The 57,671-nt window shown below is 47.7% G+C and carries 48 protein-coding genes (1 of these 48 running past the window's edge); 43 read left to right on the top strand and 5 right to left on the bottom strand.

The genetic code is table 11. The features are described 5' to 3' along the window. Nucleotides 1–264 precede the first annotated feature (264 nt). The 5 genes from GON22_RS17145 to GON22_RS17165 are packed head-to-tail and all read left to right on the top strand — an operon-like array spanning nucleotide 265 to nucleotide 8,169. Nucleotides 265–1,713, top strand: a complete 1,449-nt coding sequence (locus GON22_RS17145) for an SWIM zinc finger family protein (protein WP_160397333.1) — start codon at nucleotides 265–267, stop codon at nucleotides 1,711–1,713. A gap of 11 nt (nucleotides 1,714–1,724) precedes the next feature. Then, the gene (locus GON22_RS17150; RefSeq protein ID WP_160397334.1) at nucleotides 1,725–3,536 is read left to right on the top strand and encodes a HEAT repeat domain-containing protein; all 1,812 of its coding nucleotides are present in this window, start codon (nucleotides 1,725–1,727) and stop codon (nucleotides 3,534–3,536) included. Further along, the gene (locus GON22_RS17155) at nucleotides 3,512–4,603 is read left to right on the top strand and encodes an ATP-binding protein (RefSeq protein ID WP_160397413.1); all 1,092 of its coding nucleotides are present in this window, start codon (nucleotides 3,512–3,514) and stop codon (nucleotides 4,601–4,603) included. Before GON22_RS17150 ends, GON22_RS17155 begins: the two co-directional genes overlap by 25 nt. Further along, a complete protein-coding gene (locus GON22_RS17160) occupies nucleotides 4,561–6,939 on the top strand; it encodes a DUF5682 family protein (protein WP_237179220.1) in 2,379 nt (792 codons plus the stop codon). The genes GON22_RS17155 and GON22_RS17160 overlap by 43 nt, the downstream gene beginning before the upstream one ends. A 3-nt stretch (nucleotides 6,940–6,942) precedes the next feature. Next, nucleotides 6,943–8,169 (top strand): VWA domain-containing protein, encoded by a 1,227-nt coding sequence (locus tag GON22_RS17165; protein ID WP_160397335.1) that lies wholly within the window; start codon nucleotides 6,943–6,945, stop codon nucleotides 8,167–8,169. A gap of 47 nt (nucleotides 8,170–8,216) precedes the next feature. Here GON22_RS17165 and GON22_RS17170 read toward each other — a convergent pair whose 3' ends face one another. After that, nucleotides 8,217–8,585 carry a hypothetical protein gene (locus GON22_RS17170; RefSeq protein WP_160397336.1) on the bottom strand — a complete coding sequence of 123 codons (369 nt, stop codon included), beginning with the start codon at nucleotides 8,583–8,585 and terminating at the stop codon, nucleotides 8,217–8,219. Between the two features lie 311 nt (nucleotides 8,586–8,896). Between GON22_RS17170 and GON22_RS17175 the strand changes: the two genes are divergently transcribed. Both GON22_RS17175 and GON22_RS17180 read left to right on the top strand, forming a co-directional pair. Continuing rightward, nucleotides 8,897–10,165 carry an MFS transporter gene (locus tag GON22_RS17175; protein WP_160397337.1) on the top strand — a complete coding sequence of 423 codons (1,269 nt, stop codon included), beginning with the start codon at nucleotides 8,897–8,899 and terminating at the stop codon, nucleotides 10,163–10,165. 219 nt (nucleotides 10,166–10,384) lie between these two features. Continuing rightward, nucleotides 10,385–11,266, top strand: coding sequence for an NAD-dependent epimerase/dehydratase family protein (locus GON22_RS17180; RefSeq protein WP_160397338.1), 882 nt, complete (start codon nucleotides 10,385–10,387; stop codon nucleotides 11,264–11,266). Between the two features lie 104 nt (nucleotides 11,267–11,370). Here GON22_RS17180 and GON22_RS17185 read toward each other — a convergent pair whose 3' ends face one another. After that, nucleotides 11,371–12,015: a hypothetical protein gene (locus GON22_RS17185; RefSeq protein WP_160397339.1), complete on the bottom strand. Its 645-nt coding sequence runs from the start codon at nucleotides 12,013–12,015 to the stop codon at nucleotides 11,371–11,373. Nucleotides 12,016–12,416: 401 nt separating this feature from the next. Here GON22_RS17185 and GON22_RS17190 point away from each other — a divergent pair, with 401 nt between their 5' ends. The 17 genes from GON22_RS17190 (at nucleotide 12,417) to GON22_RS17270 (ending at nucleotide 31,294) form a co-directional block, all read left to right on the top strand. Further along, nucleotides 12,417–12,941 carry a 5' nucleotidase, NT5C type gene (locus tag GON22_RS17190; protein ID WP_160397340.1) on the top strand — a complete coding sequence of 175 codons (525 nt, stop codon included), beginning with the start codon at nucleotides 12,417–12,419 and terminating at the stop codon, nucleotides 12,939–12,941. 98 nt (nucleotides 12,942–13,039) lie between these two features. After that, complete coding sequence (locus GON22_RS17195; protein WP_160397341.1) at nucleotides 13,040–13,717, top strand: GntR family transcriptional regulator; 678 nt, start codon at nucleotides 13,040–13,042, stop codon at nucleotides 13,715–13,717. Between the two features lie 146 nt (nucleotides 13,718–13,863). After that, nucleotides 13,864–15,225, top strand: coding sequence for a GntP family permease (locus tag GON22_RS17200; protein WP_160397342.1), 1,362 nt, complete (start codon nucleotides 13,864–13,866; stop codon nucleotides 15,223–15,225). Nucleotides 15,226–15,272: 47 nt separating this feature from the next. Beyond that, nucleotides 15,273–16,826, top strand: coding sequence for a gluconokinase (gene gntK / locus GON22_RS17205; RefSeq protein ID WP_160397343.1), 1,554 nt, complete (start codon nucleotides 15,273–15,275; stop codon nucleotides 16,824–16,826). A 668-nt stretch (nucleotides 16,827–17,494) separates the two neighbouring features. Then, nucleotides 17,495–18,973 carry an Lsa family ABC-F type ribosomal protection protein gene (locus GON22_RS17210; protein ID WP_160397344.1) on the top strand — a complete coding sequence of 493 codons (1,479 nt, stop codon included), beginning with the start codon at nucleotides 17,495–17,497 and terminating at the stop codon, nucleotides 18,971–18,973. A 306-nt stretch (nucleotides 18,974–19,279) separates the two neighbouring features. Next, the gene (locus GON22_RS17215; protein WP_160397345.1) at nucleotides 19,280–20,392 is read left to right on the top strand and encodes a BtrH N-terminal domain-containing protein; all 1,113 of its coding nucleotides are present in this window, start codon (nucleotides 19,280–19,282) and stop codon (nucleotides 20,390–20,392) included. Between the two features lies 1 nt (nucleotide 20,393). Continuing rightward, a complete protein-coding gene (locus GON22_RS17220) occupies nucleotides 20,394–21,650 on the top strand; it encodes an AMP-binding protein (RefSeq protein ID WP_160397346.1) in 1,257 nt (418 codons plus the stop codon). Continuing rightward, on the top strand, nucleotides 21,647–21,916 hold the full coding sequence (locus GON22_RS17225) for a phosphopantetheine-binding protein (protein ID WP_160397347.1): 270 nt from the start codon (nucleotides 21,647–21,649) through the stop codon (nucleotides 21,914–21,916). The genes GON22_RS17220 and GON22_RS17225 overlap by 4 nt, the downstream gene beginning before the upstream one ends. Before the next feature lie 2 nt (nucleotides 21,917–21,918). Continuing rightward, the gene (locus GON22_RS17230) at nucleotides 21,919–22,179 is read left to right on the top strand and encodes an acyl carrier protein (RefSeq protein ID WP_160397348.1); all 261 of its coding nucleotides are present in this window, start codon (nucleotides 21,919–21,921) and stop codon (nucleotides 22,177–22,179) included. 5 nt (nucleotides 22,180–22,184) lie between these two features. Next, nucleotides 22,185–23,528: a glycosyltransferase family 4 protein gene (locus GON22_RS17235; protein WP_237179223.1), complete on the top strand. Its 1,344-nt coding sequence runs from the start codon at nucleotides 22,185–22,187 to the stop codon at nucleotides 23,526–23,528. After that, nucleotides 23,515–25,275, top strand: coding sequence for an ABC transporter ATP-binding protein (locus tag GON22_RS17240; RefSeq protein ID WP_160397350.1), 1,761 nt, complete (start codon nucleotides 23,515–23,517; stop codon nucleotides 25,273–25,275). Before GON22_RS17235 ends, GON22_RS17240 begins: the two co-directional genes overlap by 14 nt. Continuing rightward, entirely contained in the window at nucleotides 25,272–26,855 is a 1,584-nt protein-coding gene (locus GON22_RS17245) for a class I adenylate-forming enzyme family protein (protein ID WP_160397351.1), read from the top strand. The genes GON22_RS17240 and GON22_RS17245 overlap by 4 nt, the downstream gene beginning before the upstream one ends. Further along, a complete protein-coding gene (locus GON22_RS17250) occupies nucleotides 26,836–27,090 on the top strand; it encodes an acyl carrier protein (protein WP_160397352.1) in 255 nt (84 codons plus the stop codon). Before GON22_RS17245 ends, GON22_RS17250 begins: the two co-directional genes overlap by 20 nt. Nucleotides 27,091–27,092: 2 nt before the next feature. Then, the gene (locus GON22_RS17255) at nucleotides 27,093–28,232 is read left to right on the top strand and encodes an AMP-binding protein (RefSeq protein WP_160397353.1); all 1,140 of its coding nucleotides are present in this window, start codon (nucleotides 27,093–27,095) and stop codon (nucleotides 28,230–28,232) included. A 26-nt stretch (nucleotides 28,233–28,258) separates the two neighbouring features. Next, nucleotides 28,259–29,215 carry a hypothetical protein gene (locus tag GON22_RS17260; protein ID WP_160397354.1) on the top strand — a complete coding sequence of 319 codons (957 nt, stop codon included), beginning with the start codon at nucleotides 28,259–28,261 and terminating at the stop codon, nucleotides 29,213–29,215. Next, complete coding sequence (locus tag GON22_RS17265; protein WP_160397355.1) at nucleotides 29,205–30,068, top strand: TIM barrel protein; 864 nt, start codon at nucleotides 29,205–29,207, stop codon at nucleotides 30,066–30,068. The genes GON22_RS17260 and GON22_RS17265 overlap by 11 nt, the downstream gene beginning before the upstream one ends. Before the next feature lie 848 nt (nucleotides 30,069–30,916). Then, nucleotides 30,917–31,294, top strand: coding sequence for a hypothetical protein (locus tag GON22_RS17270; RefSeq protein WP_160397356.1), 378 nt, complete (start codon nucleotides 30,917–30,919; stop codon nucleotides 31,292–31,294). 38 nt (nucleotides 31,295–31,332) lie between these two features. On the opposite strand, the gene GON22_RS17275 is transcribed toward GON22_RS17270, so the two are convergent. Beyond that, complete coding sequence (locus GON22_RS17275; protein ID WP_442954387.1) at nucleotides 31,333–33,015, bottom strand: fibronectin type III domain-containing protein; 1,683 nt, start codon at nucleotides 33,013–33,015, stop codon at nucleotides 31,333–31,335. A 310-nt stretch (nucleotides 33,016–33,325) separates the two neighbouring features. Between GON22_RS17275 and GON22_RS17280 the strand changes: the two genes are divergently transcribed. The 7 genes from GON22_RS17280 (at nucleotide 33,326) to GON22_RS17310 (ending at nucleotide 38,261) form a co-directional block, all read left to right on the top strand. After that, a complete protein-coding gene (locus GON22_RS17280; RefSeq protein ID WP_160397358.1) occupies nucleotides 33,326–34,078 on the top strand; it encodes an SDR family NAD(P)-dependent oxidoreductase in 753 nt (250 codons plus the stop codon). Between the two features lie 170 nt (nucleotides 34,079–34,248). Beyond that, nucleotides 34,249–34,860 carry a hypothetical protein gene (locus GON22_RS17285; protein ID WP_160397359.1) on the top strand — a complete coding sequence of 204 codons (612 nt, stop codon included), beginning with the start codon at nucleotides 34,249–34,251 and terminating at the stop codon, nucleotides 34,858–34,860. 445 nt (nucleotides 34,861–35,305) lie between these two features. Further along, nucleotides 35,306–35,734, top strand: a complete 429-nt coding sequence (locus tag GON22_RS17290; protein ID WP_160397360.1) for an SMI1/KNR4 family protein — start codon at nucleotides 35,306–35,308, stop codon at nucleotides 35,732–35,734. A 48-nt stretch (nucleotides 35,735–35,782) separates the two neighbouring features. Continuing rightward, nucleotides 35,783–36,751 (top strand): hypothetical protein, encoded by a 969-nt coding sequence (locus GON22_RS17295; protein ID WP_160397361.1) that lies wholly within the window; start codon nucleotides 35,783–35,785, stop codon nucleotides 36,749–36,751. A 186-nt stretch (nucleotides 36,752–36,937) separates the two neighbouring features. Next, complete coding sequence (locus GON22_RS17300; RefSeq protein WP_160397362.1) at nucleotides 36,938–37,279, top strand: ArsR/SmtB family transcription factor; 342 nt, start codon at nucleotides 36,938–36,940, stop codon at nucleotides 37,277–37,279. 30 nt (nucleotides 37,280–37,309) lie between these two features. Next, entirely contained in the window at nucleotides 37,310–37,825 is a 516-nt protein-coding gene (locus GON22_RS17305; RefSeq protein ID WP_160397363.1) for an SRPBCC domain-containing protein, read from the top strand. Between the two features lie 55 nt (nucleotides 37,826–37,880). Next, nucleotides 37,881–38,261 (top strand): VOC family protein, encoded by a 381-nt coding sequence (locus GON22_RS17310; protein WP_160397364.1) that lies wholly within the window; start codon nucleotides 37,881–37,883, stop codon nucleotides 38,259–38,261. Nucleotides 38,262–38,556: 295 nt separating this feature from the next. Here the strand turns inward: GON22_RS17310 and GON22_RS17315 are convergent, their stop codons facing one another. Then, on the bottom strand, nucleotides 38,557–38,880 hold the full coding sequence (locus tag GON22_RS17315; protein WP_237179221.1) for a hypothetical protein: 324 nt from the start codon (nucleotides 38,878–38,880) through the stop codon (nucleotides 38,557–38,559). Between the two features lie 338 nt (nucleotides 38,881–39,218). On the opposite strand from GON22_RS17315, the gene GON22_RS17320 reads away from it, so the two are divergent. From GON22_RS17320 to lepB, 6 genes are all read left to right on the top strand, one after another. Beyond that, entirely contained in the window at nucleotides 39,219–39,512 is a 294-nt protein-coding gene (locus GON22_RS17320; RefSeq protein ID WP_160397366.1) for a DUF3817 domain-containing protein, read from the top strand. Between the two features lie 232 nt (nucleotides 39,513–39,744). Continuing rightward, on the top strand, nucleotides 39,745–41,334 hold the full coding sequence (locus GON22_RS17325) for a malate:quinone oxidoreductase (protein ID WP_272898808.1): 1,590 nt from the start codon (nucleotides 39,745–39,747) through the stop codon (nucleotides 41,332–41,334). 199 nt (nucleotides 41,335–41,533) lie between these two features. Then, nucleotides 41,534–44,797 carry a hypothetical protein gene (locus GON22_RS17330; RefSeq protein WP_160397368.1) on the top strand — a complete coding sequence of 1,088 codons (3,264 nt, stop codon included), beginning with the start codon at nucleotides 41,534–41,536 and terminating at the stop codon, nucleotides 44,795–44,797. Between the two features lie 12 nt (nucleotides 44,798–44,809). Beyond that, the gene (locus tag GON22_RS17335; protein WP_160397369.1) at nucleotides 44,810–46,798 is read left to right on the top strand and encodes a pentapeptide repeat-containing protein; all 1,989 of its coding nucleotides are present in this window, start codon (nucleotides 44,810–44,812) and stop codon (nucleotides 46,796–46,798) included. 17 nt (nucleotides 46,799–46,815) lie between these two features. After that, entirely contained in the window at nucleotides 46,816–47,277 is a 462-nt protein-coding gene (locus GON22_RS17340; protein ID WP_160397370.1) for a DinB family protein, read from the top strand. Between the two features lie 734 nt (nucleotides 47,278–48,011). After that, nucleotides 48,012–48,908, top strand: coding sequence for a signal peptidase I (lepB, locus tag GON22_RS17345; protein WP_160397371.1), 897 nt, complete (start codon nucleotides 48,012–48,014; stop codon nucleotides 48,906–48,908). A gap of 170 nt (nucleotides 48,909–49,078) precedes the next feature. Here the strand turns inward: lepB and GON22_RS17350 are convergent, their stop codons facing one another. After that, nucleotides 49,079–50,479, bottom strand: a complete 1,401-nt coding sequence (locus tag GON22_RS17350; protein ID WP_160397372.1) for an MFS transporter — start codon at nucleotides 50,477–50,479, stop codon at nucleotides 49,079–49,081. 113 nt (nucleotides 50,480–50,592) lie between these two features. Between GON22_RS17350 and GON22_RS17355 the strand changes: the two genes are divergently transcribed. From GON22_RS17355 to GON22_RS17380, 6 genes are all read left to right on the top strand, one after another. Next, entirely contained in the window at nucleotides 50,593–51,489 is an 897-nt protein-coding gene (locus GON22_RS17355; RefSeq protein WP_160397373.1) for a LysR family transcriptional regulator, read from the top strand. A 269-nt stretch (nucleotides 51,490–51,758) separates the two neighbouring features. Beyond that, the gene (locus tag GON22_RS17360) at nucleotides 51,759–53,159 is read left to right on the top strand and encodes an alpha/beta hydrolase (RefSeq protein WP_160397374.1); all 1,401 of its coding nucleotides are present in this window, start codon (nucleotides 51,759–51,761) and stop codon (nucleotides 53,157–53,159) included. Next, a complete protein-coding gene (locus tag GON22_RS17365) occupies nucleotides 53,140–54,543 on the top strand; it encodes a hypothetical protein (RefSeq protein WP_160397375.1) in 1,404 nt (467 codons plus the stop codon). Before GON22_RS17360 ends, GON22_RS17365 begins: the two co-directional genes overlap by 20 nt. An 11-nt stretch (nucleotides 54,544–54,554) precedes the next feature. Continuing rightward, nucleotides 54,555–55,919, top strand: a complete 1,365-nt coding sequence (locus GON22_RS17370; protein WP_160397376.1) for a class I adenylate-forming enzyme family protein — start codon at nucleotides 54,555–54,557, stop codon at nucleotides 55,917–55,919. 45 nt (nucleotides 55,920–55,964) lie between these two features. Then, complete coding sequence (locus tag GON22_RS17375; RefSeq protein WP_160397377.1) at nucleotides 55,965–56,723, top strand: phytanoyl-CoA dioxygenase family protein; 759 nt, start codon at nucleotides 55,965–55,967, stop codon at nucleotides 56,721–56,723. 268 nt (nucleotides 56,724–56,991) lie between these two features. Then, on the top strand, nucleotides 56,992–57,671 hold the 5' portion of the coding sequence (locus GON22_RS17380; RefSeq protein WP_160397378.1) for an aldo/keto reductase. 301 nt of this gene lie beyond the right edge of the window; 680 of the gene's 981 nt are visible here — the first part of the coding sequence; it begins with the start codon at nucleotides 56,992–56,994; its stop codon lies off the right edge, out of view.

Genomic DNA, 57,671 nt, shown 5'->3' on the forward strand with positions numbered 1-57,671 from the left:
GTTCGCCGTTTTGCAACCCTTATTTCACAATTCTGGCCACCTGAGCTTGCTATGTCTTGGTGGCCGGTTTATTCAAGCATAGATTCTCACACTTGCCAGTTAATCTCGTGAACTGCATAAGTCCTGTTTGAGTTATTGACTTGGAAATTACAGGATTAATGCTGATTAAATAATATTTGACGCATACGATTGTTGAATTTAAAAGGAAAATACCATTCAATGTGGAAAATAAGTACTATTCCTAATTTAATTGCGAGGTAGAAAATGGTATCTATAACGGAAGCGTTCGTCGATAGTTTGGCTCCTAATGCGAGTGCAATGAAAAACGGCCGTGACTTGGCCAAAAAGAATAGTTTCTCAGAGTTGTGCATTACAGCAGATGAGACACTCATATTTGGAGAATGCAAGGGAAGCGGCAAGGAGCCGTATCTATGCTCCGTCGATTTTTTGCGTCCTGAAACTCCCGTTTTTCGTTGTTCCTGTCCTAGCAGACAGTTTCCTTGCAAGCATGCGCTTGGATTACTGTATGCGCATACGCTGCAAAAGCCATTCGAGGTTGCTGAAATTCCAACCGATATTGCAGACAAGCGCGAAAAGGCTGAGAAACGAGAGGAAAAGAAGAAAGAGTCTGAGCTTACAGATGCATCAACTGATCGTTCGAAACCAGCACGTAAAGTGAATAAAGCAGCATTTGTTAAGAAAATCAATGCGCAGTTAGAGGGATTAAGCATCTTAGAAAAGCTCGTCTTGCAGATTGTTCACAATGGACTTGGCAGTATCGATAAAAAGTCACTTCAGTTAATGGAGGATCAGGCTAAGCAACTAGGCAACTATTATATTTCTGGTGTTCAGGCGGCACTAAGGGAAATAGTCCTGATGATGAAATCAGCCGATAAGGAAATGGCATATTCGCAAGTGATTGAGCAGCTCATTCGACTGTGGTCACTCGTGAAGAAAGGCAAGAGCTATCTCGAACAAAGATTAGCAGAGCCTGAGCGGCCAATGGATACGGAGACTATGCTTGAGGAGCAACTGGGACATACTTGGCAACTTACGGAGCTTAAACAATTTGATCGAATCAAGCAGGATGTAGAGTTGTTGCAGTTATCCTTCTTGTCCTATACGGATCATGCGCGTAGTGAATTCGTAGACGCCGGATGGTGGGTCGATCTTCAAGACGGAACCATCTATACCACTCGCCATTTGAGGCCTTTCCGTGCAGCCAAATCCATGAAGGAAGAAGATACTGTTCATGCGCTCGTCACTGCAGAGGAACTCTACATTTATCCTGGCGAGCAGAATGCTAGGATAAGATGGGAGAATGTGAAGTTCCGAGAGGCTGATGCAGAGAAGTTTAAACGGGTTAAATCTCTTGCAGTTCCTACATTTCAAGATGTGATCAAACAGGTGAAGAATGGCATAAAATCGCCTTTGGCGCTTAAAAATCCTGCCGCTCTCATTGCTTTTCATGCGATTGAACGAGTTGGCGACACGATGGTGCTTCGAGATGTACAGGGCAAACAACTGACGATAACTAATAATTTTATTAGCGGATCAATTAACTCGGATTCGATTATTCCGCTATTGCCCAAGGACGATTTGAACGATCAAGCTGCGCTCGTCGTTTTTCAGCATGACGTCGAGAACAGGCGTTTGGGCGTTCAACTGTTAAGCATTATTACGGATTGCCGAATGATTCGGCTGCTGTATTAGAGGAGGGCCTTATGAGTGTAGAACTATTGTCTGATCTGCAGCAGGAGGTTCGCCGGTTGTTTATAGCCGGGAGCGCGATGGCGCAGGGAGATATGCGATTAACTAAATTGCTGCCCCAGCTCAAGAAGCTTGGAGAGGCAGCACCTGTATTCAATCGTCTTGCTGAATCTTCAGAAGGGCTACTGGGTGCTACAAGGGAGGAAAGTCCAGCAAAGTTGTTGGAGCTTGCCGCTTTGTTAAGTGCTGTCCTTCATACGCAAGGGAAAACGGAGACGCCAGGAGAAGCTTCCCCCATTGAAACCTTAGGCATTTCATTAAACACGGATGTAACTTATCGCAAGCTGCAGCCCGTAATCGAGGCGCTCACTACGAAAGGTCCAGGACGACTCGAACTATTGCGGCAATCGGTTGAATATAACAGCTACCTTGATTTGCGCTTACTGCCGGCAGTATGTAGAGGACTAGATGATAGCTTTCATGAGATTTCAGATTATGTTCAAATGAATCTTATCCCAGGATTTGGCCATCATGCTATCCCAGTATTGAAGAGCCAGCTGAACTTACAAGGTGGAAAAGCCGACGCTCGCAGGCTGCAGATACTCCATGGGCTATTGGGGAAAGAGATGATTGCACTCCTCATGGAGGCCGCCACTTCAGGCTCGGTTGATCTTAAAGTCCCTGCAATTTCGTTGTTAGGCGGGTATCCAGAGTACGAGCCGTTCTTGCTGGAGAGAAGCAGGGAAAAGCGGAAGGAGGTAAGGTTGTCCGCGTACCATGCGCTTGCCAGCATTGGCTCGGATCAAGCCACTGCCCGTTTGTATGAAGCGTTATGCGCGAAGGATAACGAGATAGTCGTTGAACCGATTCAGCAATGCGTTTCTTATAACTTATACTGCAAAATCATCGAACTAGCGGAAAAAGAGTTTGATCGTTATGAATCCACTTCAGGTTCAGAACAGGTGCAAGCGATGCAACAGCTTCATATCGCACTGCGTTGCTTGGAGGGACCACGGAAGCAGTTTGCTAATGCAGCCCTTCCGTTATTGAAAAAGCTCTTGTTATCCCCGGCCTTCATCGTAATTGAGACTGAAGCCGTTCAGGAAACCGCAACTGAGCTGTTGCTGGGGTTAGAGGATATTGATTCCAATCAATTTGCGATGGAGCTCCATTATGAGCATAAGAAGAAGCTGATCGGTTGTAGCTTCCGTGCTGCTTACAGGCTATTAGATCGATCTGAATTGTTCGTTCGTTATTCTGGAGAATTTGCCGGATTAAGCGCATCAGCAAAAGAGATGCAGCGAGCGATACGAGTATTAGTTGCTGAACAACTGCAGCAGGACGAGAACGCAAGCGATGCTATAATGGCAGAGGGTTTATGGGATTCGCGATGGGTACAACTGTTCGCAGAGCAAGAATGGACAGATTTAGTTTGTGTCTTTACCCATGAATTAGAACCTAGCATCACGAATTATTTAGTTACGAGATTAAAGGAAGACACCTATCTCAATAGTCCGCTAACCCGGCAAATCTTGCATACGTTATATCGGATCGGGTACCCAAAGACGCCCCAACTGATCATGAACCTTCTTAAGAGTGGAGAGTCCCTTGCCTACTTCTATCTAGACTGGAAATCAAAGCGGCTTATCACGATGATGCCAAAGGAATCTATGCCTGCGCTTCGCGAAATCGCAGAACAATTGGCCAGTCAATCTACAAAAAAACAATTAAACGAAATTATCGACACGCTTGAAAGTGCGCCGGATGAAATATTAAATGGGAGTGAGCCAGCGAGATGGGAATGGATCCAAAACAGGATATCTTAAGGTTGTCAGCGGAGAAGCTTTATGCAGAAGAGCTTGAAGCGCTTCGAAATGCGGATCAAGACGCGAAGCCGAAAGGGTGGCAATTATCGCCCAAATCGGTGCTCACTTTCATAACAGGCGGTGTAGTCGGAGGGATGGTTATTACTCCGAAGTATATAGGCAATAAACGTCTCGTCGAGATGGCAATTGCGACTCTCCTAACGGACAGAGCCCTCTTATTAATTGGAGAACCGGGAACCGCTAAATCCTGGCTATCCGAGAACTTGACCGCTGCCATTCATGGAGATTCTTCCAAAGTGGTACAAGGTACAGCTGGCACTAGCGAGGAGCATGTTCGTTACTCTTGGAACTATGCACTTCTACTGGCACAGGGACCGTCGGATCAAGCGTTAATCCGCAGTCCTATTCTTCGTGCAATGGAAAGTGGCGGTATCGCACGTTTTGAAGAGATTTCACGCTGTGCTTCCGAGGTGCAGGATGCGCTTATTTCGATTCTGTCGGAGAAAACCATTTCTATTCCTGAGCTTGGTCGACAAGTAGCGGCAGAACGGGGTTTCTCTATTATCGCAACTGCGAATACACGCGATCGAGGCGTTAACGAAATGTCTGCGGCCTTGAAGCGCCGGTTCAATATTATCGTGCTGCCAGCGCCATCGAGCCTCGATACGGAGATCGATATCGTCCGCAGACGTGTCGGTGAGATTTCTGCCAGCTATGAGCTGCAAGCCTCACAGCCAGATGAGGATGCGATTCGTAAAGTCGTAACGATTTTCCGCGAGCTGCGCAGCGGGCTGACGCTGGACGGCAAGGAAAAAGTAAAGCCACCTAGCGGCGTCATTTCAACTGCGGAAGCGATCTCATTGCTTACAGGCAGCATGGCTTTAGCCGGAAGCTTCGGTAATGGAAGCATTAGCGACGAAGATATTGCAGCCGGCCTGCAAGGTGCGATCGTAAAGGAAGATGAGAAGGATCAGCTCGTCTGGAAGGAGTACTTGGAGAACGTCATGAAAAAACGGGGGGCATCATGGCGAAGCCTGTACAGCGCTTGCACGGAGATGAATGGATGAACGCGGTAGATGAACCGCATTATTTTGGCATTCGGCATCTTTCGCCAGCGGGTTCCTACCATCTGCTCGAGTTGCTGCGGAGGGTAAAACCGACCGCAATACTAATCGAAGGCCCCAGTGATGCTGGCGCCATTGCGATGCAGCTGACATCCCGCGGCGTGGTACCGCCAGTTGCATTGCTTGCTTACACTGAACAGCTTCCGATAAGGATGTTATTATATCCATTTGCTGACTATTCGCCTGAATACCAATCGTTGATATGGGCGAAGCAAAATGGCTGCCACGCTGCCTTTATTGATTTGCCGACGGATGTGTCTTTGGCGCTGATGGACAAAAGGAAGGCTCGAATGGTCGAAGAAGCTGATGATACACCGTCGGATAATGATCCTTCCGAATGTCTGCCTAGATTTGCGCTAATGCAGCGTGATTTGTATGCCCGGATCGCAGAATTGTCGGGAGAACCGGATTACGAGTCCTATTGGGAACGATGTTATGAACATAACTTGCAAGCAGGGTCCTATCAACGCGCTATCTTGCATTATTCAACTGAAATGCGGGCGTTAACCGAACAGGATGAGATTCGTCTAGCTCCCCAGGAAGCTGCGTACAATGAAATCCGCGAGTCTTTTATGCGGCGTAAAATTTATGATGCTATTGCTGAAGGCCATCAGCCTGAGCAAATAGTCGTCGTAAGCGGTGCCCATCATACGATAGCATTAAGCTTGCAGCTTCCTATTATGACAGATGAGCAGATTGCTAGGCTTCCGCGTGTAAAAACTAAGATGACTTTAATGCCATACTCTTATTATAAATTGTCATCGCATTCCGGATATGGAGCGGGTAATGAGGCACCTGCCTATTTCGAGCTCCTGTGGCAGTGTATGAAGCAAGAGGAATTAGACAAGCTGCCAGCACTCTACTTGTCATCTGTCGCAGCCCGATTGCGCGAACAAGGCACGTGGCGATCAACAGCTTCGGTCATTGAGGCTGTCCGATTAGCTGAGGCGTTAGCCTATATGCATGATGGGGCGCGGCCGACCTGGAAAGATCTTCGAGATGCGGCCACAGTATTGTTCGGCTATGGCGAGTTTTCGGTCGTTGCGGAAGCATTGGCAAGAACGGATATTGGAACGGCAATCGGCAGTTTGCCAGAAGGCGTCAGCCAGACACCTTTGCAGGATGACCTGAATCGTGAGCTTAAGCGGCTCAAACTGGAGAAATATAAAACGCTGGTCGCTGAGGCTTTGGAACTGGATTTGCGCGAAAACCGACGGGTGAAATCAGTCGAGTCTGCGTATATTGACTTGAATCGTTCGGTATTATTACATCGGTTAGCCGTACTTGGCATACGGTTTGCCCGTAAACAAAGAGTTAGCCAGAAGGACGCGTCATGGGCGGAGCATTGGGTACTGCAATGGTCGCCGGAAGCGGAGATTGAGACAGTCGAATCCACATTAAAAGGCGAGACAATTGAGCTTGCCGCAGCCTATGCTATTCATGAAGAGCTAATGGCCTGCTCGGATATTGAAGCGGCAGCCCGGTTAATTCGAACATCTTGTGAGTGTGGCTTGCCGCAGATCATGAGCCAAGCGACGAGTGCGCTGCAGCAGCTTGCGGTCGATGCTGGGGATTTTCAACAAATTGCGAATACGGTGCTCGAGCTATCCGTACTTCTTCAATATGGTTCTATCAGGCGATTCGATACGCTTGCGCTTGTCCCATTGCTCCAGCAGTTGTTCCTACGAGGAACAATGATGCTTCAGGAAGCTGCCAACTGTAATGATGATGCTGCCGCAAATATGATCAGTGCAGTGCACGCTATGCATGCAGTTGCGCTTGAGCATTATGAAGAAGTAGACGAAGCGCTCTGGATGTCAAAGTTGAAGGAACTCGCAGAACGTGATGATCGTAATGCCAAATGTTCGGGCTATGCATTTTCGATTTTGTTAGAACGTAATGAAGCTGACGAGGAGCAGTGCGCCAAGGAGGTGTCTCGAAGATTATCGAAAGGGATGCCCGCTGAGCTTGGAGCAGGCTGGTTTGAAGGCTTGTCGATGCGTAACCGCTATGCGCTGCTGTCGCGTGATTATTTATGGCGGCAATTGGACGTTTATATCGAAACCTTAGATGTGGGGTCATTCAAGCGGTCGCTAATTTTTCTTCGCAGAGCGTTCGGAACATTCGAGTCTCGGGAGAAAGCGGGAATTGCCGAAATGCTAGGCGATCTGTGGGGTCATGGAGCAGAATCAATTGGAGAGGCTCTGCAACGGCCGCTCAATGAGGATGAGAAGGAGCAGCTGAATGAACTTAATGATTTTGATTTTGGAGATTTGTAAGCTATGACGGCGTTGAATCCCGAGCAACTAAAAAGGTGGAGGCTCATTCTGGGTGCAGCCGCCGAGGATAAGCTTCTAACAGCTAGCGGCAATTCGAATGGCAACCAGCTGCTTGATGATGAGGATCGATTAATGGATGAAGCCTTAGCAGCCATCTATGATGGAACTTCAAATGCGACGGCTGGCGATGCTTCTGGCAACAGCGGCAATTCGGGTTCACGAGCTGCGGGGCTTGGTTCATCCTCGCCCAAATTAGCGAAGTGGCTAGGGGATGTACGGACATTTTTCCCTTCAGACATCGTTTCGGTCATTCAATCCGATGCCGTAAAGCGAAAAGGCCTAACACAATTGCTGTTCGAGCCGGAGCTGCTCTCGCAGGTCAAACCCGATATTGGGATGGTAGCTACACTAATGGCGCTGCGAGGACAGATACCAGAACGGACGAAAGAGACCGCTCGAAAACTTGTCCGAGAGGTTGTCGATGAGATCGTAAAACGTCTTGCCCAGGATCTGACTCGTGCTGTTACAGGTGCCATAAACAAAAGACAACATTCGCCGCTACCTTCGATGACGGGCCTGGACTGGGCAACTACGATCCGCAAAAATCTTAAACATTACGATACAGAGCGTAAGCTGCTCATTCCGGAGAAGGTATACTTTTTTGATCGAGCACGCAAAAGTAAAGAGTGGACCGTCATCCTTGATATTGACCAGAGCGGATCAATGGCGAATTCAGTTATTTATGCCTCCATCGTAGGGTCGATTTTTGCGAGCATGCCTTCACTAGACACGCGCGTTGTTGCGTTTGATACGGAGGTTGTTGATCTTAGCGAGCAATGCGCAAGTGATCCCGTCGATATGCTATTCGGCATTCAATTAGGTGGCGGCACAGATATTAATAAATCGATCATGTATTGCGAGCCCTTCATCACTGAACCCATGAAGACAATCTTTCTTCTTGTATCTGATCTTTATGAGGGCGGCAATCGAACGGAAATGCTGCGCAGATTAAGAGAGCTGCATGAAGCGGGCGTCAAAACGATCTGCTTGCTTGCATTATCCGATGATGGAGTGCCGTCATACGACACAGAAGTTGCAAAGAAGCTTGCGCAGTATGGCATACCATGCTTTGGCTGCTCGCCGAACAAGCTGCCTGAATTGATCGAGGGTGCATTGAAGGGAATGGATTTGCAATCGCTATCGAAACGGGTCGGGCAAGGCTTAAAATAGAAAATATAAAAGCCGCAGGCACACGCCTGCGGCTTCTCTCATTCATACTATTGATTCATAAACACAAACCACTTCCAAACGAAATAGAGTGGCGTACAGCAAGCGATGAAAAGAACGGTGACGATGGCCATGCTCTTTAACGAGGAGCGGTCATTTGAAGATTTATTCCAATATTTCATGCCTAACATGGCAACTCCACCAGCAAAGAAGGCAATGGCTTGAGGCAGAGCGATTAATCGTGCATTTCTGATCGTGTAGGGAGCATCGGGATGGGAGAACATGAAGGTGAATTCGGCTATGCCTAGCAGAAATAAGATACAGGTGAGCAGTACTAATTGCCCAACGCCAACCTCATTACGATAAAGAAATAGTAAGCCGTACACAAACGCGACCAAATAGATCCCGATTTCAAGCATGACGAGCAAGAACATCGTGAGCAAAAAAGTTAAAATATGACTACTTGAAAGGGTGAGCAGCTTAAAGCTTAATGCAAATATTCCAAAATAAACGACAAAAAATTGAAAAAATCGCCAAGAGGGCGACCGCGATATAGAATGAAATATGCCTTCCTCCTGTAATCATCCGAAATTACGACTTGCTAACCAACATATTCCTTAACGATTGAGGTGGATGAATGGTTTCATAACTAAGGCTGATACCCCTTCGGCATTCATTGGCATTCCAATTAGTGGTATACTACAGCAGGATCAACGCACTTGATTATACCATGAGGAAAAATTGGCTTGGAGGTACGGAAGTGGAAAAACAACAGGCACAAGGCAACAAAACGTACGCCGTACAGTTAGTTACGATTTTTCTCGGTTTCATTGTTTTTGGGTTGTCGGAAAATATTAAGGGACCAGCAATTCCGCGCATCCAGTTCGATTTTGCATTAAGTGAGGCGCAGCTTGGCACGTTATTATCGCTCAATGCGCTCGGTTATTTGATTGCTTGCTCCTTCACAGCATTTCTCGCCCGTAAATGGGGGGTTAAAGCTGTCAGCGTGCTCGCTTTTGGGACGATGGCTTTATCAGGCGTATTCATCTATGTGTCCCATAGTTACCCCGTATTCTCGGCTTCGTATTTCTTGATGTATATCGGAAATGGCATATTGGAAATTGCGTTAGCCATATTGAGCGCCAGAATTTTCGTGAAGAACACTGGGTTTATGATGAATCTTACCCATGGTTTCTATGGGCTTAGCTCGACAGTCGCGCCGCTAATTGCAACAGGGCTTATGACCGTTAACATTTGGGGGCAAACGCTGGATTGGCGAGGAATGTATTTTATCATGCTTGCGTTATCGATCGTACCGATTCTGTTTGCCTTATGGAGCAAGTTTCCTGAGGACGATATTAGCCACGAAGAGCGCGTACCGATTAGAACACTCCTGAAGGACCGGGCGTTGTGGTTTATGGTACTCATTTTATCGTTTGGCGTCGTTTCGGAATTGGCAGTAGGGGGCTGGCTCGTTAATTTCTTGGAAAAAGCGTACCATTGGGATACCGTTACAGCTTCGGGCATGCTATCTGCCTTCTTCCTCTGTTTCGCACTTGCTAGATTGTTATTAGGAGCAATTACGGATAAAATCGGATATAATCTTTCGCTAATCGTTTTCTCTGGCTTTTCTGCGATCTGTACCTTTATTGCCATTGCTGGCGGGGAGCGCACTGCGTTTCTATTCGCTGCATCAGGGATCGGCATTGCGATGATTTATCCGACCGTCATGGCGTTCATCGCCAAACGGTATGCAGGCGGCAGCGATAACGCCATTACGATAATCGTCACGCTAATGGGGGTAGGCAGCGTCATCGGAAACTATCTCATCGGGGGCATTATGGAGATAGTCAAGGACCGTTATGGTGCGAACACGGAAATCGGTTTGCTCCGTGGATTGCAGGCTGGATATGGGTTTATCGGGTTGTGCGCCGCGATCTGCACGGTGTTTAGTTTCATGCTGTATCGTTATTTAAGGAGCCGCAAGGAACTGATTTAGCTAGTTAAGCAGTTGGTTCAAGCCTAGCCGCCATAATAGCTTTAATCAAAACAGCTTCCAGAGTATGTTCCCATTTCGAAAGATGTGGGGACAGCTTTGGAGGTGTTTTTGTGTTGGCGGGAAAATTTAAATCGTTGTGGCATTTGGCATTCATTTACAAACAAATAAGTGATATACTCGCAAATAAGCTAGAAATGTGTTGAAACGGGGGGGAATCGCTTGAAAATATTAGTGCTAGGCGGTACGCGCTTTTTTGGCAAAAAATTAGTGAATCACCTGATTGAAGAAGGGGCTGCCGTTACTGTTGCTACACGTGGCAAGACGGAAGATCCGTTCGGAAATCGCGTTAAGCGAATTGTTGTCGACCGGTATGATAAAGCTTCCATGCAAGCGGCATTCCGTAATGAAACGTATGATGTTGTATATGACCAATTATGCTATGCACCATCAGATGCCCACGATGCCATTGAAGTATTCCGTGACCAAATTGGCCGGTATATATTTACATCCACGCAAGCCGTTTATCCTTATTCCGAAAAGGCGCTCACCGAAGAAGATTTCAATCCTAATACATATGTAATCAAGTATGGAAGAAGGGCTGATTTTTCCTATAACGAAGGGAAAAGGTTAGCAGAAGCTGTGTTATTTCAAAATGCGCCTTTCCCGGTAATAGCTGTGCGTTTCCCGTATGTCTTAGGGCTGGACGACTATACGAAACGGCTCAACACGTACATCGATTCCGCATTAAGGGGAGAGAAGGTTCCGATTGAAAATCTCCATGCTTTGCTTTCTTTTATTTCGTCAGATGAAGCAGCTAGATTCCTTGCTTTCGCCAAGGGAATGGAGTGGAACGGCCCGATCAATGTTGCGTCACCCGCATCTATTTCCCATCAAGAGCTATTGTCTATGATCGGGGAAATATCCGGCCAGCAAATCCAAGTAACTAGCACGATAGGCGAAGGTGGAAGCTGGAGCGCGTATTCAAGCCCAGAATCGTGGCATATGGATTGCAGTAAATTACTCGGCACAGGGTATGAGCTTCCTCTGATTGGGGATTGGCTGCCTAAGTTGATTGAAGGGATAATGAATAAAGGGGATTGATCAGGCCAAAAAAAACCGCCTTTGTGAAAAGGCGGTTAATTGTGCTATTGTTCCCGGCTGCTTAAAGAAAGATGTTATATGAAATAGTTTTTATTTTGCTAATATTACGATTTGGTTTTGTTTTTGCTTGCTTTCTTTATGTATTCTTGGATCAAAGGGTAGATATCCAATTTCCATACTTCATTTTCTTTTCGTAGCCCTAAAGCCATGGAATGAGTCATTGTTTCTATACTAACGGTTATTATTACTGTTGCCTTATTCGCCTCGGCTGTACTCTCATCCACTTTGATAGAATCATAATATCTGTAATGTACGGCTGTTTCAGAATCATAATTCATTGCATAGTCGAAATAATCTTTCCGAAATTTATCTTGGCCAGGAAGTTGCCCCCCATTAAAAGTAATCTCATATAACAAGTCGGGGTCGCCAATTGATAGACAGTAAAGATAAATCAGTACCATGTCTTCAGGAGTGAAATTGGAAAGGTGTTGCAAGTTCCTCTCAGATTTAAATCGAGTAAAAGCTTCCTGCTTCTCTAACGGCAGCTGTTTCAGGTAAGAGAACTTTTCAACATGTTCCTCACTAGGATTTGAGTTTTTATCATTATTGAGAGAATTGTTTATTTGGTCTTTGTCGAGGGCTTCCACGGGAGATTCAGACTTCATAATCTTATCTGTGTTGCCACTGCTGCATGCTGATACTAAGGACATTATCGCTAACACTACTAAAACTAATCTTGCTTGCCTCAACCTATCACTCCTTAACATAGCCTGCTTTCAAATAAACAAATTTCCTATTAATACAATATATCCTAATAGTATAATAATTAAAATATTTAAAATCGAAGCACATACACTTCGCAATGCGGAAACACTGTTAGATATGCCTCCATAACCGATCACCGTAAGGATAAGATTTAATGCACTGATCATTAAAAGAATGGAATAAAAACTAATATGAAATGTGCTTATCATGGTTTGATTAATCGGGGTCTCGGCTAATCCTATGAATGCAATCCAAACACTAAGAGACATTATTAACGCCCAAATATTGATTTTCCTAAGCATCATTATTCATTCTCCTCAAGCCTTTTGCTTTTCTCTCATTTTCATTATAATACAATAATTAGCCAATTAAAGGAGGAGTTCAAATGAAACGAATTGCCATCGATATGGACGAGGTAATCGCGGATTTTAACGCTAAGCATCTTCGATTGTTTAATGAGGAGTATAACGAACAGCTTACGGTAGATGACCTGAAAGGGACACGGCTTCGGTTGATTCGTCCTCATTTGAAGTACGAGATCATTGCTTATTTGAAGGACCCCTCATTTTTCAGCGATCTCGATGTGATGGAGAACAGCCAGCAGGTCATCCAACAGTTGAGTGAACACTACGAAATTTTCATCACAACAGCTGCGATGGAATATCCAACCTCATTTGCCGCAAAGTATGAATGGCTGAAAAAGCATTTTCCGTTTTTAAGTGACATGAATTTTGTATTTTGCGGCGATAAGAGCATCATTCGGGCAGATTATTTGATCGATGATAATATGCGGCATTTTGATAACTTTACAGGGCAAGGGATTTTGTTTACAGCACCTCACAACGTGAACGAGAATGCAACGATACGGGTCAATAGTTGGTTAGATGTCCGCGATTATTTCTTAAAATGAAGTTAGGATTTCCATGTTTACAGCTGGAGCGGAACAGAGTAGAATAAGAGAGCGCTTTAACCTGTATACAAGTACACAATACGAATGGAGGGACTGGATTGGCCTATCCCGCTGCATGGCTGCGCGGCGCATCACTTGGGGAAGCGATTGCTTGCGAGCTTAGATTAAGCATAATAACGGGTTCGATCCAAGGCGGGGAGAAGCTGTCCGAGAATCGGATTGCTGCCGATTTTGGGACGAGCCGTTCTCCCGTGCGCGAAGCGTTGCGAACGCTTTCCGATGAGGGGCTCATTCGGTTAGAGCGAATGGGCGCCGTCGTATTGGGATTAAACGAGAAGGAAGTCGATGAGCTGTTTGATGTCCGGTATTTGATCGAGGGCTTCGTGCAAGAACGGCTGTCGCGAATGGACCGCGAGCCGGTCATTGTACAGCTGGAGCGCATTATCGATAAAATGAGCTTAGCCGCGAAACATCTGGATGCAGAAGAATTTGCGTATCAGGATTTTATGTTTCATGAAACGATCATCGCTGAAGCTAAGCATTCGCGCATATGGCAGCTGTGGCGGAGCATCCGCCAGATCGTGCTTGCCCTTATGCTCGTTACGACCGAGCGCGTATTCGGCGAAGGATCGGAACGGATTAATCGGGTGATCGAGAAGCATAACATCATCTTACAGGGGCTCCGCACTGGCAATGCCGACGAGATCCAGCAGCATGTCCGAACCTATTTCGAGGATTCATTCGTCACTTTGCACAAAAGTTTTGGCCAATCATAAGGACGGGAGAAATGCCTGTTTCCTTTAACGTCAAGTTGTCGACAAGTATACATGATAAAAAGGTGTTTATTCGGTCACACTATGCTAAACAATCCAACCGCATCCACAAGCAGCTTAGAGAAACTCAAAGGTAACTGGAGGTAAATATGGATACAATTTTTGGAATGAGCCATAATGCAACATTGTTATTTTGGACATTTATTGCAATCGCTTTCTTGATCGTGATGATTTCCACATTCAAATGGAATCCGTTTGTCACTTTATTGATTTCTAGCCTTGGTTTAGGTCTTGTTACGGGCATGAAGCCAGCAGATACGGTCACTTCGCTAACGAAAGGATTAGGAGGAACCCTTGGTACAATCGCGATTGTAATCGGGTTAGGCACGATGCTTGGGAAGATGATGGCTGAGTCAGGCGGTGCTGAGAAGATCGCGACAACGCTAATCGATCGGTTCGGAGAGAAGAGAGTCCACTGGGCGATGATGCTCGTCGGCTTCTTAGTCGGTATCCCCGTGTTCTTCGAAGTTGGCGTCATCCTGCTTATTCCTATCGTATTCATCGTTGCACGCAAAACAAAAATGCCGCTGCTGCAAATCGGCATTCCCGTATTGGCTGGCTTGTCGACCGTTCACGGGCTCGTTCCGCCGCACCCGGCGCCCATGATCGCGATTGATGCTTATCATGCGAATCTGGGCCGAACGATCATGTATTCGATCCTCGTCGGACTTCCCGTTGCGATTGTTGCAGGGCCATTGTTCGGCAAGTTTATTGGCAAGCGAATAGCGGTAACGCCTGATGAGAAGCTGGTTGAACAGTTCGCGTTGAAAGAGAACCGCAGCCTTCCGAGCTTTGGCATTACGTTGTTTACGATCCTGCTGCCGGTCATCCTCATGCTGATCGGATCGATTGCGAGCATTTCTGATCCAGAGGCAACTCGCGGGATTACGCAATTTTGTGAATTTATTGGACATGAAGTTGTTGCTTTGCTTATCTCGGTCGTATTCGCGTTCTTCTCGCTTGGCTTTGCCCGGGGCTTCTCGAAGGAAGAAGTATCGGCATTCGCATCCGAAAGCTTAGCGCCGATTGCTGGCATCGTGCTTATTATCGGCGGCGGCGGCGCCTTCAAGCAGGTGCTTATCGATAGTGGCGTTGGCCAAGCAATTGCAGATATGGCGACGAACGCGAACATAAACGTCATCTTGTTTGCATGGCTCGTTGCCGCATTAATCCGCGTCGCGACTGGCTCGGCTACTGTAGCGATGACAACTTCAGCTGGAATCGTCGCGCCTGTGCTCGCCATGACGCCCGGGGCAAACGTCGAGCTTGCCGTGCTCGCTACCGGCGCAGGCTCGCTCGTATTGTCCCATGTCAACGACGCCGGTTTCTGGATGGTTAAGGAATTTTTCAATATGACCGTTCCGCAAACGCTCAAATCTTGGACGGTGATGGAAACGATTTTGTCCGTTATGGGGCTCGTCCTGATTCTGTTGATTAACGCCATCGTATAAGCCGTTATAATAGACAAGGGAAGCTTAGTGGAGAGAAGGGGAAAACAATGGCTGATCACAATACATTCATGATCGGAATCGATATGGGGACGACAAGTACCAAGGCGGTCGTTTTCGATACGGCAGGGCGTGCAGTGTCGACAGCAAATGTAGAGTATCCGCTCTATACGCCAACGCCTTCGGTTGCAGAGCAAGATCCGGATGAGATTTTTGCAGCAGTCGTCAGTTCAATCGGGCAAGCGGTGCGCCAAGCAGAAGCAACACCTGAGCACATTCGATTCGTTTCATGCAGCTCAGCGATGCACAGTGTCATTCCGGTCGATGCCGAAGGCAAGCCTCTAATGAGATGCATCACATGGGCGGATAATCGCAGCGCAGATTGGTCGCGGCGGCTAAAGGATGAGATGGGTGGGCTTGAGCTGTATCGGAGAACGGGAACGCCGATGCATCCGATGTCACCGATCGCCAAGCTGTTATGGCTGCGCAACGATCATCCCGAGCTGTTTTACCGTACAGTCAAATTCATATCGATCAAAGAATATGTACTCGCAAGGCTGTTCGGGCGGTATGTTGTCGACCATTCCATAGCATCGGCAACGGGACTGTTTAATTTGTCCCAATTGGACTGGGATGAAGAAGCACTCGCAATCGCTGGCGTTACGCCTGCTCAGTTGTCCGAACTTGTACCGACAACCTACACGCTTAAGGGCATGACGAATGCTTCAGCGGTGGAGGAAATGGGCTTGGCTGTATCGACGCCTTTCGTCGTTGGCGCCAGTGACGGTGTTCTGTCCAATCTCGGGCTGGATGCGACCGATCCAGGCGTTATCGCCGTTACGATCGGCACGAGCGGGGCAATCCGCACCGTTATCGACGAGCCTGCGACCGATCCGAAGGGAAGATATTTCTGTTATGCCTTGACCGATAAGAAGTGGGTCATTGGCGGACCGGTCAATAACGGCGGCGTCATCTTCCGTTGGGTTAGGGATGAATTCGCCGCGTCAGAGACGGAAACGGCGAAACGCCTTGGCATTAGCGCATATGACGTGTTAACTCGCATTGCGGAACGGGTACGGCCAGGCTCGGATGGGCTTCTATTCCACCCTTATCTCACAGGCGAACGCGCGCCGCTCTGGAATCCTGATGCAAGGGGCTCATTCTTCGGATTAACGCTGCATCATCAGAAAGAGCATATGATTCGTGCTGTACTCGAAGGCGTTATCTATAATTTGTATACAGTCATGTTAGCGATGGAGCAAACGACAGGCGTGCCGAAGCAAATCAAAGCAACAGGCGGATTTGCACGTTCACCGCTGTGGCGGCAAATGATGGCGGATATTTTCGATCAAAGCGTTGTCGTGCCTGAAAGTTACGAGAGTTCCTGTCTAGGGGCGGTTGTGCTCGGCATGGAAGCATTCGGGGATGGCGATGCCTTCACGATCATTAAGCAAATGGTCGGCACGACCCATGAGCATTCCCCGAATCCTGAGGCGGCGAAGGTGTATCGCGAATTGCTTCCGATCTTCGTCAGCATTTCCCGCAAGCTGGAAGAAGAGTATGCGAGTATCGCGAAGTTTCAGCAGAAGCTGTTTTATGAATAATGAACGCGAACTAACCGACCCAATAGGGTATGCTTTTCTACCCTAAACGCACATTGGCGTGCAAATCGACCGAATAGGGCATGTTTTTCTGCCCTAAACGCACGTTGGCGTGCAAATTGACCAAATAGGGCATGTTTTTCTACTCTAATCCCACTCTGGTGCGCTATCCGGCCATAGTGGGGGAAGAGACATAAAGAAAAGGGCTTCGAGAACAATCTCGACAACTAGACGAGCGCTTAGGTGCTCGTTTTTCTATTGATGAAACGGAAATGGAGGGAAATGGTGGAAAGAACGAATTGTATACGTTGGTGAGAGCCAATTCGAGAAGCCTAAAAATCAGTTATGTCGTTGTATGATCTTGAGAAGGGACCAGACGGGAATTGGGTTGAAATTAGTGATTAAGCGTGCTATGATATACCTAATTTCGTGATTGGAGTTGAAGTGGAACATGTGGACTTTCTTGCTGAACGTATAAATAAAACAACATATGCGATGCTTTTTTTCGCATGTTTTATTTTTATATGCAAGAAAGTTACGGCTTCTTCTTTAACTCAATCCAAATATCCTTTTCTAACCCCGTCATAGGGGTAGATTTGCTGTATATTTATTTGAGCTACGGGAAGGTAACTTTCTTGTAGCTCTTATTTTTTATACAGGGGGACAACTAGATGTCATTAATTAATGTAAAGAACCTTACGTTTGCTTACGACGGCAGCTACGATAACATATTTGAGAACGTGAGCTTTCAGATCGATACCGATTGGAAATTAGGATTCACAGGGCGGAACGGCAGAGGGAAAACGACATTTCTTAATCTATTGCAGGGCAAATATGAGTATTCTGGTACGATCTCCGCTAATGTCAGTTTTGAATATTTCCCTTTCCCAATTGATAACAAAGGGGACAATACCGAAGAGATCATCAACGGCATCGTGCCGGACTATGAGCAGTGGATGTTGTTGCGCGAGCTATCACTGCTGAAGGTATCGGAGGATGTACTGTATCGGCCATTCGATTCGTTATCGAACGGAGAGCAGACGAAAGTGATGCTGGCGGCTTTATTTTTGAAGGAAAATAGCTTCTTGTTAATCGACGAGCCGACCAACCATCTGGATATGCATGCGAGAAAGCTCGTTAGCCAGTATCTTCGTAACAAGAGCGGATTTATTCTAGTATCCCATGACCGGGCTTTTCTTGATAACTGCATCGATCATGTCCTGTCGATCAATAAGACGAACATCGATGTGCAAAAAGGGAATTTCTCTGACTGGTGGGAAAATAAACAGCGGCAAGATAACTACGAGCTGGCAGAGAACGAGAAGCTGAAGAAAGACGTAAAACGCCTATCCGAAGCAGCGAAGCGAACAAGCAATTGGTCAGACGAAGTAGAGAAGACGAAAAACGGAAGCCGAAATTCGGGTTCAAAAATCGATAAAGGTTATGTAGGCCATAAGGCTGCCAAAATGATGAAACGCTCAAAAGCAATAGAGCATAGGCAGCAATCTGCACTCGATGAGAAATCGAAGCTGCTGAAAAATATCGAAAACGCGGACAGCTTAAAAATTACGCAGCTTGCTTATCACAAAAGCCTGCTCGCTGAGCTTGACCATGTATCCATCTATTATGGCGATAATAAAGTTTGCTCAGACTTAAGTTTTACGATTGGGCAAGGTGAGCGGATCGCATTATCAGGCAAAAATGGCTCGGGCAAATCAAGCATTATCAAGCTTTTGTGCGATGAGGAGATTAGCTACACGGGGACGTTCCGGAAAGGAAGCCAGCTCAAAATCTCGTATGTGTCCCAAGACACTTCGCATTTGCGAGGCAATCTGACGGACTTTGCGCGAGAAAATGGGATTGATGAGAGCCTCTTCAAATCAATTTTAAGGAAACTGGATTTCGCAAGGATTCAATTTGAAAAAGATATTTCATCATTTAGCGGCGGGCAAAAGAAAAAAGTGCTTATTGCTAAAAGCCTATGCGAAAAGTCCCACTTGCATATATGGGATGAACCGCTTAATTTTATCGATGTGATTTCGCGAATGCAGATCGAAGAGCTGCTCCTTGCCTGCGCGCCGACTATTTTGTTTGTGGAGCATGACATTGAGTTTTGCAAAAATATTGCTACGAAAGTAGTTAAACTATAATAATTAATTGGGGAAAGGGTTAACAAACCTTTCCTTTTTTTATGGTCAATTTCAAGTTTTGTTAGGTGTGTAGTCATATTGCCAATTGTGTAATCTTAGGATAATATTCACATCAAGCACCATGGAAACATTTCACATTCATAAATGGGGGAGGGGTCGAAGGGCTGTCATAGGAAAAACAATCTTGCTGCATGGTTAGAGATTAAGTTTTTTTACGCAAATGTGCAAACGTTTGCGCGTATTAATTGATGGAATTGATCATGATTACGCACAAAAGCAACATGAATGAGCTAAGGAGGAGCAAAAATGATGATCAAAACGGAATTGCCTTCCGTGGATATTCCTAGTTACGTATACTGCTTGATTCCTTATATTCATGCAAAGCTAAAGGCGGAAGGATCGGCTAGTGCCATTAGCTTATTTTCCAATTTGGATCTTGCCGGGCTGCCTGCTTATGTCCGGGGAGCATCGTTGGATTCAGCGAGAGTGGACTTTCATATCAAAAGCATCTTCGGCTTCGATTCCTTTACGGACATCATGAAGCTCGAATTGCACGAACACCAATACGATTCGTTTGAGTCGGGGCTTGCTAGCATTAACCGATCGTTTGCTGAGGGGAAACCCGTAATTTTGAGCGGAAGCACCTATCATTTGCCCTATTTCTCTGATTACCACAATCAGTGGTTTATTGATAATTTCGGCTACACAATTAATACGACAATGTATATCGTTGGAAACCATTGGTTTTCGGTGTATGGCATCGATGAATCAGGCGTACGAATCTATGATCCGATTCCTAGTAAATTTGCCGGTACGATTCCGATGGAAGATTTTCGGCATGCGTGGGGGGGCAATTCCCTGATCACTGTGTTAGCCAATAAGAAGGATATTGAAAAATGTAAACCTTACGGCCAGCTTGATGTGCGTGTTGGCCATATTTTCAGCCAATCCGAACTGAATGATCTTTTCCGGAGAACGGCTTATACGATTGCAAGCCTCTACTTGAAGGGTGATAGTTTTAAGCTGGGAGAGGAGCGTTGCTGGTTCGGGCTCGCGGCATTATCGGCATTTATCTCTGATCTGGAGCAGTTAGAGGGAGATAAGCGCCACGTGCAGCGGATTGAAGGCATCTTAGGCTCTACGAAGGTAAATCGGTTCCAGATCGGTGAATTGCTTCATGACATGAGGCAGCTAGACTTGATTCCACAAGCAATACTAGATGCGTATTTGCCACTGCATAAGAAATGGGAAACGGCCTATAACGCTTTTGTCATTAATATGGCCCGGAATAAGGATGACATGATTGATCGGACGATAGTGCTTATGAAGGAGGCGCTTGATATGGAGAAACATTTGTTTACGATGCTGTATCGTTACCTAGACGGCACGCCGCTCCTGCCGCGCACGGCAGGGGAATAAGATGTTTATCGTCGACAAGGAGCGCTATGACAAAGGCATGCTTGCCAAAAGGTACGGGGAATTAGCGAAGCTTTCCCACTTCGCAGCTCCAGAAACACGATTGTACGCCATCTGTTGCACACACCCGTTTGACGTAATTAGCATGGTACTTTACTTGCGCGAACGCGGTGGTTCCGTACTGCTTCTGCATGGAGAAACACCGGTGGAAGCGGCGATGTCACTTGCTAAGCGTGCTGGCTGCTCGTATCTGATTCATGCCGATTGGCGTGAGGCAATAGCCATCAGTGGTCATTCATTTAGCGGACCGCCTTCCTTATGCCAATTCAGTTCTGGCACAACAGGGGAGCCCAAATTGATCGCAAGGCCATGGTGCGAGGTAGAGAAAGAAATTGCGTCCTATAATCTTCGGCTCAACGCGGAAACCGGTGAACGCCCAATCATTCTCGTGCCAGTATCGCATTCATTCGGGCTCGTCGCTGGTGTGATGGCTGCAATGGCTAGGGGAGCAGAACCGATTGTCGTCGCTGACAAAAATCCAAAATTCGCGCTTCACGTGCTGAAGTCAGCTGGCCCTTCAATATTGTACGCTGTGCCCTTCTTGCTTCATCTCATCCAATTGCTGGGCAAGCAGGAGCTGCGCCTCCATAAGCTCATAAGCTCGGGCGCGCCGATGAGCCAAGCGCTGCTCCACCGTTTGCAGGCATGTACGGCACAGGTTTGGCAGCAATATGGCTGTACGGAAACAGGCTGCATCGCAATCGGAGCTGATCCATCGACACCTTATGATGTCGGGCTGCCACTTCCGCATCTGCAAATTTCGCTGCAAGGCGCACGAGTCGAAGAGGGGGATGCAGCGAAGGAAATCGTCGTAACGGCAGGCGACAAAACCGTTCACACCAATGACCTAGGCATGCTGAACCATGAGGGCCGAATTCAAGTCCTCGGGCGAATGGACGATTTGATCAATGTATCAGGGCTTAAGGTCATGCCCTCTGAAGTGGAAGCCGTCATCGAACGGTTAGCTGGCGTATCGGAAGTTGTCGTCTGCAAAGCGCAGCACCCGGTATGGGGCGAGTCGATCAGGGCGCTAGTGGTAGCCTCGGATGGCGTCCGGAAGGAAGACATCCGAACCTGGTGCTTGCTTCACCTGCCGCCTTTTAAAGTGCCAAGTGCCATCGATATCGTGGAATCGATTCCGCGGCTGCCATCAGGCAAAATAAGCAGAAAATTCATACAAGAACAGGAGATAACGCCATGAATGTGAATAGAGAGCAGTATATGAGCCAATTGAGGGAAGCGATCGTTCAAAACATGAATATCCAAGTGCCCGAGCAGTTAAAGGAAACGGATCGTCTCTACCACGACTTGAACATCGACTCGATTATGGTGCTTCAGCTTGTCGTCGATTTGGAGGAAGTGTTCGGTGTTACTGTGCCGGAGGAAGATTTGGACCCGGCTGTATTCGAGACAGTTGGGACGCTTGTTTCCTTTATTGAACAGCTTGTAAGCGAGAAGGTGGGCTGAACATGGTAACCGATGCAAAAATATTAGCGCTAAGGCAGGCTATCTCCGAAATTTTAGGGAGAGACGATTGTTTAGCTTCGTTAGGCGAAGACGAGCCACTTCATCCATTGGGCCTTGATTCCGTGAAACTAATCAATCTTGTCATCATGATTGAAAAGCAGTTCGCTGTCACATTCGAAGACAATGAGCTGCTCAATGAAAACTTCGGTACATTACGCATGATTATCGGAAAGATTGACGAGAAGCTGGGAGCACGGGCGTGAGCCTGATGCGGATCGGATGTGTCGGGGGCCATTCAGGGCGGTTAAATGAGCGGGCCATAGATGATCAATGGGTTCGATATCTCGGTGAATATACGGAGCTTGTCCCTATCCCGCCGCTAAGCTTCGTCAAATTGTTCGGCGGGCGCGTGGACAGGTGGCTGGAGCGTTATCCTGATTCGTTAGACACGCTTGCGTCATCTTTAAGGGAGCTAGCTGAGCGTTATCAAGTGAAGACCTTGTATATGAATCTGCCATTCCTTATTCCCTATTTGCTAATGGCACGTTCCTATGCCGGGCTCGATATCGGCTTTCTGTTCATAGCCCATTCGGTTGGTTCTCCATTCTGGCTGAGGCAATGGCTCGCAGTTGCTCCTTGGCTAACACAGCGCGATGTGCTGCTCGTGAGCACGGCTTCTAGCCGAGAAGCGCTGCTGCAGATTTCCGATCGCTACGCGATGTCAAGCCTGATTCCGCTTTGTATCGAGCTTACTTCTGGAGAGGCGCAGGAAGATGCGAGAGCAAGCCGTACAGGGCGCAGAATTTTGTCAATTGGCAGATTGGAAGATGTAAAAAATATCGATGCCTTGCTCGTTTGCTTCGCAAAAATTCATGCACGGATGCCTGATGTAGAGCTTCTCATAGCAGGAGAATACACCGGCCATTCATCGGAGCAGATGGAACGGTATCGGCAGCTGCTGCTCAACATTACGGAGAGGAATGGCCTTCAAGGGAGCGTAACTTTCCTTGGTCCGGTAGATGGTGAGGCGAAACGGCAGTTATTTCAAACATCTGACTTGCTCATTAACCTGTCCACCGATCCCGGCGAAACGTTCGGCTTTAACCTAATCGAAGCGAAGGCATGGGGCATTCCTGTTATTTGCACGAATTGGAATGGATTTCGGGACGTTGTCGCAGATGGCGTGGATGGATTATTGGTTGATTGCAGTTGGGACGAGGGCATGCCGGGAATCGATCACGATCAAGTTGTGCAACATACGCTGCGATTGCTCGGCAACGCTGTTGAGCGGAGCACATTTTCGGCGAATGCATTTAAAGCAGCTGAATGTTACGGTTATAAACGCGTAGTTCCCGAGATTGTACAAACGCTGAAACAGGCATCGATGAATGCCGTTCATCCAAATCGTGAGGCCAAAATGGTAGCGGGGGCTCGGCTTTGTGACCTGAAGGAAATGTATCGGCACGAGAATTTAAGCCATTTGGCACTCATGCATGAGCGCCAGATAACCGTCGCATCAGGTTCTGCAACTATCGCAATGCAAGAATGGATGCCGCTAGCTAAAGCGATCATCGCTCATTATGCAGGGAGGTACAGCCATGCAAAGCATTAAATTATTTATGCGCCTAACCACTTACATTAACGTCAATTGGAGGCTGACGAGCCTCGCTTATCTTTGCACGATTTTGTCTTTATCTTTAAATTTGGCGCAACCGTATTTGTTCTCCTATCTCATTGATGAGGTGTTGATCGGCGGCCATCGGGAGAAGCTGGCTTTCATATTGTCCCTCTCCGCAAGCTTCGCGCTTGGTTCCGTTCTGTTGACGATTATTCGTGCAGGGCTATTCCGGTATCTTGGCATCCGACACATGCTTGGGCTGCGGGATGTTTTGCTGGCTCATATTCGGAAAATTCCAATGGCCGAGATTGAGAAAAATGGCGCAGGCAAATTTTCCTCGCTGCTCGGCTGGGATACAGCTTCCATGGGCAATTTCCTCAACCATATCGTGGTGGAAATGATCACGCAGTGGTTTACGATGCTGTTCGCTATTGCCATGATCTTCTACATGGACGTTCGCTTGGGATGGATCACGCTCGCCAGTATCCCTGTGCTATTAGCGATTCCGCGGCTTTTCATCAAACCGATGAAAAAATATGCTGCCGGCGTACGCTCCCACAATGAAGAAGTGGGCACATACTTGTATGAAAGCATTCAAGGCTCCAAGGAGATCCGGGCATACGGCTTGGAAGGCTGGGAACGGCAGAGAAACCAGTCGATGTACAAAAATTTAGTCAGTGTTAGCACAAAAGAAACGTTATATCGCGTTATTTCAGGCCAAACGGGCACATTCGCCTTTAGTCTGATTCTTATCGCCGTATATAGCTTAGGGTCGGGGCAGGTTCTATCGGGAGCCCTATCGGTCGGCATGCTCGTAGCTGCGGTGCAGTATCTCAACAATGCGCTGCAGCCGATTCAAGTGATGAACCATTTCTTCGGCGAAATGCAGCAGAGCGAAGTGGCGATGAACCGGATTGAACAGTTCCTTGAAACCCCTGTTGAGAAAGCTGCCCGTGAGACGGCGATGGGCGTTCCGTTCCCGGGAGAAAGCTCCGAGATATCCTGTACAGAGCTTAACGTTTCCTATGAAGGCACGCATATTTTGAAAGGTGTCGATATTACCGTTCAGCCGGGACAAGTTGCGGCATTCGTCGGCCAGAGCGGCTCGGGAAAATCGACATTGTTCAAATCGCTTGTTGGATTTATGGAAACAGAGTCTGGCACGATTCGCATTCGAAATTTGCCACAGGAGCAGTTAAGCCGCAACGAACTAACGAAACATATGGCCATTCTTTTTCAAGATAGCTATTTGTTCTCCGGGACGCTGTACGACAATATCGCCATCGGGCGATTGGACGCTACAGAGGAGGATGTCAAGGAGGCTGCACGCCTAGCGAACCTTCAGCCGCTGCTCGATTCGATGCCTAATGGGTTGCAAACGGTTGTTGACCATCAAGGCTTCCAATTATCAGGCGGCCAACGGCAGCGTATCGCCATTGCTCGCGCATTGCTGAAGCGCCCGAACATTCTCATTCTGGACGAGCCAACTTCTGCGCTTGACCGGGAAACAGAAGAGCAGGTAATGCATACGATCAAACAGTCGATGAAGGGCAAAACGCTTCTTATTTCCACGCATCGGCTCGATATTATTCGCAACGCTGACATCATCTATGTGATGGATCAAGGGATAGTGCTCGACAGCGGCACACATGACCAGCTCATTGGGCGATGCCGTAAATATGCAGCTTTGGTTGCGGGACAAGAGCATGAACAAGAACGCATGCTGGAGAAAATCGGATGAGACAAGAATCGTTAATTGAATTTTTCCAACGCACTGCAAGGCCCGATCAAGGCTTTTATTTTGAAAATGAGGACACCGGGGTAACAGATTGGATTCCCTATGCACAAATGGTCGAATCTGCGCAGCAGCTAGCCGCGAAGCTGCTCGATTATAAGCCACGCCACCGCTTTATAGCCGCGATCTGGATGGAGCAAACTCCGTCCTGCTTTATTGCATTTATGGCAATTGTGTTCGCTGGCGGCATTCCGATTCCAATCCATTCGTACTACAAGAAACATGAAGTTGAGCCTATCCTTGCAAGGATGAAGCCTGAGTTTTTGCTGGTATCGGCATCTAGGGCTTCGGAGTTCTTACAAGAGGCTGTGGATGAGCACATGGGAGAGAAGGTTGGCGCCTCTAGCACGCTGCTTATTGATGGAGAAACGGGTGACTTGTTTGGGAATGTGCAGTCTCTTTCTGCATCCCGTATTGAAAAAGGGCAGAATTATAGGCCGCCGGAAGACACTGCTGTGCTATTTCTATCCTCTGGTTCGACTGGAATTCCGAAGGGCATTCAGCTAAGCGGCCGTAACCTCTTGTCGAACGTTCATGCTATTCAAGGCTATTTGAAATTAACTTCGGATGATAAGGTGCTGATCGCCAAATCATTCGGGTATAGCTCCACCATTACGGGAGAATGGTTGCTTGCATTAGAAGCAGGCGCAAGCATCAACCTCACGCCGGGCATTTTCCATCCCTTGCAGCTGGTTCGTTTGATTCGTGATTACGGTACGACGTTTCTTTGCACGGTGCCATCGGTGCTCGTTCCGCTGTTGAAGTCGACGCGTTGGAAACCGGAAACCTTGAGCAGCTTGCGCCAGTTGATCGTCGTAGGAGGGCCTGTATCGCCGGAGCACTTGCAACGGCTGCAGGAGTTGCTGCCCTGGACTGCGATAATGCCATGTTATGGCCTAACCGAAGCTTCGCCACGCGTCACCTACTTGCCCGCCCATCGGCTTGCCGATAAGCCGCAATCGGTCGGAATTGCTGTAGACGGCGTTACGATTAACATCTATGCCAATGGCATTCCGGTAAAGAGTGGCATAGTCGGAGAGGTGGTTGTCAACGGGCCCAATGTGATGCTCGGTTATTGGGATGATCCGGCAGCTAGCGCAGCTGTCTTAACCGCCAATGGGCTTAGCACATCGGATATGGGCTATCTTGACGAGGAAGGCTTCCTGTTTATTTCCGGACGAAAAGATAATGCGTTAAACGTAGGCGGTCATACGTTTTTTGCCGAAGCCGTAGAGAAGCAGTTATCCGAGCATCCGCTCGTGCAAGATGTAGCGGTGGCGGGCATCGATGATTCCGTGTGGGGACAGCGCCTTCTTGCTGTCATCGTTATGGACGGGTCAACGATGGATGAAGCAGAAGGAAGAAGCAAACTATTCGCTTATTGCCAGGAGCGATTGCCCGCCGTTCAGCGCCCGAAGGAAATCTATATCGCCGAGCAGCTTCCTAAGACGACAACGGGCAAGCTCGACCGCAAAGCGCTTCAAACGATCGTAAAGGAGTGGGAATATGCAGCAAACAACGGATAAAGAGCTTGAACAAAAAGTGATTGGCATGTTAACAGAGCTGCTTAAACTTCCAGCAGCCACAATTGAGACGGAGGCCAACCTTACCGCAGACCTTGGGATGGATTCGATCCAATTCCTCGACATGTTGGCAAACCTAGAGGAGCAATTCGGTTTTGAGCTGGATGTTGATGATATGCACCCCGAACGGTTCCAATCCGTACAGGCGATCGTTCACTTCCTTCAAGGGAGAGAATGAACATGGCGTCGTCACCGGCTTCCTTAGAGGAAAGGCTGCAAAATCTTGTGCAAGAGCTTGTTGGTCATTATCCCTTTTACAAAGAACTGGACAAGAGGCCTTCGCAGTTTCTTGATCTGCCTGTCATCGATAAACGGATGATCAATGACAACCGCGAGCGATTTACCCGGGAGATGGCTGAGCCGTTAGTCGAATCGTTCACTTCGGGAAGCACGGGAATCCCGTTCCGCTGTATCAAAACCGTACAAGAGCAAGCCGTGCTATCGATGGCGATCCAGCGCCAACGTCTCCAGTGGGGTCTTCCGCTACGGTACCGTTCAGTGCTGCTGGGAAACTCTCTTTTTGCAGAACCGCGGATGGTTTCCTCCTTCGCACATCAGATCGAGAAGAACTCCCCCCATATGATACAAGGGCGCAGCTCCGGGCTTCATTTGATCGCTTGCCATATGGCTGACAAAGGGATGAAAGTGCCGGATACGCTGAAATTCGTTCAAAATTGGGGGGAGCTTATTCAGCCGCTTCAACGCCAGAAGATCGAAGACGTATTCGGTGTGCCGTTGCTAGACTACTATGGCATGGAGGAAATCTGGTTAATTGCATTCTCGAATAAAGAGAAGCAATTGCAAATCAACGAGCAATGCGTGTATGTGGAGGTGCTGGATCCTGAAACTGGACAGCCCCTTCCAGAAGGGGAAGCTGGTGATCTTATCGTCACGTCATTCGTGATGAAAAGCACGCCGTTCGTGCGGTATCGAACAGGCGATCTGGGCCGATTACGGCGAGATGCACAGAACAATCTGATTGTGGAGCTATTGCCATTCCGCGGCTCCCAAATCATACTGCCTGACCGTTCAATATCGCCGTCGATATTCCGCTATCTCGACCAGTTTTATAAGCAGCTGGCAGATGCTTCGGGCATGAAACAGTTTCAGATGGTGCAAGAAACGATGACTTCCTTCCGGCTGCGCATCGTTGCAGATGAAGCCCGGGATGAGGTGTTGGCGGAATCGGCCAGCATGCTTGGGAAACTCTTGAAACAGTGCCTTCTGGCCGATGTGAGCATTGTAATCGAACGCGTTCCCGTTATCCCGCCGCATCCGGTAAGCGGAAAGTTTCAACCGTTCGTCAGCTTGGTATCTTAACGGATGGCACGAAAGGGACGATGAGGATGAAAAGGGTAACCCCTGACGACGTAATTAAGCTAGCAGCGATGGAATGTGCGGCGTCGTGCATCACGACAGCTCTTCATATGCACGGCTGCGATTACCGGTATTTTTTGCTCGGCTACTGGAATTTGACATATTTCTCGGGGACGTTGATGTCTGGCAAACATGTTCGCCATCTCGATCTGGAATCCGTCTTCGGTGTTCAAAAAACGTTGCATGCTGGATCCCCTGATGACCTGCGCGGAGCGTTGAAGGAACAGGCGATCATGCTCATGTTATGCCATGCCTCTAAGCTGCAATTTTTCCCGAAAAATCAGCTGTCGCTAGAGTCAGAAGGCTTCCAGCATTATATTCTTATCTACGGCTACGACGTGGAGTCTGGGCAGTTCTTGATTATTGATCCGATCGCTGATTATATCGGCAGGATGACGGATGAGGAGTTATATGCGTGCAGCGTACGTAAAGACCTTCGGTTTTATAGCTTGGTGTTCCCGCTGCATGCGAAGCAAACCAATCATTACGATGTCATTCGACAGGAGACGGAGCGCAATCTCGCCAGCTATATGAAGGATGAAACGAACGATGGCGGCAATGCGATCAGCCAGTTCAGCTCAGACTTAGCGGGTATAGCTGAGCGTCCTGCTGAGGAACGGAATGCCTGGATCGAACGGAACAACATCTCCATTTCCTCTATTATTAAGAGCAGGGCTTTAATCGGGGAAATTTATCGGTCGTTCCAGTTATTAGAGGAAGAGGGACCGGATCAGCAAACAGGCTCGATCGAACAAATTATTAAACTATGGACGACGGTCAATTTTCTAATGCTTAAATTTAAACGAAGCCCGGCGAATGCGAGCCTAATAGTTTCACTTCGGCAAAAGTTAGAGGCGGTGAAGGCAGCAGAGGCCGAACTGCTCGATTTTCTGCGTCAGAAAGGGCGGGAACAGTGTGAAGTATAACCTGTGTACGATTTCCTTTCGCCATCAGCTTGTTTCATTGCGTGAACTCATTCAATTCGCACATAAGACAGGCTACTCTGGCATCGAGCTATGGGGGGTTCATGCCCGTTCGCTTATCCGTCACGATCCGATTGGACTTGCGAGATTGGTGCCGCAGATGCACCGCAATCAAATCGAAGTGGGCATGATCAGCGATTACCTGGACTTGCTGTCACCGAGTGGGTTCGAAGGGCAAGAAGCCAAGTGGAAGGAGCTTGTTAGCCTTGCCCGGCTGTTTCGAACGGACAAGCTGCGCATTTTTGCTGGCAATCAGGCTAGTGCAGCGGCATCCAGAGAAAGCTGGGAGCAATGCATGGCCAAGCTGCGCCATCTGGCGGACATTTCTTCGGAATATGGCGTCTATCTGATCATTGAAACTCACCCGATGACTTATGCCGATTGTATGCCGTCCATCCTTCGATTGCTGGAGGATACCGATCACCCGTATATTCGGCTTAATTTGGATTTCCTTCATATGTGGGAAGCAGGCTGCACGCCTGAGGAAGCGTATCGGCAATTGAAGCCATGGACCCATCATTTTCATTTCAAAAATGTTCGCGACCGTGACAACTTGGGCGTTTTCGCACCAGACAATGTGTATTCTCCGAGCGGGCATCGAAACGGCATCGTTTCTTTAGCCAATGGCGTACTGCCATATGCCGATATTGTCCAAATGCTTGAGCAAGAGCAAACGCCATTGGCCGCCTCCATCGAATGGTTCGGGGATGACCCATACCAACAGCTGAAAGAGGAAATGATGTGGCTTAAGCAGGTGGAGGAAGCGCGCAGGAGAGATGCTGTTCGAATTGGATAAGTTATTGCAGTTCATGCAATGAGAGACGAGCCAGATGCTACAGGATGTGCCTATAACGTAGAAAACCGGCTTTCCCATTGCGCACGCACAATACAATGACAGCTGATCATTTCCGCGCTCGCTTTGTTTGTATTGTACGAACTGCAATGGGGTGGCTGCAGCATGCAAAAGTAGTAGTCGCCTCCGGCGTCGATACTCTCTCAATATCCAAAGAAGCAGGTATCGATGATGCCTGCTTCTTTCAATTTATAGGAACTTTTAATTTTAATTTATAGGACTTTTGCTTGCACGCCACTTGCTAGCGCAACACCAGCTCCAGTTTTGTCAGAAAGCTTATTGGATGCCAGTATCCAAGCGCTTCAAGTAAGCCCGGCCAGGACACTGTTCGTGGATAAAACAAAACGGCTAATTCAAATTCTTGATCTGCAGACGGGCAAGATGATTTGGACGAAATCATTTGATGCATTATATGATTGCCAGGTTCTCAAACATCCAACGAAAATTGTGGTCCTTATGAAAAAGAATAATAAGCCGACAACCAGCAACTACAATGGTCCGCTGCCCGTCCGCAGGATAAAGAGAGAATAGCTGTTGTCAATGACGATCATTTGCTCATCTATCAATACCCCTGGAAGCAACCGATTCTTGATGTAACACTTGCATTGCCTACAGATAAGAAATACGAGAGCGTTTCGCTTCAAGATTTCGACCTTCAATCCCTTTATGCTGTGATCAAATATAATGGGAGCAGCCTCGTACAATCGAAGGATTATTATAAAGTGGTAGATCTAGCAACGAAAAAAGTAAACGTAATCCCGATAGCGTGGAACATGAGGAGCCAATATACATTGGAAGGAACGGAACTAGTTGTTAATACGTCAAGTATAAGCGGGACCCCTTTTGGAATCAGCACGAATGTAGAACTAACCATTTATTCACGGTATAACTTAAAAACAAACAGCGCTGATTTTAAAATAAACAATATATTTGCCAATGCAGAGTCCAACTGGGCATCCAGTTACTTCGACGGCCATCTCATCCTAACGGATACGGAACAAAAGCAATTCGTTCTTCTTCAAGCAAAAGGGCAGCTTATCCAATCAAGGCCTGCGAGGGCAGGGGATATGTACAGCAGATTAGTCGGATACGATAACGGGCTTGCCTATACGTTAGTTTGGGCTAATGATAAAGTTAAACTCATCGAAGAGGATATGAAAACAAGCTAGCACCGATCCGGTGCTAGCTTGTTTGTTGTCGCAGCAAGTTAAGGCATGTTGACCAAGAACGGTTTCACCGTATTCGCAAGATTGTAACCGCTGGATGCATCCCAGTTCACGGACCAAGTCATCGCGCCGCGGATGTCTGGATATTTGGCTACAGGCTTATAGGAACCGCAGTTGTTGCCCGTCGCCAAACAGCCTAGCGCTTGGTTGACGACAGCCGGGCTCACATAACCGCCGCCAGCAGCAGACGATGTTGCAGGAACGCCGACGCCTAGTTGCGAAGGAGCAACCCATTGCAATGTCAGGTCAGAGAGGGCGGTTAAGAAGTCAACCGTTCCTTGCGAGTAGCATTTGCCATCGCGGCCGAGCATACAGCCTGAGTTGTAGTACTGCACATTGATGACCGTCGTAATGTCTTTCAGGTTGGCGTAGAGCTGCATGTAGGCAGAGGTTTGGTACTGCATATCAATTGTTTGCGGAGCCATTGTAAGAATAAAGTTCGGCCCGACTTTCTGTTGAAGCTGGCGAACGGCAGAAGTGACGTTGGCCACGTTCAAGCCATTCTCAAGATCAATATCGATGCCGTCAAACCCGAATTGGGTAATGAGACCATACATGCTGTTTACGAAGTTATTCACATTCGGAGAAGCGCTTCCGAGATTGACGTTGCCTTTCTCGCCGCCAATGGACAAAATGACTTTTTTGCCTTGCGCACGCTTCTGGCTAATATCGCTAATGAGGTTCGCGTTCGTATAGCCCCCGAGCGCTGCAGACAAGCCGGAATCTACGCCAAACGTAACGCCGCCTGGATTGTTCACGTCCATCTCAGCGAACGATACGACGATAATATCGTATTGGCTTGGAACTGCACTAAGGCGTAAATTCGTTGCACCGTTCACGAAATTTTGCCAATAGCCGGTAAGCGTATGCTTCGGCAGGTTTCCATTGCCGCCTGGATCAGTAGGTCCCGTTACGACGCTTACAGCACTGCTCGCGGCAGACACATTGCCAGCAGCATCCTTCGCTTTAACCGTGAAGCTGTAAGCAGTTGAAGCAGAAAGTCCTGTAATTACAGCGGATGTCCCGGATACGGAAGCGGTGAGCGTAGAGCCCCTAAAGACATCATAGCCCGTTACGCCAACATTATCGGTCGAAGCATTCCAAGCTAAAGTTACGCTAATCGATGTTGTGCTAGTTGAATGCAGGTTTGCGGGGACGGAAGGAGGAGTTAGGTCAATTGTCGGAGGTTGAGTTGTCGCCGAAACCGCGCTGCTGGCAGCGGAGAGATTGCCAGCGGCATCCTTTGCTTTGACCGTGAAAGAATACGAGGTGCTGGCTGCCAATCCCGTGTTGGTGTAGGAAAGCATACCGTTCGCCGTACTTCCTACGAGTGTAGTTCCACGGTAAACGTTATAGCCAGCTACTGCGACGTTATCTGTGGACGCATTCCAAGCTAGTGTAATGCTGGCAGAGGTTGTGGCTGTAACATGCAAGTTCGTTGGAACGGTTGGAGCGGTCACATCACCGCCTCCACCGCCTTGAACCGGTCCCCATAAAGCTGGCACAATTGGCGGTTCCCATCCAACAAGTGAAGTATGGGCTTGAATACATTTGTATGTTGAGCCATTATAAGTGACCGTGTCGTTGGTTGCGTAAGACACATTGGGCGCCCAAGCGCCCCGGTCTGCAGCGGAAGCGGCGGATGGAATGAGTGCGAGCAGCATTGCGAAGGACAGTACAACCGTTAATAACGTGCGCATGAAACGGTAATCGTGAGCCTTTTTCATTAATTAATCCTCCTGTCATCGATTGGATTTGTGCTTGCGGATATATTATCAAATGGTAAAGACTAGCTCTCAAGAGGAAAAATATCTCATTCAGGGATACAATTTATTCATCCAGTGACGCGCTAGATTTACTGTACTTTCGTGAAGGGCAAGGTGACGTAGCAATCATTCGGGGAACCAAGTAAGATGGACATAGAATCCGGACATTCAACAGCCATTAAGGGTTATATAAAGGAGCGAATTCGGCATGAGCATAAAGGGCCAACAGCAGCACGCAATGATTACTGGAGCTGGTGCCGGTATCGGGAGGCAATTAGCGTTAGCTTACGTACAGCAAGGAGCAACGGTCATTCTAATTGACAAGCAAGAAGAGGCGTTGCATGAGACAGCCGAGCTTGTTCGCCAATCGGGTGTTGATCCGCTATGGAGGACAGTGGATTTAAGCGATGCGAACGCCATAATTGGCTGTTTCAATTGGATCGAAGAGAGTGTGGGGAAACTAGATATTTTGATCAATAACGCTGGTTTCGGCATCACCAAGCCAATATTCGACCTGACGATTGAAGAATGGGACAGCGTCATCCATACGAATTTGCGCGGAACATTCCTATGCGCGAGAGAAGCAGCCAAACTGATGAAGAAGGGCGGGTCCGGCGTTATCGTGAACATGGCATCGACGCGCGCACTGATGTCAGAGCCGAACACAGAGGCCTACTCGGCTTCCAAAGGCGGCATTCTCGCCTTGACGCATGCGCTGGCTCTTTCCCTCGGGCCAGACCGCATTCGCGTGAACGCCATTAGTCCGGGTTGGATTGAAACGGGCAATTATAGCGCTTTGAAAAAAAGTGACCATGAGCAGCATCCTTCCCAACGTGTAGGAAAGCCGGAGGATATCGTACGAGCATGCTTCTACCTGACGGATCCGGACAATGATTTTGTCACTGGAATGAATCTGGTTGTTGACGGGGGAATGACGCGGAAAATGATTTACGAGGAGTAGGGAGAAGTCAAAAAAACAGGGAAAAATTCAGGTGCGTATTCCTGGATTTTCCCTATTTTTATTTAGAATACATTCCCAATTAATTATTTCCGTATGAGTGAAAGTCTATTACAATAAAAATAGAAATGCGTATAAAAACCACATTCCATATACATACATGGGAGCTGAAAATGCTAAATATGATTAAAGAATCTATTTATTTTTCAATTGGTTTTGAAGATGTCGATTGGCGAAACGAAGAAGAAGTTGTTCAAAGAAATGCATTTATCAAATCATTTACCGCGCCATTTAACATCAAATGCGGGTTTGCTGGCCAAGGCATGATCGCATTCGACCATCCTCAGATTGATCATTTTCTTGATGCGCTTGAGCAATATGTGCATGAGAACAAGGTGGTTATTGACAATAATTGCGCCTATGCACAGGATTATGAGGGAGATTCAGAATGGTATAAATATTTGCCCGTTAAGTCAATAGACACGGACTATAATGGGGAAATTATAAGCTGTAATGCAGCAAACATTTCTCCCAAACTGAATGTCAGCAGTGGCGCTTCTGCATATCCTTTTGTTTCGGATAAATTTATGAGGGTTGTACAAGAAAATAATCTTACAGGGCTTGAATTTTTATGGTGCAAAGATATTGGGAGGTTTGCCCCTCATCAACAATGGCATATGGCCATTGTAACTGAATTTATTGGGAGAGGGCTTGATGATCCGTGGTTAAATGTAGATTCCCCTAATTTAATTTGGCGGATCACATCAAATATCCTAGGCCATTAGGCCGGATCGGTGTAACGAGGTTCTCGGCAAATTGTTTAGATCCAGATGTTGCGTTGCCGCAGCGATTAAACAGATATCTTTCATTATGCGACGCCAAGTTATTTCATATCTGTCATTATGAAAGATTTCTCCGAAGATATCTGCCGAAAACTGATTTTGCTTTTGGATATTTTCCAGGTTGGCAAGGCTTCTATATCAGTAAAAAAGCAAAGGATATACTTTTAAATAACCGTTTAATCGAGGAACAGGATCGCCTGACGCCAGTCGTTATATTAGATGATTTGCCAGAAGGGGAGCTCAGTTAGATGGCATTGCGCCTTCCCCTGAGTTTTATTACGGGATCCGGCATTATATTGGGAGCATATCGTTTACTGACCTCCAAGCGCTTCATCAACAAGAGTGGGAAGCTTATAAGCAAATAAGCAAACCACCGAAGAAAATATCGATGAATCAAGCTTTGGCGCTTGTAAACAGTGAGAAGAGGCGAAGGCGGGAAGACTTTTGCAAACGGCTTAGTAAAAAAGAGCTGAACGACAACAACTTTCATATTCCAACAAATTGGATCGAGCTTTTAAAGAAAACGAATGGAGGATGCCTTAGTACAGAATGTGAACTCGTTCCTCTCAATGATATTCAAACTTTCACGAGGGAGAAACTTAAGGAAGGGAAAGGCTTTGACGAGGAATACTCTGACAATAGAATTTCCATAGCAGTCAGAGGCGATGGCGATTGGTATGATCTTGTGCTGATTGATGATTACAGCTGTGACTGCCCGGTGTTTCAAGTGACTCACGAAGGCGGAGGTATACTGCGTGAATGGGAAAATATCGCATCGTTTATTTACGATATGATCGTGGAAGAGGTAGAATCATGATCAAGCACAGTTACAAACAATCGAACATAAAGAAGGACAAAAGCTACGATGTATAATTTTGAAGCGATAGAGGAACAGCCTAATTTACATAACAGTTCATTAATTTTGTCCATCGACATTGGGGTTGGGGTTGAAATTGCACAATTTAGAGGTTCATTGCTGGGTTTGTTTGGAGAGCCGAACTATAAGGCCTCGAATATTGAAAATGCGTTTCAATACACGATTTCCGCCATGGACACAGCTGGTGAAACCTATATGTTTACGGTTTATGAAGGCGCTAGCGGGCTCGGCATCGGAGGTCAAAGCAATGATCCGGCTACGCTTCTGGCGGCGAAAGCATTTATCGAATATGTGAAACATGCACCGCCAGCTGAATATGAAGAAAAGCTGGTTTATAGTGATACGGGGAGTACTATCCGATATGGCTGTAAAGACGGTGTTGGTTACTTTAACGAATGTTTGCCTTTTGCTGATGTTGCGCCTACCGTTGGCGAACTGCCCCAAATAGCTCCTAATCAGTTGGATGAGCTAACGGGGATTGATTTTTCCAACATTGCGGATGAGGATGAACGATGGTTTTGGAAAAAAGATTTGTTGAACTTTTCTTCGATTCATTTTCCAACGATACGTGATTTAATGCGGAAAGATGTGAGCCGGGGGCGTGCCAATCCGATCAGCTTGGAACAATTAAGGGAGATCGCGCGTGTTGACGGGTTCGAAGCAGTATTTGGCGCTCAATCCGCTGAAATGGCATTGGTTTCCTTAGTATCGGTGTGGGCTTGGCATACAACAGAAGGCAAAGCGACGAAAAAGAAAAAGCTAGATTGCACATCATTTGCCTGGACGATTTCACGAGCTGTCTATGGGCTTTACGGCGGGAACTTTAACAAAAACCATGCGCGTGCAAATGCGTTGTTCGAAGCTTATGAAGATAAAATAAGCTCGCCAGAAGATACGCTTCGGTTCTTCTATGCGGTTCTTGATATTTTCAAGCTAAAACGATTGAAAGTTGAATAAGTTTCCGAACAATATCCAACATAAGAGAAGCAGGGTGCGCTGGAGACCAACGCACCTTTTACATTTTTTATATATTCCTTGACAGGAATATTCCTGGTAGGGTATATTCAATTCATCAGGAAAACGGCAATGCGATGAAGGAGTTGAGTTGAACCCAAGTAACCAGCAATTGACGAGGTGAGCGAAATGCCAGCGAAGAATTCAGGCAAGGAATGGACAACGCTGAGCGCTTTAGCCGAACCGAATCGTATGGCAATCGTTGAACTGTTGCGAGACGGGCCTTTGACCGTTGGGGAAATCGCTGATCGACTGGGGCTGCGCCAGCCTCAAGCATCGAAGCATCTGAAGGTGCTGAGCGACAATGGGATTTTGGAAATGACAGCTGAAGCCAATCGCCGAATTTACAAGCTTCGGGCCGAGCCTTTTCAAGCACTGGATTCATGGCTCAACTCCTTTCGGCGGTTAATGGAAGAAAGGTTCGACCAACTGGATGATTACTTAAAGGAACTGCAAAACAAACAAAAATAAACGGATCGATCAATTAGAGGAGGAATTATTATGTCAAATCAAACAATGGTATCAAGAGTAGAAAATGAAAATGTGCTGGTGATTGAGCGTGTGTTCGATGCGCCTCGCGAGCTCGTATTCCAAATGTTCAAGGAGCCTGAGCATCTTAAGCGTTGGTGGGGGCCAAGAGGCTGGGAACTCCCTGTATGCACCGTCGATTTTCGGCCGGGCGGCGTCTGGCATTATTGTATGAAGTGTGTGGATAAGAGCCATGGCGATTTTTACGGCATGGAATCTTGGGGCAAAGCGATCTATAAGGAGATTGCCGAGCCTGAAATGTTCAGCTACACCGATTACTTCTCGGATGCGGAAGGCAACCAAAATGCAGAGATGCCTTCAACCGATGTCACGCTAACGTTCATTGATGAAGGCGGCAAAACGAAGCTGGTTAATCGCGGCGTGTATGTTTCGCCAGAGGCGCTCAAAACCGTTATGGATATGGGCATGCTGCAGGGCATCACGGAAACATGGGACCGTCTGGAAGAGCGCTTGAACGAAGTTAAGTAAATAAAAGCTTCACATGCACATAATCAATTATCTAATGAAATAGGGAGTGCTAAATATGATTAATCAATTCTGCCAAATCATGCTGTATGTAAATGATCAAGATCAAGCCAAGCGGTTTTGGACGGAAAAAGTTGGATTCGTTGTCGCTTCGGAAGAAGATAATGGCCAAGGTTTTCGCTATATTGAAATTGCCGCTGTCCAAGGGGCCCAGACATCATTCATTCTTCACAACAAGCAATTTATCGCTCAGATGCAACCGGAGCTTAACCTAGGAACGCCATCCATTATGTTCTTCACCGACGATGTGGAAGGGCTGTACCAGGCTTTCAAGGATAAAGAGATCACAGTTGGGGATTTGGTCTCCATTCCTGGAGGGCGAGTATTTAACTTTGCCGACGACGAAAACAACTATTTCGCGGTTATGCAAAAGCAGTAGGGTTGAAGCAGTCCCAATAATAAAAACGCCATCACTTCATGTGATGGCGTTTTTGCGTTGCGGCATGAAATAGGGAATGAAGAGCGTCTGCTTGCTCTTATATGCTCACTGGATGTTCACGATCTAGCACCAAAGGCGAGCCCAGCAAGATCCATTGGTTCAAATCATCATAGCCAACTATTTCAGCATGAATGATACGCCCACGATGCATAACGTTTTCCCGGGCATTGGCAGCACATTCTTCGTAGTTAGCTAGGCCTACGGCTTCATATTCAGGGAGGCTAGCAATAACCCCTTACGGACAAAAAACCTCAATGTAGCCTTCAACTTTTGTTCCGATAGGGAGCTGATTCTTAAGCGTAAGCCACTGCTCCTGCCCATTGCTAGTAACGACAGACCATACGTCTTCAAACTCTTCTTTGTTAATCCTGCTTAAGCCCTGCTTGTCTAACGGCAAGTCTTGATCGGAAAGAATGAACTCAAATTTTTTAAGATTAGAACTCTGGATCTCATTGCCCTTGACCACCATTTGCCTGTAGGCGGTACCTTGCTCATTCACTTCAAAGTAAATAATTAGATCATCGAGTTCTTGTTTCAAATACAGCAACGGTTCATTCATTCCTTTCAAAGAAGTATGGATTCGTGCATTCAAATTATGGGGCATTGATGGTAAGCGGCATGGTTCTCATCATGTCACTTTATGGATTAGCAAGTGCTTACTTTGCCGGCCGACTAATAGGGGAGCCGTTGCTCGATAGTTATTTTACATTAGTATTTAACAATTTCATATTCGTATTTCCTCTACAGTTATTGCTGGTAGGTCCGCTAGTGCGGTATGTATTCGCTAAAATTATCACACGCCAGATCTAATCTATTCTCACATCTCTTCTATTTGCTTTTCACTAGACAGGCTAGTTATAGTGTTTGTATAACGTGAAACAGAAGGGTTGAGATGGAATGAAAAAATCAGTTCTCAAATGGTTTCGATACATCAGCTATATGGAAGGGATTTCGTTTCTAGTTTTGCTTTGCATTGCGATTCCGTTGAAATATGCTGCCGATCAACCGCAAATGGTTACGGTTACGGGGATGATCCATGGCGCACTGTTCGCGGCTTATATCGTAGCGATAATGGTGATGGCCGTATTATACCGGTGGGGGCTATTGCGTATCGCCGGCGGTATTTTGGCAGCTTTCTTGCCATTTGGCCCGTTTGTGCTGGAGCGCCGTTTGATGCGGGAAACGATGTAGCTTACTTGGATTTGAATGAGGTATATGGCACGATGGGATTGAACCATAATAGAAGGATATAATCCCAGCATGTTAATTGGCCTTCCTTGATGTGGAAGCCTCCTTGTGACGGACAGGTGAATTAACGAAAAAAATTGAAGCAAGCACTTATGCAATCATTTAATTCTACAACTAATAGTGATACACTATATAGGGCTATTATTGATCGAGAATTTATTTTGATACAGAAAAGATGGGCAATCAGGCACGCCTAGGCGCTCAAGTACAAACGCCTGCATCCTTTCTGCAAATCGTGGGTATAAGGACGGTAAACATGAGCAACATACAAACTAAAAAAACAGACGTTATCTTAATTGGTGCCGGTATCATGAGTGCTACTTTGGGGTCACTACTGAAAGAATTAGTGCCGGACTGGAACATTAAAGTGTTTGAGAAGCTCGAAAGCGCAGGGGAAGAGAGCTCTAACGAGTGGAATAATGCAGGTACGGGGCATGCTGCACTGTGCGAACTTAACTACACCGTCGAGAAAGCAGACGGATCTATAGATATTAGCAAAGCGATTCAAATTAATGAACAGTTCCAGCTCTCCATGCAATTCTGGTCTTACCTTGTAAACAGCAAACAAATTCGCAATCCGCAAGACTTTATTATGCCAATCCCTCATATGAGCATGGTGCTAGGGGAGAAGAATGTAAAGTTCTTGAAGAAACGGTTTGACGCATTGTCCAACAATCCGCTGTTCAAAGGGATGGAGTACTCGGAAGACCCTGCTAAGCTAATGGAATGGATTCCGCTCATTCTCAAGGATCGCCCAGCTGGCGAGCCTATTGCAGCAACCAAAATCGACACTGGCACAGACGTTAACTTCGGTGCGCTCACTCGTATGCTGTTTGACTATCTGAAGACGAAAAACGTCGATATTAAATACAATCATAGCGTGAACAAAATCAAGCGCACGAGCGATGGCTCGTGGGAATTGAAAGTGCGAAACGGCAGCGGCAATGTCGAGAGCCATACTGCTCAATTCGTCTTTGTCGGCGGAGGCGGCGGAAGCCTGCATTTGCTGCAAAAATCCGGCATTCCTGAAGGCAAGCATATCGGTGGATTCCCGGTTAGCGGCCTGTTTATGGTGTGCAATAAGCCGGAAGTTGTTGAGCAGCATCATGCTAAAGTTTATGGCAAAGCTAAGGTTGGAGCTCCTCCAATGTCCGTTCCGCATCTTGACACGAGATTTATTGATAACAAAAAATCGCTGCTGTTCGGGCCATTTGCCGGCTTTTCGCCTAAGTTTCTTAAAACCGGCTCTATGTTTGATTTGATCACATCCGTCAAGCCTGATAACCTCGTTACGATGTTGTCGGCTGGCGCCAAAAACATGGGCCTGACCAAATATCTGATCCAACAAGTTATGTTATCCAAAGAAAAACGCGTGGAAGAGCTGCGCGAGTTTATCCCGACCGCCAAAAGCGAGGATTGGGATTTGGTCGTAGCTGGACAGCGTGTCCAAGTTATTAAAGATACGGCAGCTGGCAAAGGTACGCTTCAATTCGGCACGGAAGTCATTAGTGCTGCAGACGGCTCCATCGCTGCATTGCTTGGCGCATCTCCAGGTGCTTCTACGGCCGTTCACGTCATGCTTGAAGTGATCGAGAAATGCTTCCCGCAGCATGTGAAAGAATGGGAGCCGAAAATTAAAGAAATGATTCCTTCGTATGGCGTATCCCTTATGCAAAACCCGGAACTGCTGCAAGAAATTCATGCTTCAACGGCAGGGACGCTGGGATTGATTCAAAAATTACCGTTAGAAGTCGCACATAAATAATAAGCTAAATAACGAAAGCGGCAATTCAGGGCCTGATTCTTAGTCCTTGAATTGCCGCTTTTTTTGTATGTTATGAGCTCCACATTTTAGCAATTAATAATGCTAATGTACACGACGATTAGTAATTAATATGCTAAACTAGATTTACGTTCAATCCATATTATGGGCGAATTTACATCGCGAAAGGGTATGTTCCTTTATGTCACAGCAATCGAATGTTTCACCTCTATTAAAGCATTCCTTTCATTTTGATTTGCATCATATCGGCCAAGAAGAAGAGTATACGCTCCAGATTGGGCTTCGGGATTATCCGCTGAAACGGCATGATGCCGATTCAATTCGCCGAACGAAATCCACCCAGCTATTTTACGGATTTATTCCAGATGACAATCTGACCCATTATGCCGAAGAGCTAGAGTTGGAGGCAGATCTGGTTGGGCTTATGACTGTTACCAAGAAAGTAGTAGTAGACGGACAGATGCTGGATCTGCCAGTTTCGATGTCTGTACATATTCCCGAGACGAGCTTTCGCATGATGCATCATGCTTCATCCAATCTTGCGATGAACGGCTTGATCCACCCGAAATTGGTGCAATACAACGTTGATCCGAACCGCTTTTCCTCCGTTAACGGTGCTTCCCATCCAGTACAGTTGCTTGTGCAAGCGTTCAGCTTTAAAGAAGCGCGCGAGACGGCAATTGCGCTCTTGTTCCAACATCCTGGCTTGTTGCATCTAGACGGCAGTTCGGAGCATCCGGCATGGGTGCACGAGCATTTGCTCAACCAAAATCCATACCTGCAGGATCTTGCGCTTGCGATTTACAAGCTGAAAGAAAACTGGTCAGCGTTCACGAAGGTGCTGGATGAGAACGGCGAGCCCTACAAGGACCCGGACGATGAGAGCAAGTTTCTATACACGCGGACGCTGCATCCCACCGTTAAGGCAGCTCTGAACGGCCCGCTAAGCTGGGCGCTCAAGAAAGCACAGGATGCCAAGCAATTGGAAGGCCAAATGTGGGAGGCGCAATACGGGATTACCTCAGATAGCTATGGTGCAGAAGCAGAGCACATCAGCCAAGCCAAGCCTAAACCGCTTCAAGCCGATGAAGATAAAAGTGCTTCCGTGCGCTGGGGCGTAAAGGGCCCGAAAACCTCTTGGGGCATTTCCGTTGGCGATCCGGTAATTGATGATAAAGGCGTACTGAATGTTACCGGTTATAATCGACTTGCACGCCATTTGTCTGCGTATGTCGAATTTTTGAACCCGAACGGGGAGCGGATCGATCTCTCTGAGGAGCAGTGGAAGCAGGTGCTGGATTCGACGCTGCGCAGCATTTTGCCAGAGAAATTTTTCGAGCAATTTGAGCCTCGCCAAGAGACGAGATTCGTAGGCACAGTAGGACCGGTTACGACCGTATGTGGCGTGCCCGTTGGCATGCTGATGCCCGATCCGACACATTTCCAGCTGCCAGTGCTTGATAATCGTATTGCGACGGTGCGGATTTTATGGGGCGGTCTCGGCTTCAACATAGCGGATTTGATGGAGGACCCCGAGATCCGGTGTGCATTGGTTGGCGCTCTGCTAACGATTATTGTCGACATCATTGTCCCCGTGGCCATCTTTATTATCGGTTCATCTGCAATCACGAACAAAATCGTGAAAGAGATCATGAAAGATAAAAAATTAGTCGCAGATATCATCAAAATCGGCGTATTAATCGCAACGGGCAAAATCTTGTACGATATTGCCCACGACCGGAATGTGATTAATGCAGTCGCGCCGTGGATCGGATTGGTTCTCCCTAGGCTTCTCATCACGAAGCTTGGGCCTTATTTGCTGGAGAAGCTGGGCGAAAGCGCGCTTGGCAAGCTGCTGGGCAGAATCCTTCCGGGTGCCGATATGGCGATGTCTATATTCAGTGGGTTAACAACGGCGGCCCAGTTGCTGGAGACGACGATCGCATGCCTTTCCACGCAGAGCATATATAAGACTGATTTCACCCGTACCTTTGATTTGAAAATCAACCTGACGCCGGATCCGTCCACGCATAAGTTTCCCGACCTTGCGACCAGTTACCGGATCGCTGTCATGTACGACACGAATGTGACGACCCCTGCTGTCGAGCAAAAATATGATTTGGCCGGCCCTACGCGCAGCGACCCATTCTCGGTGAAGTTTAAGGATGTCCCTGCCGCCGGTAAACTCAAAATCTATGTTTTCTTCTACGCCAAAAACGGCTGGCTGGCCGGACAAGGAGAAAGTGGAGGATGGCTGGAGGCCAAAGGAACGGATGGCACGCTTCTGACAACAAACATTCAGATTAGGACGAATGAGGTTCGGCTTACATCAGATTCGGTGTACGAGCATAAGCAAAAAATCGCCTATCATGAAGGTGTTCCAGTATGGGAGGCTACCGCCCAAGCGCCTAAGCAAACGGTCAAAAACGCTTCGGCTGATCCAGAGAAAGCCATCGATGTACAAAACGGGCATATTACAACGACGCAGCGGCCCGCTATGGTCGGTTACGGCTGGAAGGCGACCGGCCTGCATTTGCCAGCAGACCGCCCGGATGCGCCAATATCGGATCAAGCCATGTACACGGTTCAAAATTTATCCACCTTACAGGAACCATCGCGCTCGCACTGGCATCCGGAGGTCGGCTTCAGCCAACCGAGCGGAATTGTCTACGACGTTGCAAGCTACGAAGATGCAACGGGACGCAACTTCTACGTCGATTCCTCGAACGGAACCTATGACGGATACAAGAATGCCCGCGGCGGTTTCCACCTTCGCAAGCTAGTGCTACAGCATGACCAAAAACCGCAAACAGACAGCAAGCAAAGCTGGGGGCGGTTTATTAGCCCGCTCGATCGTTTTGTCGTGCATCCGCAAGGATATGTCATCGGGATTAATTACACGATTAACAAATTAGAAATTCTTCAACTGCCTGCAGCACCTTCGGATGACGAGAAAGCGACGTTCGCAGTGCCTGCTTCCGGCGAAGGCTTCCGTGAAGGCTTAATTAATGGGCCTCGAGGGATTGGAACAGCGCTCGATGGGCGGATTTTGATACTGGAAAGCATTAATAACCGGGTGCAATCGTTCGACATTCACGGCAATCCGGTTAAGAGCTTCGGGCAAGAGAGCAAGGAGCGTTCGTGGTTTCCGCTGGTCGATCCAAGTGCCAAGACGAATTATTTGGATTTGGCGGTAGAAGCGAAAGGTTACATTTATATATTGTCCTATACCGGAGAAGGCTCCGACCCGAACGATTACCACTTGGATATTTACACGCCTGACGGCTCCTTCCTCGTTCGGACAAAGGGCGTTGCTGCATCTAAAATTACGGTTGATCTGATCCGCAATGTGTTTACGCTCAATTATGAAACGATTTATGCGCCGAACGGGCGTCCTGAACCATCTGTTAGCCTGTGGATTCCGCCTGCACCGAGCTCGTCGTAAGGAGGCATGGAGATGCAGGAGCATATGGATTTGGACGTTAACGAGATGCCGCTATATTTCGTATCCCGCGGTTATATTCGGCTGGCGACTGGTGTAGGTGTAGACCTGCAAACGAGGCTAGTCAAATTTGATCTGAAATATTTATCGCTGGCAAGCCAAGAGAAAGTATTATTTACTGACCAGCCGAAGGAGCAAGATATTTTCACGTTGTACGGCATGGGCGGTGTTTATTACCTTCGGGCGTCGAACGGCAGGTGGGTCGGATTCCGCGATTGGAAGGAAAACATTATGGAGGGCTTTACTGTCCCCGTCAGGGGAGAGGCTACAGAAGTTTCGCTCCAATACGATTCGCCGAATGAACCCGAAAATGGCTTTGTTTTTAAAGCGAACATTAACGGTGAGTTGCAAACGGTGTTCGGGCTTGCTTTCGTATCTGTGCCAGAAGGGTTCGTCCATTCGAAGGAACTGTTCCCACGCTCCTATCCGCAGTATACGCTGCCTCCGCTTTGGCCTGGACGCAGCTGTAAAGGGGCTGATTACAGCACGCTTCCTTTTTCTGCTAGGCAGCTGTTTGAGCTCAATTTGGACGAAACAAGCTTTAATCACTCCGAGATGAACCATGCCTTTATGCTAAAATGTACGATGCGAAAAGCAAGCCTGAAGGGCATTCAGGTGTTGGATTCGTTGTTGAACGGAAATGAGTTTAGCGAGTCGGACTGGAGCGAGGCGGATTTAAGCCGCAGCTCCTTCGAGAGGGCGAATTTCACACAGGCTAACTTGTCCCGCACTAGGCTGTCAGGCACGAGATTCAATCATGCGAATTTGGCTCGTGCCGACCTAAGTGGAGCCGAGCTTAACGCAACGGAATTTTACGGAGCAAATCTGGCGGAAGCCAATTTGAGAAACGTTAACTGGAGCAACGCCCGCTTTGATACGAGCACATCATTGAAGGGTGTCGATTTCAGCCATTCTGACTTAACGAATTCGAGTTTCGCTAGCCTAGACCTTGCCAAGGCCATTTTCAGGGGTGCAAAGCTGGATGGCTGTGATTTTAGAGGCGCGATCCTAGACGGAACAGACTTTTCCGAGACAGACTTAACGCATGTACAATTCGATGAGTATCCGAAGTTTTCTGCCGAGCCAGGGAAATTGACCAAATTTTGCGGTGCAATCGTTCCGTTCGGTGTTATCAAACGCAGATGGAGCTACTTGGACCTTAGCAACGCACAGCTCGTGGATTTTCCAGATGTGCTGTCCGATGCGGACAACAAGCTGGAGGCACGCCATGCGGTGTTATCGGGACTGGAGCTCCAGAGGCAGGCGATTCAATTCGCTAACTTTCAAGATTCGGATCTCAGGGGCATAAACTTCAGTAAGTGCAACCTCGATTTCTCACAATTTACTGGTGCCCTTGCCGGAGGAATCGGAGAAATGCCATCGGCCGTTTTCTTCGCGGCAAGCTTGATGAATGCGGACTTCAGCCGTGCTAACTTGACGGGGGCGGACTTTTCCCACTGCTATTTTTACGGACAGGAGGCTAGTGTCGCCAACGCAGAAATGCCGCTCGTGAAATTCAACGGCGCCTATTTGGCCGGCATGAACTTCAAGAACGTCTCTAACCTAAAGGGGGCGAACTTTTCTGATGCATGCTTGGTCAACTGTGTCATCCGAGGTTCTAATTTGTCGCCATACTATGGATCCAACGCCTCGTTTGCTAGGGCTTGCCTGCAGGGGGTTGATTTTGAAGATAGCTTGCTCTATGCGGCGAATATGAACGATGCGGCAATTTCGGAGGGCGATGGTGTGCTGCAAGTTACGATACTCATCGAAGATGCGCCGATTACGATGCCAGTCGCTTATTCAGCAACCCGTATTCCGTCCAAGGCGACGGATCACGCGACCAAATGCCCGAGCAGCGAATCTGGCCCGTGTATTGGGGAGAAGCTTCACAGTGATAAGGCTCCAATGCATGTATGGCCAGCACAGCAGACAGATATTTAGATTCGGAGGGGATAAGGATGAAAACGATCAAACGCATGATCGAGCACCAAATGTGGGCGAATCGTCAGCTGTTAGCCGCGATTGACGATTGTGAAGGGGACGTTCAGGAAGCACTTAACCTGTTTCGCCACTACATGATTGCCGAGCAGGTATGGGGGATGCGAATGAACGGCGAAAGCACCGCTCATATTCAACTCTGGATCGAAGATGCTGATCTGGCCTCGCTGGGGCAGTTGATCGCAAGCAACGAGGCTCGATACCGCGAGTTGATGGAAAGCTTGACCGAGGAGCGATTGGACAGTGTCCTGTCGTACGCGAACCAGAGCGGAGCTGAATTCCAAACGCCAATCCGAGATATTTTGGCACATGTCAGCCTTCACGGCCAATACCACCGCGGCCAAATCAATCGGATTATGCGGGAAGCATCCGGCAAGCCTGGGGCAGTAGATTTTATATTGTTTTCGAGATTATCTGAATAGAAGCTGATCGAACAAGAGCCCCCAATCTCAGAAGAGAGTTGGGGGCTCTTGTTTCATTCTTGCGGAGTGACCGAGAATGACCTGTAATGGTATCGCCAACGATAACGCTGACCCCGACGCAAATGTCGAAGCTGGCGCCGACGCCGATGCTGATGCCGACTGACGTCGAAACCGACGCAGATACTGATACTGACGTTGACTATCTGCATCGTCTATGAGTAGCCGCTCGCTCTAACGGACACAGAAGCCCTTATTTGGTTAAAATCGACTGCTTTCTTGCTGTAACGGACTCAGGTGCCGTTATTTGTGCAAAATGTCCCCTTTTTGGTCCCGATCATACTAAATAAGGACCGTGGAGTCCGTTACAATTTCAATCGGTGAGTTTGGCCAGATATAACGGCTGTGGTGTCCGTTAGAAGTTCGACACACCGATTGGAGGCGAGCCATACGAATAACTCGATCAACCAGAATGAGTGAGTGAGGATTGGATGCTTTGGAAAGTGGAAAGTTCCATATAATAAGGATACCTCATATATAAATGGAAGTAGAGATGTGAAGATGATTGAGTACTCGCATACTGACGAAAAAGAATCGTCTAACTTTGATATATAATTTCACAAATTAGTAATTAATTTAGAAAATATTAGCAAGATTAAAGTGATATAATTAAGCAATAAGTCGACCGTCGCCTACCAAGCTTCTGACATAACTGAACCATAAAGGGGGATTTCGATTTGGCTAGCAAATCGCCTATTATAAGCTTGCAAAGCAACAGAAACTGGATCATGTTGTTGCTTCTCGTCCTGCTCTTCATTAGTGGCTGCTCAACAGGCACGATAAAGGATACTGCAACGAAAGAAGAGCTGGACATTTTACACGAACCTAGCGCTGCATTAAAGCAGATGACCGTTAAAAGTGATGCCATGTTGAATTATTCTTCTTATAACGCAATGCTGATGAACAACAACATGTTTGTAGATACGTCTTATTATCAACAACACCCAATTACTCGGGGCGATATTGTGATGTTTCAGACAGGCGATAGCCGGTTCCCTACAGATTTTGGACGGATTATCGGGCTGCCGAATGAAGAAGTGCAGTTAGTGAAAGGCCATGTTTATATTCATGCAAGAAAACTAGCCGCGTTCTACGGAAGCGAGTACCGTGAGCAAAAAGCTGGAGACGGAGAGACGCCGACTTCCATGGCGGAATCTGTCAAGCTGGAGCAGGGCGAATATTTTGTGCTCGGCGATAATTGGAAGCGAAGCTTTTATGACAGCCAGTCGGTTGGGCCAATGAAAGCTTCTTCAATAAAAGGAAAGGTGTTGGGTTGGGAAGGGCCGAAGACGGCATGGGATTTTAAGCAGGGCGTTATCGTTGCGAAGGAGCCCAAGCGCGTTGCAATTGTTCGGAATGTCACTGCTAATGCGTTGCACGTAAGAAGTGTTGACGAGATTATGGGGATCGCACACTTAGAGGCGTTATGGGCCAATGTCAAACAAGAGGAAGAAATAGAAGCGCTGGAAATTGGAGATAAGGTCAGCTTCGAACTCGTTGGGGAATTTAAGTTTCAGATACCGCTTCAGGTAACAGTAACGAACTTTAAGCGAATTGGCAGTGTTTTTGAATGAAAAATGGATCTTGTTTCATAGTTAGGAATGGCATTTGGCTCTCCATCCGCAACAAGATAAAATCCGTTAACATCTTACAAGGAAATCGCAGACGTTAACGGGTTACATCCGAGCATATTGTATTCCAATAAAAGGAATTATTCTTGTGATAGCCAAGTTGACCAGGAAACCTATAATTGTTCCAATTTCTTTTGTTCCAATTGCTGTGGCTCCCGACGCTGCCAGCTTATGAAAACAAGAGACAACGCAACTGCCGTAAGAATCGCCCCAAGCAATCGGAATGCTCCCGCGCTGAACGTATCTCCCATTACGATGCTTAGCAGCAATGAAGAGAGAATGGTTCCGATGTATCTCGCTGTCATAAAGATGCCTGATGCTACACCAATGATTTCTTTCGGCGTGCTTTGGAACAAGGACGCTTGCATGCCGACATTGTTCAGCCCGTTGCTTATCCCAAATGCCGCTAAAGCTACACATACACTAATAACGGGAGAAGTTTGGTTCCAGGACATGATCCATACTGAACCGAATGTCATTAGCAGTGCGGATACAAGCAATGCCGGCCGTGGTCCAGCTTTGTCAATCCAACGGCCTGCTATCGGCGAAACTGCAAGCGAGCACAATCCTAAACTTAACATGAGCAATCCTGTCTGAAGTTCACTGACATGCCGGACCATTTGCAAGTAGGTTGGCAGCCCGAAGAAGAGCGAGTAGTAAAGGATGTTAACGAGCACAAATTCGATATTGACCCGTGCCAGTGCAGGATGTTTGGCGAATGTGCGAATAGGGATGAAAGGTGAGGCAACTTTTCGTTCATGCCTTACGAAAGCAATAAGAAGCAACAAGCCGATCAACCCGGCAACAACGTCTTCAGCTGAAGCATGTCCCTTTGATTTGGCCAAGAGCACTCCAATAAGCAGCGAAACTAGGCCGAATGTGAACAATATGATTCCTGGCGCATCAATCAAAGCTAGCCATTGCCGAAGAGGCATGTTCTGTGAAGCGGAAATGCGAGGTTCGTCTCTCGGGATGTACCGCCATGCTAATAGAAAGCTCAGAACGACGAACGGTATATTGATGAAGAAGATGGCATGCCAATCCCACCAATGAATCAATACTCCGCCAACAAACGGGCCAATGGCTGCCGCCCCCGATAGAAATATGGATAAAACCGACAGCGCCGCCGCTTGTTTCTCCGTAATATGAATCCGCACGAGAGCCATTCCAACTGCAACCATCATGCTCGTTCCGATCGATTGAATAATGCGAAACACGATCAGCCATCCAAAGTTTGGTGATAGAGGCGCGAGTAATGAGGCAATTAATGCAACAACAAGCCCAGTTAGAAATATCTGCTTGCGGCCGAATAAATCACTTGCTTTTCCCATAACAGGCTGGGCTATGCAGCTAGCAATATAGAATGAGAATATAACCCAAGAAACGTCTGTAAAGTTAAGTTCATACATATTTTGCAGCCTTGCGATTGCAACCGAAATCATCGATGAATTTAATGGGTTCAAAAGCACCCCCAGCCCAACAGAAATCAATAACCATCTGTTATGAACAGTCATTTTAGTTCCCTCCTATTGCGTCCTGATGCCATCGTACTGGAAATCACACATTTATTCCAACGCATTTCATGGTATGATTTTATTGACTTAAAGGAATGAGCGGAGGGTAAGAGATGGAACTTCTTCAGCTTCAGTATTTTGTCGAGGTTGCGCGATTGGAGCATGTCACGGAAGCTGCGCGAAGCCTCCACGTTACACAATCGTCATTAAGCAAAACGATTCAACGATTGGAGGAGGACTTAGGCGTCCCGCTATTTGATCGAATCGGGAGGAAGCTGCGGTTGAATCACTTTGGAAGCCGATTTCTTCACCGTGCAGAGCGAGCGTTATTCGAACTGGAACAAGGGAAGCAGGAGCTGAGCGATTTATCCAGTCCAGAACACGGAACACTTGAATTAGCGGTTTCTACTGCGAGCACATTGCCTCCAATCCTTAAAGCGTTTCGGAAGAAGCGCCCCGACATCCATTTTCATGTGCAAATGCTGGCTATGCAGGACATGGTTACGCTGCTTCAGAGGGGGGAGGTCGATTACTGCTTATCCTCGCCTCCAGTACAAGGGGACGGGATCGTATGCCAAATCGTGTTTAACGACCCTATCCTTATCGCCGTTCCTGCGGGGCATCGGTTGGCAAGCCGAAGCAGTGTTTCTCTGGAAGAATTAAGGGATGAATGGTTTGTTGGCGTAAAGAGGGGCTATGGCACTCGCGATCTCGTTGATTCGATTTGTGAAGCGGCCGGATTTACGCCAAACTATGTGTATGAAGGGGATGAGCCTGCAAGGCTTAGCGCGCTAGTGGAGGCGGAAGTTGGCATTGCTTTCATGCCAAGCACGGCAAGGTTTTCACGGGATAAAATCGCATATCTTCGCGCAGAGAATCATGATTTGGTGCGGGAAATCGCATTAATGTGGCATGAGAGCCGTTACCTTTCGCGGGCTGCACTGGACTTCCGGGAAGTCGTTATTGCGCACTTCGAGCAGCAGCCAGGAAACTCGAAGTTTGTCGAATAATAGGGAAAAATATATAAAGTAGCCTATATTTACAAAGCTCAGCCAAGGCGTTACTATGTTAGGTGTAACGACAAGCTGAGGGCCATGCCTTTTAAAACACAACGTTGTTTTAAAACAACCCCGTTCGCTCCTAAGAGAGTGGCGGGGTTGTTTGGCGTTCTGGGAGCTGGCATTCCTTGTCGAAGAAACGGGAGGTGGAAAGGACAATTAATCGGAGCGGGACATCAGAATAGACACTTCAGGGATTCCGGGAAAGGAGCGTTTGAACGTTGCCAGACCAATCGGTCATCGTCACGATTGACAATTTTCACGCCCGCAAATTAAACAACGAAAGAAGGATATTCGTATATTTGCCCCCCAGCTATGGGAGAGAGCTTACTAAGCGTTACCCCGTCCTATACATGCACGCCGGACAGCGCGCATTCGCGCCTGCCGCTCCAGGGACGGAATCATGGAACATCCACCTCGCGGCAGATCGGTTGATTGCAGAAGGTACGATGGACGAGATTATTATCGTCGCGATTGCCCATGTGCGGCCCGTCGATTCCAACGAGTATTATCATTTTTCCGCACCAGCAGAGGAAACGAAAGCTGGCATTCGCTGCTCGGGGATCGAGTATGAGGACTTTATCGTCCATGATCTAAAACCGTATATCGATGAGCGTTTCCGAACGTTAACCGATTCGGCGAATACCGCACTGATCGGCTCTTCCGCTGGCGCATTGTCAACGTATCATACGGGATTTCGCCACCCAGACGTGTTCGGCAAGCTGATTATGTTATCTCCGTATTTCGTTAAAGCACAGTTGGATGATACAGCGGAAACGAAGCTGCGAGAGGAAATCCTGTATCAGCCGTTTGACGGGGCAGACAAGCTGCCTATGAAAATATGGCTCGATATCGGGGACGCTGAAGGGCTGTTTCTGCCGCGCCATATCCGTGATGTTGCTCACAGCCTGATGAATCACGGCTACAAGTATGGCGAAGAGCTTGCCTACCTGGAGCAGCCGGATGCAGCTCACCAAGAGGCTGATTGGGGTGAACGGGTCCATATTCCCCTGCTCTATATGTTCGGCCGGCCCGGTACTGCAATATGCCTCGAGCTGCGCGGAAGGGACGTTATTGGGCTTGCTGGGATGAAGACGCAAATTAATGCATTGCTTAAGTATGACAGCGGGTTCGCCATCACCATATTGGACGGGGCATACCGTGTAGAAAATCCAGACGTGTTGGCGATTCTCCCCGATGGCACAGTAGTGCCAAAGCAAGAGGGAACTACGCTTGTTACGTTGTATGCTGGCGGCTTAGAGGCGTCGAAAATATTCACCGTAGTGGCGCAAATGTCCGAATTCGTCGAGGTTCAAATGGATGCAGAAGTGCCAAGTGAACCAGAGATGGCGGATTCCATTTACGGTGGCATGGGAATGAAGTTGCTTTATGTGGGAGAGAACCGTTACACAGGCACTTTCCACGTTCCAAGAGACAGTGGTTATCGCTTCCGCTTCACGAAAGGTTTCCGCAAATTCGAGTTGGATGCTGCAGGGAACGCGTTTCCGAACCGTTCGTTCCGGGCCTGTGAGAACATTGCTCTCCATTATCAAATCGAGCGCTGGGATGGCGCTGCCACCCATGCTCAGGTCAGGAGGAGTTATGCAGATCCAACATTTTGATCCGATCATGGAAATGCCCTATTACTACCCATGCAATTTGCCGCTTGTCCATGAGGTGTTAAAGCGGCAGGGCTCGAAGAGTACGCTTAGCCTGCTAGCTAATTCAAGGTTGTATGGCTTGCCTGCTTGTTCGAGCTTAGGGCTGGTAAAGCAATATTTTAACAAGCTGGATTATGAGGATGCGGTATGGCTAGAGAAAGGGAAGCGGGAGATTGCTAGCTTCGAAGAAGGCGTTACAGAGATTCGGGAACGCATAAGCGCAGGAGAGTTGTTCCTCGCGACAGGGACCAGTTACTATCTTCCGTATTGCGAGGATTATCTGAATCCGAACTATATCTCGAAACTCGTTGAACCCGATTCCCGCCGGTATCTGGTGGATCACTGGCTTGCCGTGTATGGCATGCAAGACGAACAAATGTATATTTATGACCCGGTGCCTTCACGTTACGCGGGACCGTTATCGAGCCAAGCTTTCGGCGACTTCTGGAGAGGCAATAAGAGCATTCCTGAGCTGGCGACGGCTAAACGGAAGGAAGAACTTCATATCTATTGCACCGTGGATATCGAGGCGGAAGCAAAACTGTCTCCTTCTGCATTTAAGGATGCTTTGCAGCGCACACTCGCAACGTTGGCATATGAGTTTTTGGCAGGCCAGGAGATACAGAAGGATGGCCGTGTTTATTATTTCGGAAACGCGGTGACGCTGCAGCTCCTCAAACGTCTACATCTAGGTGCAGCCAATGGCGCAACGGACATTAGCGCGATTTCCACCTTCTTATTCGATATGCGATGGAGCCGTTATTTCTTCCGGGACCTGCTTAGCGATATGGGAACGATACTTGGTTCTCCATACGATGCATATTCTGCCGAATTTAATGCGATCGTAGGCGAATGGGAGCAAGCGCATAAGATGATGCAAGGCCGCTGGGCAGCAGAGAATGCCGCCGAACGAATTCGTATGGTGAGCAGCGTCGTCGAGCAGCTCGGGCTACGGGAGCATCGGTTGTATGAGGCGATGTGGGCGGAGCACCGAAACATCGGATTGTTCGGCAAAAAGCGTGCAGAGCAGGATGGAATTAGCTCTGCCCAACGTGAAAAGCTGGAGAAAATCGTACTGGAAAGCTGTTTGGATTTGAACCGATACCATAATGGATCGATTCCTGTCGAGCTTGGGTTGCAGGCGCCACTCTATGGCCGCAACGGAAATTTGGATTCCCTTGGGCTTGTATCGCTGCTCGCTGCAGTTGAACAGAGCATCCAGGAGGAGCTAGGCATTGGCCTTGCTTTGTCAGAGATTGCATCAGCAGGGTTGCCAGACAGCCCTTACCGGACCGTCGGCCGATTCATCGACTATCTTATTGATCGAATGCCGGAAGCGGGGTAAGGAGGAGGAACATGCACCAGCAACCTAATCAATTCGACCTGCTCGAGCGGTTTCGCCAGTACGAGCCAAGAACAGCTTTCGTTTGGAAGGATGTTGCGTTCACGTACGGATGGCTGCTCCAGCGCATCGATCAAATGAAAAACGAAATGGCTGAAGCGGGGATTGAACGAGCCATTGTTTCGCTAGAGGAAGATTATTCTCCCTATGCAATTGCGGCGTTGTTTGCCCTGCTGGAGCTGAACTGTATCGTTATCCCGCTTGACCGAAAGCTTGTCGAAGCTAAGAAAGAAGAATATATTAGCATCGCTGAAGCGCATGCAAGAATTCAGGATGTGGAAGAACATGCCCATATGCGAGTGCTCCGGCACGAAGGCGTGCAGCATCCGTTGCTGCTAGCGATGCTAGAAGAAGGGGCAGCTGGGCTTATCATCTTCTCATCAGGCTCCACTGGCAAGAGCAAGGCGGCTGTTCATCGTGCAGACCGGCTGCTGCGTAAGTATACGAATGCAGGACGGGCATTGCGAACGATACCGTTTATGATGTTCGATCATATCGGAGGTCTCAATACGCTTCTTCAGACGTTATCAAGTGGAGGCACCCTGTATATGCTGCCGGACCGGTCTCCAGCTGAGGTCTGCCGGACAATTGAGCATTATCGTGTGCAAGCTTTGCCTGTATCGCCGACCTTTCTTAATTTGCTGCTAATCAGCGGTGCCCATCATGAGTACGATTTGTCCAGCCTTGAGGTTGTCTCCTATGGTTCGGAAGTGATGCCGACGAGTACGCTTGCCGCATGGAACGAGCAATTCCCGGATGTACGGATGGTACAAGCTTACGGCATGTCAGAGCTGGGCATTCTCCCAACCAAATCGAAAGGTTCGGATTCGTTGCTATTCTCACTACGGGGAGAAGAGGCACGTTACCGAATTGTAGACGGCATGCTTGAAGTATTGGCCGATACCGCGATGGCTGGATATTTGAATGCGCCAGATCCATTCACAGAAGATGGCTGGCTGCGGACGGGCGACGAGGCGGTCGTTGAGGACGGCTGCATCCGGATTCTTGGCCGCCGCTCGGAGCTGATCAATGTTGGCGGCGAGAAGGTGTACCCGGCGGAGGTGGAAGATGTGCTTCACATGCTGGACGAGATCGAAGAGGTCGTCGTTAGCGGGGAACCTAGTGGCGTAACTGGTCAGCTCGTGAAGGCAACGGTTAAGCTTCGAGACTGCGATCTTACGTTGGGCGAGCTTCGCCGCCGCATTTGGGCTTTCTGCCATGATAAGCTTCCTTCTTATAAAATACCGCAAAAAATCGTCATTACCGAAGAGTCGCTGATGGGTGACCGTATGAAGAAAATACGAATTCCGCAATCATAAATGTAATTCGGCGTTATCAAATCTAATTATAAGGTGGTTAATAAGATGCAAACGACAGTGGGACGTTTTTCGCAAGAATTGGAACAATTACACCGTGATGGTTATGTAGTATTCCGCAATGTATTGGATAAGAAGCAAGTGGCGGATGTGAAAGCAGGGATTCAGCATGCGTTTGAAGGAAAAGGCGATAACGTGATGCTGCAAGGGCCGATGTTCGAGAAAGGCGAGATTTTTGAATATTTGGTAGACCAGCCTACGGTCATCGATTTTATCGAGGAAATCCTCGGTACAGATTGCCAGCTAAGCAGCATGAACGGCATGCGGACAGTGAAGAACACAGGCGTTAGCATGTGGCATGTAGACGAAGCTTTGTTCTTCCCATTGCCTGATGGCGTTGAAATTGACCCGAGCATTCAGATGCCGGTGTACCTCGTGAATGCCCTCTATTACCTTGACGATATCACCGAAGAGCTTGGGCCAACACAAGTCGTTCCTGGTTCACACCGTGCGGGCAAGCACTTGCAATTTACAGAAGAGATTGAGCCTTATAAAGGGCAGGAACCGGTCTCCGTGCTCGCAAAAGCGGGGGATTGCCTGATCTTCAACAGCCAAATATGGCATCGCGGCGCGCCTAACCAAAGCGACAATCCGCGTTACGTTCAGCAGATCATCTACCGCAAGAAATTCATCGTGCCCCATATGTCCCATGACAACAATGCCGTTTACCAAGTGCCTGAGCATATCGCACAGCGGGCGAATGCACGCCGTCGCCGGCTGATGGGTTATAACGAGCAAATTTTCTAAAATGGATTAAAATCTGCCTAAGCGGCTGGAAAGTGCGCCGATGGGCGGATAGGGTAGAAAAACCTACCCTATGAAGCGCGCAAATGATCGAATAAAAAAGCAGCAGCAGGTCCAAAGTGACCGGCTGCTTTTTTCGTGTTGGGGAGCAATAACCTTAAGAAAACCTATTGACTTGGAGTTAACTCCAAGTGCGATAATACGTAAGGTGATCGTCGCAGCCGTTTATTGCACACGAGGATACCTATGAACTGGAGAGAAGGTACACGAAATGGAATACGTGAAACTAGGCAATACCGGCATGGATGTTTCCCGTCTATGTCTCGGCTGTATGAGCTTTGGCGATGCAACGCGATGGACGCATCCGTGGGTACTGGATGAAGCGAATAGCCGCCCGATTATTAGAAAAGCGTTGGACCTGGGCATCAATTTCTTTGATACCGCTAATATTTATTCGACCGGTGCGAGCGAAGAAATTATTGGCCGGGCGTTAAAGGATTATGCCGAACGTGATGAAATCGTTATTGCAACGAAGGTTCATTTTCGAATGCATGAAGGCCCGAACGGCGCAGGGCTTTCCCGTAAGGCTATCATGAGTGAGATCGATAAGAGCCTTAAGCGTCTATGCACCGATTATGTTGATTTATATCAGATCCACCGCTGGGATTACAGCACGCCCATCGAAGAAACGATGGAAGCATTGCATGATGTGGTAAAAGCAGGGAAAGCAAGATACATCGGTGCATCGGCTATGTACGCTTGGCAATTTCTTAAGGCACTCAATGTTGCAGAAAAATACGGATGGACCCGGTTTGTATCGATGCAGAATCACCTTAACCTCATGTACCGTGAGGAGGAACGGGAGATGATGCCGCTTTGCAAAGAGGAGAAAATCGGTGTGATCCCATACAGCCCACTCGCTTCGGGCCGATTGGTGCGTGATTGGTCGGA

Origin of the sequence: Paenibacillus sp. MMS18-CY102 (assembly GCF_009789195.1) — a bacterium.
GTDB lineage: Bacteria > Bacillota > Bacilli > Paenibacillales > Paenibacillaceae > Paenibacillus_T.

Coding starts and splice junctions, on each gene's coding strand:
- GON22_RS17145 (WP_160397333.1), top strand. CDS start 265: ATGGTATCTATAACGGAAGCGTTCGTCGATAGTTTGGCTCCTAATGCG.
- GON22_RS17150 (WP_160397334.1), top strand. CDS start 1,725: ATGAGTGTAGAACTATTGTCTGATCTGCAGCAGGAGGTTCGCCGGTTG.
- GON22_RS17155 (WP_160397413.1), top strand. CDS start 3,512: ATGGATCCAAAACAGGATATCTTAAGGTTGTCAGCGGAGAAGCTTTAT.
- GON22_RS17160 (WP_237179220.1), top strand. CDS start 4,561: ATGGCGAAGCCTGTACAGCGCTTGCACGGAGATGAATGGATGAACGCG.
- GON22_RS17165 (WP_160397335.1), top strand. CDS start 6,943: ATGACGGCGTTGAATCCCGAGCAACTAAAAAGGTGGAGGCTCATTCTG.
- GON22_RS17170 (WP_160397336.1), bottom strand. CDS start 8,585: ATGCTTGAAATCGGGATCTATTTGGTCGCGTTTGTGTACGGCTTACTA.
- GON22_RS17175 (WP_160397337.1), top strand. CDS start 8,897: ATGAGGAAAAATTGGCTTGGAGGTACGGAAGTGGAAAAACAACAGGCA.
- GON22_RS17190 (WP_160397340.1), top strand. CDS start 12,417: ATGAAACGAATTGCCATCGATATGGACGAGGTAATCGCGGATTTTAAC.
- GON22_RS17200 (WP_160397342.1), top strand. CDS start 13,864: ATGGATACAATTTTTGGAATGAGCCATAATGCAACATTGTTATTTTGG.
- gntK (WP_160397343.1), top strand. CDS start 15,273: ATGGCTGATCACAATACATTCATGATCGGAATCGATATGGGGACGACA.
- GON22_RS17210 (WP_160397344.1), top strand. CDS start 17,495: ATGTCATTAATTAATGTAAAGAACCTTACGTTTGCTTACGACGGCAGC.
- GON22_RS17215 (WP_160397345.1), top strand. CDS start 19,280: ATGATGATCAAAACGGAATTGCCTTCCGTGGATATTCCTAGTTACGTA.
- GON22_RS17220 (WP_160397346.1), top strand. CDS start 20,394: ATGTTTATCGTCGACAAGGAGCGCTATGACAAAGGCATGCTTGCCAAA.
- GON22_RS17225 (WP_160397347.1), top strand. CDS start 21,647: ATGAATGTGAATAGAGAGCAGTATATGAGCCAATTGAGGGAAGCGATC.
- GON22_RS17230 (WP_160397348.1), top strand. CDS start 21,919: ATGGTAACCGATGCAAAAATATTAGCGCTAAGGCAGGCTATCTCCGAA.
- GON22_RS17235 (WP_237179223.1), top strand. CDS start 22,185: ATGCGGATCGGATGTGTCGGGGGCCATTCAGGGCGGTTAAATGAGCGG.
- GON22_RS17240 (WP_160397350.1), top strand. CDS start 23,515: ATGCAAAGCATTAAATTATTTATGCGCCTAACCACTTACATTAACGTC.
- GON22_RS17245 (WP_160397351.1), top strand. CDS start 25,272: ATGAGACAAGAATCGTTAATTGAATTTTTCCAACGCACTGCAAGGCCC.
- GON22_RS17250 (WP_160397352.1), top strand. CDS start 26,836: ATGCAGCAAACAACGGATAAAGAGCTTGAACAAAAAGTGATTGGCATG.
- GON22_RS17255 (WP_160397353.1), top strand. CDS start 27,093: ATGGCGTCGTCACCGGCTTCCTTAGAGGAAAGGCTGCAAAATCTTGTG.
- GON22_RS17260 (WP_160397354.1), top strand. CDS start 28,259: ATGAAAAGGGTAACCCCTGACGACGTAATTAAGCTAGCAGCGATGGAA.
- GON22_RS17275 (WP_442954387.1), bottom strand. CDS start 33,015: ATGCTGCTCGCACTCATTCCATCCGCCGCTTCCGCTGCAGACCGGGGC.
- GON22_RS17280 (WP_160397358.1), top strand. CDS start 33,326: ATGAGCATAAAGGGCCAACAGCAGCACGCAATGATTACTGGAGCTGGT.
- GON22_RS17285 (WP_160397359.1), top strand. CDS start 34,249: ATGCTAAATATGATTAAAGAATCTATTTATTTTTCAATTGGTTTTGAA.
- GON22_RS17290 (WP_160397360.1), top strand. CDS start 35,306: ATGAATCAAGCTTTGGCGCTTGTAAACAGTGAGAAGAGGCGAAGGCGG.
- GON22_RS17295 (WP_160397361.1), top strand. CDS start 35,783: ATGTATAATTTTGAAGCGATAGAGGAACAGCCTAATTTACATAACAGT.
- GON22_RS17300 (WP_160397362.1), top strand. CDS start 36,938: ATGCCAGCGAAGAATTCAGGCAAGGAATGGACAACGCTGAGCGCTTTA.
- GON22_RS17305 (WP_160397363.1), top strand. CDS start 37,310: ATGTCAAATCAAACAATGGTATCAAGAGTAGAAAATGAAAATGTGCTG.
- GON22_RS17310 (WP_160397364.1), top strand. CDS start 37,881: ATGATTAATCAATTCTGCCAAATCATGCTGTATGTAAATGATCAAGAT.
- GON22_RS17315 (WP_237179221.1), bottom strand. CDS start 38,880: ATGAATGAACCGTTGCTGTATTTGAAACAAGAACTCGATGATCTAATT.
- GON22_RS17320 (WP_160397366.1), top strand. CDS start 39,219: ATGAAAAAATCAGTTCTCAAATGGTTTCGATACATCAGCTATATGGAA.
- GON22_RS17325 (WP_272898808.1), top strand. CDS start 39,745: ATGGGCAATCAGGCACGCCTAGGCGCTCAAGTACAAACGCCTGCATCC.
- GON22_RS17330 (WP_160397368.1), top strand. CDS start 41,534: ATGTCACAGCAATCGAATGTTTCACCTCTATTAAAGCATTCCTTTCAT.
- GON22_RS17335 (WP_160397369.1), top strand. CDS start 44,810: ATGCAGGAGCATATGGATTTGGACGTTAACGAGATGCCGCTATATTTC.
- GON22_RS17340 (WP_160397370.1), top strand. CDS start 46,816: ATGAAAACGATCAAACGCATGATCGAGCACCAAATGTGGGCGAATCGT.
- GON22_RS17350 (WP_160397372.1), bottom strand. CDS start 50,479: ATGACTGTTCATAACAGATGGTTATTGATTTCTGTTGGGCTGGGGGTG.
- GON22_RS17355 (WP_160397373.1), top strand. CDS start 50,593: ATGGAACTTCTTCAGCTTCAGTATTTTGTCGAGGTTGCGCGATTGGAG.
- GON22_RS17365 (WP_160397375.1), top strand. CDS start 53,140: ATGCAGATCCAACATTTTGATCCGATCATGGAAATGCCCTATTACTAC.
- GON22_RS17370 (WP_160397376.1), top strand. CDS start 54,555: ATGCACCAGCAACCTAATCAATTCGACCTGCTCGAGCGGTTTCGCCAG.
- GON22_RS17375 (WP_160397377.1), top strand. CDS start 55,965: ATGCAAACGACAGTGGGACGTTTTTCGCAAGAATTGGAACAATTACAC.